This is a genomic window from Serratia sp. TSA_130.1, from assembly GCF_052691795.1.
In genome coordinates, this window is the sequence record NZ_JBQZFS010000004.1 from 283350 (window position 1) to 340455 (window position 57106).

Sequence of the window (57106 nt, forward strand, 5' to 3'; positions counted from 1 at the left end):
CCTCGGCGCTCAGGGTGTGGATGCCGCGATGCACTGCGGCATAGCCGTGGCGATAGAAATCCAGTTCGCGGTCGATCACCGCCTGCGGTTTCTGCGCGCTGGCGGCGCTGTCGAGGTAGGCCAGCGGTTGGCCGTTCACCTCGCGCGCCAGCAGCGGGAAGTCGCCGCGCACGCGTTCAATCGGATAACTCATGCAGCCTCCCCCGGCAGGCGCTGGGCGATGCGCGCCAGCACCCGTTCCCGGATGGTGTCGTTGGCGATGCCTTCGGTCAGCTCGGCGGCGAAGGCGAAGATAATCATCTGCTGCGCCGCGCGTTTGTCGATGCCGCGCGACTGCAGATAAAACAGCTGTTCTTCATCGATACGCCCCACGGTGGCGCCGTGGCTGCACTTGACGTCGTCAGCGTAGATCTCCAGCTGCGGCTTGGTATCCACTTCCGCCACTTTCCCCAGCAACAGATTGTGGTTGGTCATCTGCCCGTCGGTTTTGATGGCGTGTTTGGCCACTTTGATCATGCCGTTGAACACCGCTTTGCCGCGATCGCTGACCACGGTTTTATGCAGCTGGCGGCTTTCGCAGTAGCCCTTGTTGTGTTCCAGATAGGTGCGGGTATCGCAGATCTCCTTGCCCACCGGCAGCACCAGGCTGTTGATCACCAGATTGGCACCTTCGCCGTTCAGCTGCGCGCTGGTGTTGTGGCGCGTCAGGCCTGCGCCCAACAGGAAGCTGTCGCTTTTCACCCGCGCGTCGCGGCCGATGACCAGATCGTTATGGGCAAAGTGGTAGCTCGGCCGGCTTTCAAACGCCAGCTTGCAGTGCAACAGCCCGGCGTTGTCCGCCACGTTGGCGGTCAGGCGCGCGCCGGTAAAGTGCGCGGCCTCGCCCAGGCTGACATAGTGTTCAATCACTTCCGCCTCGGCCCCGCGCCCGATCTCCAGATGATGACGATGATGCACGGTATTCACTTCCCCCGTCACGCCGCGGCCGCTGCTGATATGCAGCAGGTACAACGGACGAGCCGGGGCCTTGCCGGCCGGCAAGCGAATCAGGCTGGTTTCCTGCGCCAGGCTTTCGGTCAGATGCAGGAAGACTTCGGGCTGAATGGGCTCCGGCAGCGCCTGCGGCGTGCCGTAGGCGGTCAGCTCGAACTGGTAGTCGCCCAGATCGCCATCGCTGAGCGCGGCACTGTAGCGGCCATCGATAAACACCAGCCGGCAGGCGTCGATACCGAGCGCCAGCGCCTCGAGCTGCGCGGCGTTCACGGATGCGGGCTGCGGCTCAAGGAATTGCTGCTCCAGCAGCCCCTCGAGCGGCGTGTATTTCCAGTTCTCATGTTTGCGCGTCGGCCAGCCGAGGCGCAGCGCCTGCTGCCAATGCGCCAGCGCATGGGGCGAACGCTCGCCGCCGCGGCCTTCGAACAGACGATACAGCTGCTGCAACGCGTTGGCGTTACTGTTGGTCGGTAAGCCAGCCATAGCCTTGCTCCTCCAACTGTTTCACCAGCGAGAAATCGCCGGATTTGACGATGCGCCCCTGGGACAGCACGTGTACGTAATCCGGCTGGATGTAGTCCAAAATGCGCTGGTAGTGCGTGACGATGATAAAGGCGCGCTTGCCGTCCCGCAGCGAGTTGACGCCGTTGGCGACGATTTTGAGCGCATCGATGTCCAGACCGGAGTCGGTTTCATCGAGAATGCACAGATCCGGCTCCAGCGCCGCCATCTGCAGAATGTCGTTGCGCTTTTTCTCGCCGCCGGAGAAACCGACGTTGACCGAACGCGTCAGCAGATCGGCCGGCATATCCAGCAGCGCGATCTTCTCTTCGATGAAATCGGCGAAATCGAAGCGATCCAGCGGCTCCTGTTCGCGGTATTTGCGCACCGCGTTGACCGACGTCTGCAGGAAGAAGTGGTTGCTGACGCCGGGGATCTCCACCGGGTACTGGAACGCCAGGAACACGCCTTCGCCCGCGCGATCTTCCGGATCCAGCTCCAGCAGATCCTTGCCCTTGAAGGTGACTTCCCCTTCGGTCACTTCGTACTCTTCACGCCCGGCCAGCGTGGCGGACAGCGTGCTCTTACCCGAGCCGTTCGGCCCCATGATGGCGTGCACTTCGCCCGGTTTGATCTCCAGATCCAATCCCTTGAGGATCTCGTTGCCTTCCACGCTGACTTTCAAATTCTTGATGCTTAACATGCTGTGTCCTCAGATAGCGCCGACGGCGCTAAAAATGCGGCGATTAGCCCACGCTGTGTTCCAGGCTGATGGCCAAAAGTTTCTGCGCCTCGACGGCGAACTCCAGCGGCAGCTCGGAGAAAACGTCCTTGCAGAAACCGTTGACGATCATCGAAATGGCGTCATCCTCGCTGATGCCCCGCTGCAAGCAGTAGAACAGCTGGTCGTCGCCAATCTTCGAGGTGGTGGCTTCGTGCTCCAGCTGCGCGCTGTTGTTGCGCGCTTCAACGTAAGGGAACGTGTGGGCACCGCTGTCCGGCCCGATCAGCATCGAGTCGCACTGGGTAAAGTTACGGGCGTTTTCCGCCCCCGGCAGGATTTTCACCAGGCCGCGATAGGTGTTCTCGCTGTGGCCGGCGGAAATGCCTTTGGCGATGATGGTCGACCTGGTGTTTTTGCCGATGTGGATCATCTTGGTGCCGGTGTCCGCCTGCTGATGGCCGCTGGTCAGCGCCACCGAGAAGAATTCGCCGATCGAATTGTCGCCCTGCAGGATCACGCTCGGGTATTTCCAGGTGATGGCCGAGCCGGTTTCCGACTGGGTCCAGGACATTTTCGAGCCGGCGCCTTCGCACAGCGCGCGCTTGGTGACGAAGTTGAGGATGCCGCCCTTGCTCTCGCCGCCGGAGAACCAGTTCTGCACCGTCGAGTATTTCACTTCGGCGTCTTTATGCAGGATCACTTCCACCACCGCCGCGTGCAGCTGATAGCTGTCGCGAACCGGGGCGGAACAGCCTTCGATGTAGCTGACGTAGCTGCCTTCGTCGGCGATCAGAATGGTGCGCTCGAACTGGCCGGTTTTGGCGGCGTTGATACGGAAATAGGTCGACAGCTCCATCGGACAGCGCACGCCCTTCGGCACGTAGACGAAGGTGCCGTCGGAGGCCACCGCGGCGTTCAGCGCGGCGAAGAAATTATCGTTGGACGGCACCACGCGCCCCAGATACTGGCGCACCAGATCCGGGTATTCCTGGATCGCTTCGCCGAACGAGCAGAAGATCACCCCGCTCTCCGCCAGTTTTTCACGGTAAGTGGTGGCGACCGAGACCGAGTCGAAGATAGCGTCCACCGCCACCTCGCTGCCCTCGCGCACCGGCACGCCGAGCTGGTTGAACGCCAGCTCCACTTCGCTGGTCAGGTAATCTTTTTCCGTCGCCGCGCCCGGTTGCTGCTCGGCGCCGGGCTGCGAACCGCAGGCGTCGTCGCAGCTGCCGCAGGACGGCGCCGAATAATAACTGTAGTCCTGGTAGTTAAGGCGTTCGTAATTGGCCTTCAGCCAGTGCGGCTCTTCCATCTGCAGCCAGGCGCGGTAGGCCTCGAGGCGGAATTCCAGCATCCACTCGGGTTCGTTGCGCTTGGCCGAGATAGCGCGCACCACCTCTTCGTTGATGCCCTTGGCCAACTCATCGGTTGCCAGCTGGGTGAAGAAACCTTCTTTGTAGCGACCTTCGCTGACCCAAGCCTGCACTTCATTAGGCATTTCTACATTGCTTCGTGTCATGTTGATTGCATCGCTCAAACGCCAAAACTCTCGCCGCACCCGCAGGCATGCTGAGCTTTAGGGTTATTGAATTTGAATATCTGATTCAGCCCTTCGCGGACATAATCTACCGTGGTGCCGTCAATAAACGGCATCGCCTTCAGCGGCACATAGAGTTTGGCGCCGTCGCGCTCAAACAGCAGATCGTCATCGGCGGGTTCGCGGGTCAGATCCAGCACATAGGCAAAGCCGGCGCAGCCGGATTGTTTTACCCCTAGCTGCAGCCCTTTCACCTGCGGATCCTGCTGCATCAGTTTCGTTATTTGTCGTACGGCGCTGTCGCTGAGCGAAATGCCTTGCCAGACATTCTCGTCCAAAGAAAAAGTGCCGACATTTTCCGTTTGCATAGGGTCTACCTCACACTCGTGTTTGGCCACAGCCAATCTGGGTTACTTATATGTTAGTGATAACGATTATCACTTCAACCGTTTGTTTTGCGGGGGTATCCGCCGCGAGCGCGGTTTTTCGCTGCGGCGTGCGGCAAGCCAGCGGGACATCCGTGGCGGCTTGCGGCGTGTGGCGGCAAGGCGTGCATGCTATCCCTATGAATTTGTTCTTTATCCTGCATCACCGTACCGCACTCCCCGGTGGCCCGTCAGCGTTACAGCGCCGCGGTGCGTTGCCGATCTAAACATTCATAGAAAATACCTATTTCTGCATTCTGTCTGTCGTAAATGTGCGTTTATCGGCATTTTGCGCCGCGGCGCAAGGCGCGGCCTTTAAGTTAAAGTTTAGTCGCTCTGGGTTAAGTTGGGCCGTCGATGGCCTTTTACCCCCATGGAATGAAAAAACGCCGCCACGGGGATTGATCGGCAACGCGGCAGTTTATATGATAATGATTATCATTCAATTTGAATTTGAGCGCGAAGCCAATGACTCTTTCGATCAACGCATGGTTGCTGGGCAAGATTGATGACTACAAATTCAGCGTGCGCGACGCCACGGTGGACTTTTATATGGCCGAAGCGGCGCTGCGCCGCCCGGAATGCAATATTGATCATCTGAAGCGGTACAACAGCGTCAGCCTCACCATGGCCAATCTTTGCCTGGAGAACGGCGATGATGACAGCTATCTGCACGCGCTCAGCAAGCTGCACAACCGGCTGATCGTCGAGATCAACAATCCGCAGCGCTGCCAGCTGTTTCGGGTGCAAAGCTACCACTTCGCCCGCCACACGCTGACGCTGATCTGCCAAAAATATGCGATGGAAGGCACCTGGGAGAAGGCGAACGCGTTTCAGAAGGACTTCGTCAAACGCGTGCCGTTTCAGCTGTAAAACGAAGCGCTCCGCAGGCCGATCGCCTGCGGAAACCGGCGGGGATCAGTCGATGACCGCCGTGGTCAGACGCGAGGTGCAGCACAGCCGATCGCGCGCGTCGAAGATCTCTATCTGCCACACCTGATGACGGCGGCCAACGTGCAGTGCGCGGCACACCCCGCGCACCTGGCCATCGAACACCGCCCGCAGGTGGTTGGCGTTGATCTCCAGCCCTACCACCTTCTGTTCGCCTTCGCTGCACAGGTAGCCGGCCATCGAGCCCATCGATTCCGCCAGCACCACCGACGCCCCGCCGTGCAACAGCCCGAACGGCTGCCGGGTGCGGCCGTCCACCGGCATGGTGGCTTCCAGGAAATCCTCGCCCAGCTGAGTAAACTCGATGCCCACATGGCTGACCATGCAGCCGTCGCCGGCGCGGTTCAGCTGCTCCAGCGATGTTTCACGTTTCCACAATTTCACTCAATCATCTCCAGAAGTGCCTGTAATGGGTGGCGCACGCCATTGCCCTCAATGCGTTTCACCTGGCTGCGGCAGGAATAGCCGGTCGCCAGGCAGCGCTGACGCGGCAAACGCTGCAGCGTCGGATGCCATGATAGCTCATAAATACCGAGCGAGTTTTGCAGGTTCTTGGCTTCATGGCCGTAAGTGCCGGCCATGCCGCAGCAGCCGACGCTGACGTTCTCCAGTTTGGCGCCGAAGCGGGCGAAGATCGCCGCCCACTGTTGGCCGCTGGCCGGCAGCGCGGTGGTTTCAGTGCAGTGACCGAACAGATACCAGGGTTCGCCGGTCGCCGGCTGTTCGGCGCGATCCGCGATCCGCTGCTGCAGCCATTCATGCACCAGCTGCACCTGAAAATCGCCGCGCTCGGGGCCGAGGATCTCGCGGTATTCGTCGCGATAGCACAGCACCAGCGCCGGATCGACGCCCACCAGCGGCATGCCGAGCTGCGCCACGCGGTTGAGGAAATCGGCGGTTTTGCGCGCGGTGCGGGCGAACCGCGTCAGGAAGCCCTTCACATGCTGCGCCTTGCCGTTCGGCGAGAACGGCAGCAGCACCGGTTTATAGCCGAGCTTTTCCACCAGCCGAACGAAATCCGCCACCACTTTGGCGTCGTAATAGCTGGTGAACGGATCCTGAACAATCAGCACGTGTTCTTCGCGTTGCTCGGCGTTCAACCCTTCCAACTGTTCCAGCGTCAGCGTGGTCGCCCGGTGGCCTGACAGCTGCTGACGCAGCGTCGGGCTGGACAACAGCGGCAGATCGACCATGCCGACGGCGTTGCGGCTCATCTCCCGCAGCCACGGCTGGCGGAAGAAGAAGTTGAACACCTTCGGCGCGCGGGCCATCAACGGGGTATAGCTCTCTACGCCGGCGACCATGTAGTCGCTCACCGGGCGCAGGTAGCGGGTATGGTAAAGCTGCAGGAAGCGCGAACGGAACCCCGGCACGTCAATTTTGATCGGGCACTGGGTGGAACAGGCCTTGCAGGCCAGACAGCCGGACATCGCCTCTTTCACTTCGTGCGAAAAGTCGTACTCGCCCTTGCCGGCATGCCAGCTGTTGCGGGTTTTCTCGATTAGACCGCGCAAGCTGAGGCGCTGCTGCGGCAGCTGTTTCTCCAGCGCCAACGGATCGACGCCCTGCTCGGCCAACAGACGCAGCCACTCGCGCACCAGCGTCGCCCGCCCTTTCGGCGAATGGATGCGGTTGCCGCTGATCTTCATCGACGGGCACATCGGGCTGCGCACGTCGAAGTTGAAGCACAGACCGTTGCCGTTACACTCCAGCGCGCCGCGGAACGAGGTGCGCACCTCGACCGGTATCTGGCGATCGAAGGTGCCGCGTTTGACCGCATCCACCTGCATCATCGGCGCATCCACCGCCAGCGGCGCACAGATCTTGCCCGGGTTAAGACGGTTATCCGGATCGAACGCCGTCTTGATGCGGCGCAGCTCCTCGTACAGCGTTTCCCCGAAGAATTCAGGGCTGTACTCGGCGCGGAACCCCTTGCCGTGCTCGCCCCACAGCAGGCCGCCGTATTTGGCGGTGAGCGCCACCACCCGATCGGAGATCTGCTTCATCAGCACTTCCTGCTGGGGGTCGCACATGTCGAGCGCCGGACGCACGTGCAGCACCCCGGCATCGACGTGGCCGAACATGCCATAGCTCAGCTTGTGGTCGTCGAGCAGTTGGCGGAACTCGACGATATAGTCCGCCAGGTGCTGCGGCGGCACGCAAGTATCCTCGGCGAACGGGATCGGCTTGGCGCGCCCTTTGGCGTTGCCCAGCAGCCCGACCGCCTTCTTGCGCATGTTGTAAATGCGCTCGATGCCCGCCAGGTCGCCGCAGATCTGGTACCCGATCACGCCGGCCTGCCGCTGGGCGATCAGTTCATCCAGCCGTTGGCACAGGGTCTCCATCTGGCCGTCGATCAGCGCGCGATCGTCGCCGGCGAATTCGACGATGTTCAGCCCAAGCATCTCTTTGTCCGGCACGTCGGCGATCAGTTCGCTTACCGAATGCCAAACAATATCTTCACGCGCCAGATTCAGCACCTTGGAGTCGATGGTTTCCACCGACAGCGCCTTGGCCTCAACCATAAAGGGCGCATTGCGCAGCGCCGAGTCGAAGGAGTCGTATTTCACGTTAACCAGACGACGCACCTTCGGCAGCGGCGTGATGTCCAGCCGCGCTTCGGTGATAAAGGCCAGCGTGCCTTCCGCACCGGTGAGGATGCGCGTCAGATCGAAGGTGTGCAGATCGTCGCTCAGCACGTGGCGCAGGTCGTAGCCGGTGAGGAAGCGGTTGAGTTTGGGAAATTTTTCCAGGATCAGCGCGCGCTGCTCGCGGCAGCGATTCAGCACCGTGCGGTAGATGCGCCCTTCGGCGGTCTCTTCCAGGGCAATCGTTTCCGCCAGCGCCGTCGGCATGGCGCGGGTGTCGATCATCTCGCCGCCCAGCAGCACCGCCCGCAGGCCCAACACGTGATCGGAGGTTTTACCGTATACCAGCGAGCCCTGGCCGGAGGCGTCGGTGTTGATCATGCCGCCCAAGGTGGCGCGGTTGCTGGTGGACAGTTCCGGCGAGAAGAAGTAGCCGAACGGCCGCAAATATTGATTCAGCTGATCCTTGATGACCCCGGCTTCGACTTTCACCCAGCCCTGTTCGACGTTGATCTCCAGAATGCGGTTCATATGACGCGACATATCGACCACGATGCCGGTATTTAGCGACTGACCGTTGGTGCCGGTGCCGCCGCCGCGCGGGCTGAAGGTCAGCGTATTGAAACGCTCTTCCCCCGCCAGGCGGGCGATCAGCGCCACGTCGGCGGTGGAACGGGGAAACACCACCGCATCGGGCAACAGCTGGTAAATGCTGTTGTCGGTGGCCATCGTCAGCCGGTCGGCGTAGCTGGTGGCGGTATCGCCGTTGAATCCGTTTTGCTTCAGTGCTTCCAAAAAGTCGAGCACCCGTTGAACGAGGCCGGGCGCCTGAGAAATCTGTGGGATCATTCGCTTTTTTGACCCTGTCCGTCTATTTTTTATGCGCTGATGTACGCTGAATCGGGCCTTTAATTCAGACCCACCCTATTTTTTAGTGACACTAAAAACTAACATACTCGTTTAGTGAAGGCATTCACATTATTACCGCCCTGCGAGCGCCGCCACAGGCGGCCGCCCGGCGGTGATAAACCGACCGACAGGCACCCCGATTCGCCGGTGCCAGGGATTTAATTGACCAGGATGAGAACCCACTGATGCCACTCCCGCAATCGCGTTACGACTTACCGCGAATTATTTTCGGCGTGCTGTTTATCGCCATCATGATCGTCGCCTGTTTCTGGGTGATCCAACCGTTTATTCTCGGCTTCGCCTGGGCGGGCATGGTGGTCATCGCCACCTGGCCGCTGCTGCTCAAACTGCAAAAGCTGCTGTGGGGACGCCGCTCGCTGGCGGTGCTGGTCATGACCCTGCTGTTGATCCTGCTGTTCATTCTGCCCATCTCCCTGCTGATCAGCAGCGTGGTGGATAACAGCGCGCCGTTGATCGCCTGGGCCAGCTCGCCAGGCAAGCTGCATATTCCCGACCTCGCTTGGCTGCAATCCGTCCCGATGATCGGCGACAAGCTCTATACCAGCTACCATACGCTGGTTAACGCCGGCGGCGCCGCGCTGCTGGCGAAGGTACAGCCATACTTCGGCCAGACCGCCACCTGGTTCGTGGCGCAGGCGGCGCATATCGGCCGCCTGCTGCTGCACTGCGCGCTGATGCTGCTGTTCAGCGCCTTGTTGTACGCGCGCGGCGAACAGGTCGCGCTGGGTATCCGCCACTTTGCGGTACGCCTCGGTTCCGCGCGCGGCGATGCGGCGGTGCTGCTGGGCGGCCAGGCGATCCGCGCGGTCGCGCTGGGCGTGGTAGTGACGGCGCTGGTGCAGTCGGTGCTGGGCGGCATCGGTCTGGCGATAAGCGGCATTCCGGCCGCCACCCTGTTGACGATGCTGATCTTCATCTGCTGTGTGGCGCAATTGGGGCCGCTGTTGGTGCTGGTGCCGGCCATCATTTGGCTGTACTGGCACGGCGACACCACCTGGGGCACCGTGCTGCTGGTCTGGAGCTGCGTGGTGGCCACGCTGGATAACGTGCTGCGCCCGGTGCTGATCCGCATGGGCGCCGATCTGCCGCTGCTGCTGATCCTGTCCGGCGTTATCGGCGGTTTGCTGGCCTTCGGCATGATCGGCCTGTTCATCGGCCCGGTAGTGTTGGCGGTGTCTTATCGACTGCTGACCGCCTGGATGGATGAAGCGCCGGAGCCGACCACCGCGCCGGAGCAAGTGATCGAAGAACTGGAAAAACGTTAATCGCCCTCCCTTCCGCCCGCATCGCCGGGCGGAAGAGTTTCCCCTCTCACTACGCCTACCTCATTCGGGTAATATCTTCGCCAAATATAATGCCGTTGTTTATTGATTAAGGCGCGGCAAATGGAAAGGTGCAATGTAAATCCGTGTTTGCTGCAAAATGCAAAAAGAGATAACGCCCGCAAATAAATGGTGATACCGCTATCGATTAGGATGATTCTTAATGACTAGTCGCGTTCAAATATCTAGTATTATGGCCATCTATTGCTTCAAATCACTGATTTTAAAGCAACCTTTCTGAACAATGTAATGCCATACATGTGAATTGCTGTGTGTAGTCTTTGCCCATCTCCTACGATGGGCTTTTTTTTATTCTTTTTTCGCCAAATTGATTATTTAACGCGCCGTTATTTACATTCAGAAATAAAAAGGCCGCAGCGTAAACTGCGGCCGGGTATTAATGCCTTAGCAACGCCGAAGCCTTATTTCTTTTTCGACAAGTTGATCCAGGTCTGCACTACGGTATCCGGATTGAGCGACAGGCTATCGATGCCCTGCTCCATCAACCACTCGGCGAAGTCTTCATGGTCGGACGGCCCCTGGCCGCAGATACCGACGTATTTGCCGTGGCGTTTGGCCGCCTGGATCGCCATCGACAGCAGCGCTTTCACCGCGTCGTTGCGTTCGTCGAACAGTTCCGACACCACGCCGGAGTCGCGATCCAGCCCCAGCGCCAGCTGGGTCATGTCGTTGGAGCCGATGGAGAAACCGTCGAAGTGCTCAAGGAACTGATCCGCGAGCAGCGCATTGGACGGGATCTCGCACATCATGATCACTTTCAGCCCGTTTTCGCCGCGCTTCAGCCCCTGACGCGCCAGCTCGGCCACCACCGCTTCCGCCTGCGCCACGGTGCGCACGAACGGCACCATGATTTCGACGTTGGTCAGCCCCATTTCGTTACGCACGCGTTTCACCGCTTCGCACTCCAGCGCGAAGCAATCGCGGAAGCTGTCGGCCACGTAGCGGCCGGCCCCGCGGAAGCCCAGCATCGGGTTCTCTTCGTGCGGTTCATACTTGTCGCCGCCCACCAGGTTGGCGTACTCGTTGGATTTGAAGTCGGACAGACGCACGATCACGCGCTTCGGCCAGAAGGCGGCGCCCAGCGTCGCGATCCCTTCGGTCAAACGACCGACGTAGAACTCGACCGGGTGGTCATAGCCCTGCATCAACGCGCGAATTTCGTTTTGCAACGCCGGCGTTTGCTGATCGAACTCCAGCAGCGCGCGCGGGTGCACGCCAATCATGCGGTTGATGATAAATTCCAGCCGCGCCAGGCCCACGCCTTCGTTCGGCAAACGCGCGAAGTCGAAAGCGCGATCCGGGTTGCCGACGTTCATCATGATCTTCAGCGGCAGATCCGGCAGTTCGGTCACTTCGGAGCTCTGCACGCTGAAGTCCAGCATGTCGCTGTAAACGAAGCCGGTGTCGCCTTCCGCACAGGATACGGTGACTTTCTGGCCGTCTTTCAGCACGTCGGTGGCGTGGCCACAGCCCACTACCGCCGGAATGCCCAGCTCACGGGCGATGATCGCCGCGTGGCAGGTGCGCCCGCCGCGGTTGGTGACGATCGCGGCGGCTTTCTTCATGATCGGTTCCCAATCCGGGTCGGTCATGTCGGTGACCAACACGTCGCCCGGCTGGATGCGATCCATTTCGCTGATGTCGTGGATCACTTTCACCGGGCCGGCGCCGATGCGGTGGCCGATGGCGCGGCCTTCCACCAGCACCGGGCTGGAGCCGTTCAGCTGGTAGCGCTCCATGGTCTGCTCGTTGGAGCGTACGGTCTCCGGGCGTGCCTGCACGATCAGCAGCTTGCCGGTATGGCCGTCTTTCGCCCACTCGATATCCATCGGGCGACCGTAATGTTTTTCGATCAGGATCGCCTGCTGCGCCAGCGCCTGCACTTCTTCATCCGTCAGCGAGAAACGGCTGCGCTGCGCTTCCGGCACGTCTTCGATGCGCACCTGCTTGCCGTGATCCTGCGACGGCGCGTACACCATGCGGATTTTTTTCGAGCCCAGGTTGCGGCGCACGATCGCCGGCTTGCCTTTTTGCAACGTCGGCTTGTGCACATAGAACTCATCCGGGTTCACCGCGCCCTGCACCACCATCTCACCCAGACCGAAGGCGGAGGTGATGAACACCACCTGATCAAAGCCGGACTCGGTGTCGATGGTGAACATCACGCCCGAGGAGGCCAGATCGGAGCGCACCATGCGCTGTACGCCCGCCGACAGCGCGACGCCGCGGTGGTCGTAACCCTGGTGCACGCGATAAGAGATGGCGCGGTCATTGAACAGCGACGCGAACACGTGCTTGATCGCCACCATCACGGCGTCGATGCCCTGCACGTTGAGGAAGGTTTCCTGCTGGCCGGCGAAGGAAGCGTCCGGCATGTCTTCCGCCGTGGCGGAGGAGCGCACCGCAAAGGAGGCTTCCGGTTCGCCGTCGGCGAGCTGTTGGTAAGCCTGATGAATTTCACGCTCGAACTCGGCGTGGAACGGCGTGTCGATCACCCATTGGCGGATCTGGGCACCGGCCTTGGCCAGTTGTGCAACGTCGTCAACGTCAGTCTGATCCAGTAACTGATAGATGCGCTGGTTAACACCGCTTTGTTCGAGGAAATCGTTAAACGCCTGCGCGGTGGTGGCAAAACCGTTCGGCACGGCCACGCCCAAATCGGAAAGATTGGTGATCATTTCACCGAGGGAAGCGTTTTTGCCGCCGACACGGTCAACGTCGTGCATGCCAAGCTGGTTGTACCAAAGCACATTACGCAAGTCTGGGCCATTGTTGGACATCGAGACAATCCTTATTGCTATCAGTAGGGTAAAGACGGATTTAATTCGCTTGCTTTACGGCGCCGCTAAACGCGGAGCCGAATCAGACTAGCACACTGATCCGGGGAAAATGGAAAGGTGAATCGATCAACCCACTGAAGAAAGTGGTTTTTAAGAGAATGTCCTAACCGGCTGATTTGCCTGGGAACCGTTCCCAAACGCACGAAAAGCTTAGTTCTCAACAAATTACGTTCTTTTTAAACTTCTGTTTTAATGACCGCGCAAACGCTACCGTTTTTGGTGAAAATAACGGCAAACTCGCGCTTCAGGTGGAAAAGCGCCGCTGGGCCGCACTTTTTATGGCCGCTAATCGCGCTTTCCGCCCGCGCCGCCGCATGGCGGTTTATCGCCCCGCCGTCACAATTTTTTCTCTCGTCCCTTTACCGACGGATCGTCTGCGGCCCATGATATTGACAGTGATGACAGCAGGAACACCGTTTTCAGGTAAGGAGCCTCGGGTGGAAAGAAGCGTTTTTTATATTTCGGATGGTACGGCGATCACCGCCGAAGTGCTGGGACACGCGGTGCTGTCGCAGTTCCCGGTCACGGCGACCACCTATACCCTGCCGTTTGTCGAAACCGAGGCCCGCGCGCGCGCAGTTCGCCAGCAAATCGATGATATTTACCATGAAACCGGCGTGCGCCCGTTGGTGTTTTACTCCATTATCTCGCCGGAAGTGCGCGATGTGATCGTCCAGAGCCAGGGCTTCTGCCAGGATATCGTGCAGGCGCTGGTCGGCCCGCTGCAGGGCGAGCTGGATGTGGAACCGACGCCGGTGCCGAACCGCACCCACGGCCTGACCGCCAGCAATCTCGGCAAGTACGACGCCCGCATCGCCGCCATCGACTATACCCTGGCGCACGATGATGGCATTTCGCTGCGCAACCTCGATCAGGCGCAGGTGATCCTGCTCGGCGTCTCGCGCTGCGGCAAAACCCCCACCAGCCTCTATCTGGCGATGCAGTTCGGCATCCGCGCCGCCAACTACCCGTTTATCGCCGACGATATGGACAATTTGCATCTGCCGGCCTCGCTGAAACCGTTTCAGCATAAATTATTCGGCCTGACCATCGATCCGGAGCGCCTGGCGGCGATCCGTGAAGAGCGGCGCGAAAACAGCCGTTACGCCTCCTTGCGCCAGTGCCGCATGGAAATCGCCGAGGTCGAGGCGCTGTTCCGCAAAAACCAGATCCGCTACCTCAACACCACCAACTATTCGGTCGAAGAGATCTCCACCAAAATCCTCGATATCCTCGGCATGAGCCGCCGCATGTTCTGATCTTTCCCCGCGGGGCCATCGCGCCCCGCCGCCTGCCGTTTATTTCAGCAGCAGCTGATTTTTTTGTGCTTTTTTTCGCGGCTTTGATCAACAGAACGCAATCTCTACGGTTGAATTCAGCGCTTTTTGCGTTATTGTGATCGCCATCACTTCCCGGCGCTCCTGCCGCAGAGAAGAACAGTTTCCAGGGAACAACATGCACAAAACAGATGAACTGCGGACCGCGCGCATCGACAGCCTCGTCACGCCGCAAGCGTTGGCGGATAAGCTGCCGATCTCGGCGGCCGTCGCCGATAACGTGACAGCGTCACGTAAACGCATTGAAAAAATCCTTACCGGTGAAGACCGCCGCCTGCTGGTGGTGATCGGCCCCTGCTCCATCCACGATCTCGACGCCGCCGTCGATTACGCCGGCCGGCTGAACGCCCTGCGCGAACGCTACCAGGATCGCCTGGAGATCGTGATGCGCACCTACTTCGAAAAACCGCGCACCGTTGTCGGCTGGAAAGGCCTGATCTCCGATCCGGCACTGGACGGCACCTTCCAGGTCAACCGCGGCATCGAAATGGCGCGCCGCCTGCTGCTGGAGGTGAACCAGCTCGGCCTGCCGACCGCCACCGAATTCCTGGACATGGTCGTCGGCCAATACATCGCCGATCTGATCAGCTGGGGCGCCATCGGTGCGCGCACCACCGAAAGCCAGATCCACCGTGAAATGGCCTCGGCGCTCTCCTGCCCGGTCGGCTTCAAAAACGGCACCGACGGCAACACCCGCATCGCCATCGACGCCATTCGCGCGGCGCGTGCCGGGCACATGTTCCTGTCGCCGGACAAACATGGTCAGATGACCATCTACCAGACCAGCGGCAACCCGTACGGCCACATCATCATGCGCGGCGGCAAAACGCCGAACTACCACGCCAGCGATATCGCCGCCGCCTGTGACAGCCTGCGTGAATTCGATCTGCCGGAGCACCTGGTGATCGACTTCAGCCACGGCAACTGCCAGAAGATGCATCGCCGTCAGTTGGAAGTGGCCGACAATGTCTGCCAGCAGATCCGCGCCGGCTCTGCCGCCATCACCGGCGTGATGGCGGAAAGCTTCCTGGTGGAAGGCACGCAGAAAATCGTCGCCGGCCAGCCGCTGACCTATGGCCAGTCGATCACCGATCCTTGCCTGAGCTGGTCCGACAGCGAACAACTGCTGGCGATGCTGGCGGATGCCATCGATAGCCGCTTCTAGCCTATCGCAGGCCGGGGCCACGCCCCGGCTTTATCTCCCCTGTTTCGCTCATCTATACTGATCGCAATCCTTTAACACCCGCCGCAACGCACTGGGAGCCCCGGCATGATTCACTCTCTGTTATCCATCCCCTGCGTCACGCTGCAGGGCGAGCAAAAAACGCTGGGCGATTTCCCGGCGCGCGCTTACCTGGTGGTCAACACCGCCAGCAAGTGCGGCTTCACCCCGCAATACCGCGGGCTGGAAAATTTGTGGCAATACTATCGCGAACGCGGGTTGATGGTGCTCGGCTTCCCTTGCAACCAGTTTGGTTCTCAGGAGCCGGGCAGTCCGCTTGAGATCGCCAATTTTTGCAGCCTCAACTACGGCGTCAGTTTCCCGCTGTTCAACAAAATAGAGGTCAACGGCCCCGGCGCCCATCCGCTGTTCAACGAACTGAAACGCCTGGCGCCCGGCATTCTGGGCAGCCGCCGCATCAAATGGAATTTCACCAAATTCCTGCTCACCGCCGATGGTCAACGTGTCACGCGCTTTGCGCCGATCACCAAACCTGAGCGTCTGTTCGACCGTATCGAAACCCTGCTGAAATAATCCCCTCTTTTTTACGGGCCGAGCGCGTTCGGCCCGTCGCCGGATGTCCGTTCGGCAAAAAGGTTCCATCGGTAAGAAAATTTTCCTTGATGTAACCTTTCCATCACATGATAATGATTCTCAATTTGATATTAATTACCATTTAATGGTCTGTTTTATAAGCACAAAGATGATGGATACTGCCAACACGCCAACTCCCGCCGCCGCGGCCCCGACCGAGCACAGCGCAAACGCGCCGCCCAGCTACGACAGCGCACAGCTGCTCGGCGCCGACGGCATCGCGTTCATTACCCATCAGGGCCAGCGCTATCAACTGCGGCAGACCAAGGCAGGGAAATTGATCCTGACCAAATAACCACAGAATCCTCAAACGCCAGCCACCCCGATCTTGTGATCCAGGCAGCCAGCAAATCTATTGATATGTTTCATTACATACGGAGAGTTGCACCATGCCTCTGACATTTTCCACCCGGCTGCGTTTTTCCGCGTTGAGTCTGGCGATTGCCTGCGCTCTGCCTACGGTGGCCTTGGCACAAAACACCAGCACGACACCCTCTTCTTCCCCCGCGACGCCGGCCAAAAAAGCCAAAGCCGCTGACGAAACCATGACCGTGGTCGCCACCGGCAATCAGCGCAGCAGCTTTGAAGCGCCGATGATGGTGACGGTCATCGAAGGCAGTTCGCCGGAAAGCCAAACTGCGGGGACCGCTGCCGATATGCTGCGCCGCGTGCCGGGCATCACCGTCACGGGCTCCGGCCGCAGCAATGGGCAGGATCTCATGATGCGCGGTTACGACCGACGCGGCGTGCTGACGCTGGTCGACGGCATCCGCCAGGGCACCGATACCGGCCATATTAACGGCACATTTTTAGATCCTGCGTTGGTGAAGCGCATCGAAATCGTGCGCGGCCCTTCTGCCCTGCTGTACGGCAGCGGCGCGTTGGGTGGCGTAGTGTCTTATGAAACTGTCGACGCCGCCGACCTGCTGTTGCCAGGCCACGACAGCGGGTTCCGCGTCTACGGCACCGCCGGCAGCGGCGATCACAGCTTGGGCATGGGCGCCAGCGCCTACGGCAAGACCGATAACCTCGACGGCCTGCTGTCGTTCGGCACCCGCGACGTCGGCAATCTGCGCCAGGGCAATGGCTTCGATGCCCCCAACGACGAAACCATCAACAACGTGCTGGCCAAAGGCACCTGGAAGATCGACGACAACCAGTCGCTGGGCGGCAACCTTCGTTACTACAACAACAGCGCCCAAGAGCCGAAAAACCCACAAACGCCAGCCAGCTCCGCTGGAAACTTAATGACCGATCGTTCGACGATCCAACGCGACGCGGCTCTGAGTTACAAACTGAAGCCGGTCGGCCAGGATTGGCTGGATGCTGAAGCGAAAGTGTATTACTCGGACGTGAAAATTAACGCGCACGCCAGCGGCAGCGAAGATGAAGCGCGCAAACAAACCACTAAAGGCGCCAAACTCGAAAACCGCACACGCCTGTTTGCAGATACTTTCGCTTCGCACCTGTTGACCTACGGCACCGAGGCTTACAAACAGGAGCAAACGCCGGGCGGAGCGACCGAAAGTTTCCCGCACGCAAAAATCAACTTCGCTTCAGGCTGGCTGCAGGACGAAATCACGCTGCGCGATCTGCCCGTCACCCTGCTCGCCGGCACCCGCTATGACAATTACAAGGGCTCAAGTGACGGCTATGCCGATGTGGATGCGAACAAATGGTCCTCACGCGGCGCAGTCAGCATTACCCCCACCGACTGGCTGATGCTGTTCGGCTCCTATTCTCAGGCGTTCCGCGCACCGACGATGGGTGAGATGTACAACGACTCCAAACACTTCTCCATCCCAATGGGGCCTACCACCATCACCAACTATTGGGTGCCGAACCCTAATTTGAAACCGGAAACCAATGAAACTCAAGAGTACGGATTTGGCCTGCGTTTCGACGATCTGCTGCTCGCCGATGATAGCTTGCAGTTCAAAGCGAGCTATTTCGATACCAAAGCCAAGGATTACATCACAACCGACGTCACCATGGAGCTGGGACGCGGCCCGCGCGGCCCTTACTGCATCAGTTGCACCACCTTCTCGACCAATATCGATCGCGCAAAAATCTGGGGATGGGACGCTACGCTCAGCTATAAAACCTCTTGGTTCGGCTGGGATTTGGCTTATAACCGCACCCGCGGCAAAAATGAAGCGACCGGTGACTGGTTGAGCAGCATCAATCCGGACACCGTCACCAGCTCGCTGGATGTGCCGCTGGGCGAAACCGGTCTGTCCGCCGGTTGGGTCGCCACCTTCGCCGAACGCGCCACCCGCGTGCAGACGGGGACGCCGGAGCAAGGCGGCTACGGGGTTAACGACTTCTATCTGAGCTACAAAGGCCGCGACCGTCTGCAGGGCGTCACCACCACCGTGGTGCTGGGCAACGCCTTCGACAAAGAGTACTACTCGCCGCAGGGCGTCCCGCAGGATGGCCGCAACGCCAAACTGCTGGTCAGCTACCAGTGGTGATCATTTGACTATCTGGCGGACATCCGGTGTGTCCGCCATTCGCATCACAGCGCAGGAGAATCCCGCATGAGCAACACCCTGTACGAACGTTACCAACAGGCTAAAATCGACCATCCCGGTAAATACGCCCGCGATCTGGCGGCGATCCTTGGCGTCAGCGAAGCAGAGCTGACGCACGCCCGCGTTGGCCACGACGCCCGCCGCCTGCAGGCCGACGCACGCACGTTGCTGACCGAACTCGAGCAAGTGGGCGTCACCAAGTCCATCACCCGCAACAGCTATGCGGTGCATGAGCAGATGGGCCGCTACCGCAACCAGCACCTCAACGGCCACGCCGGGCTGATCCTCAACCCGCGCGAGCTGGATCTGCGCCTGTTCCTCAACCACTGGACCAGCGTCTTCGCCATGAGCGAAACCAACAAGCGCGGCGTGCGCCACAGCATTCAGTTCTTTGACCCGCAGGGCGATGCACTGCACAAGGTCTACACCACCGAGGAAACCGATCTGCCGGCCTGGATGGCGCTGGTGGAACGCCACCTGAGCGAAGAAAACCCGGCGCTGGCGCTGCAGCCCGCCGAGGCGGCCACCTCCGATGAAGCCACGCAGGATCAGGCCAAAATCGACGCTGAATGGCGCGCGATGACCGACGTGCACCAGTTCTTCCAGCTGCTGAGCCGCAATAAGCTGACGCGTCAGCAGGCCTTCCGCGCTGTCGGCGACGATCTGGCCTATCAGGTGGACAACAGCGCGCTGTCGCAACTGCTGGAGGCGGCGCAGCAACAGCAAAATGAGATCATGATCTTCGTCGGCAACCGTGGCTGCGTGCAGATTTTCACCGGCCAGATCGAACGGTTGATGCCGCAGGAAGGCTGGATCAACGTGTTCAACCGCCGCTTCACGCTGCACCTGATTGAAAACGCCATCGCCGAAAGCTGGATCACCCGCAAACCGACCAAAGACGGCATCGTCACCAGCCTGGAGCTGTTCGCCGCAGATGGCACGCAGATCGCGCAGCTGTATGGCCAGCGCACCGAAGGCCAACCGGAACAAACCCAGTGGCGCGAGCAGGTCGCCGCGCTCGCCGCCAAGGACATCGCCGCATGAAATCCTCCTTGATCCGCCGCCTGGCGTTGATGGTGACGCTGACGCTGCCGCTCACCGCCGCCGCCGCGCAGCGCATCGTCTCGATCGGCGGCGACGTGACGGAAATCGCCTTTGCGCTCGGCGCCGGCGACGACGTGATCGCCCGCGACAGCACCAGCCTGCATCCGGAAGCGGTGAAAAAGCTGCCGGACGTCGGCTACATGCGCCAGCTGAACGCCGAAGGCATTCTGGCGCTGAAACCGACGCTGGTGCTGACGACCGAGCTGGCGCAGCCGGCGCTGGTGCTCAAACAACTGGCGGACAGCGGCGTCAAGGTCGTCAGCGTGCCGGGTGACACCACCCTGCAAGCGGTGCCGCAAAAAATCGCCGCGATCGCCGCCGCGCTGCAGCGTGATGAGCAAGGCAAGCAGTTGAGCGAGCGCTATCAACAGCAGCTGGCGGCGGTCGATACCACTCCGCTGCCGGTCAAGGTGCTGTTTGTGATGAGCCACGGCGGCATTACGCCGATGGCGGCCGGGCAACACACCGCCGCCGACGCGGTGATCGCCGCCGCCGGACTGAAAAACGCCATGCAGGGTTTTGACCGCTACCGTCCGCTGTCGCAGGAAGGCGTCATCGCCAGCGCGCCGGACCTGTTGCTGGTCACCACCGACGGCGTGCGCACCCTCGGCGGCGAACAGCAACTGTGGACGTTGCCGGGTCTGGCGTTGACGCCGGCAGGTAAGCAGCGTCGCGTGCTGATCGTCGATGACATGGCGCTGCTGGGCTTCGGTCTGGAAACGCCGGCGGCGCTGGCCAAACTGCGCCACGCGGCGGAGCAAAAGTAATGCGCTGTCGCACCTCGCCTCAGTTAGCCATCATCGGCCTGCTGGTGCTGCTGACGCTGCTGGCGCTGGTCGCCGCTAACCTGGGCGCGCTGACGCTGTCGTTTGGCACCCTGTGGCGCGAACCCTTCAGCGACGCCGCCTGGCACATCTGGCTGAACATTCGTCTGCCGCGCGTGCTGTTGGCGGTGGTGATCGGCTGTGCGCTGGCGGTATCCGGCGCGGTAATGCAGGGGCTGTTCCGCAATCCGCTGGCGGATCCGAGCCTGCTGGGCATCAGCAGCGGCGGCGCGCTGTTTGTCGCGCTGTTCATCGTGATGCCGCTGGCGTTGCCGGTGACGATCGCGTTGTATGGCCACATGCTGGCGGCGTTCCTCGGCAGCCTGCTGGTATCGCTGTTGATCTACGGCATCAGCCGCAGCGGGCACGGCAATCTGTCGCGGCTGCTGCTGGCGGGCATCGCGATCAACGCCCTGTGTATGGCTGCCATCGGCGTGCTCTCCTACATCAGCAGCGATCAACAGCTGCGCCAATTCTCGCTGTGGATGATGGGCAGCCTCAGCCAGTCGCAATGGCCGACGCTGGCCGTTTCCGCCTCGCTGATCCTGCCCACGGCACTGCTGACGCTGCTGCAGGCGCGTCGTCTGAACCTGTTACAGCTGGGGGACGAAGAGGCACACTACCTCGGGGTGAACGTTCAGCGCGCCAAGCTGCAGCTGCTGCTGTTGAGCGCCCTGTTGATCGGCGCGGCGGTGGCGATGAGCGGCGTGATCGGCTTCGTCGGTCTGGTGGTGCCGCATCTGGTGCGCATGCGCCTCGGCGGGGATCACCGCTGGCTGCTGCCCTGCTCTGCTCTGGGCGGCGCCTGCCTGCTACTGGTCAGCGACACGCTGGCGCGCACGCTGGTGGCGCCGGCCGAAATGCCGGTGGGATTGATGACCAGCCTGATCGGCGGCCCTTACTTCTTGTGGCTGGTGATGCGCCAGCGGGAGCGAACCAGTGGATAACGCCGCCAACCTCACGGCCCGGGAGTTGCGCTACAGCCTCGGTACGCGCCGCTTGATCAACGATGTTTCGCTCAGCCTCGCCGGCGGTGAAATGGTGGCGATTATCGGCCCTAACGGCGCCGGCAAATCGACGCTGCTGCGTTTGCTGACCGGCTATTTGACGCCGGACTGTGGCGAATGCCGGCTGCTTGGCCGCCCGCTGGAACACTGGGCGCCGCAGCAGTTGGCCAAAGTCCGAGCCGTGATGCGTCAATACAGCGATCTGGCGTTCCCCTTCAGCGTGGAAGAAGTGGTCAGCATGGGACGCGCGCCGCACGGCAAACGCGACGAGCACCAGGCGATCCAACAGGTTATGGCGCAGACCGATTGCCTGGCGCTGGCGCAGCGCGACTATCGTCAGCTGTCCGGCGGCGAACAGCAGCGGGTGCAACTGGCGCGGGTATTGGCACAGCTGTGGCAGCCGCAGCCGTCCCCCGCCTGGCTGTTCCTCGACGAGCCGACTTCGGCGTTGGATCTTTACCACCAGCAGCATACCCTGCGCCTGCTGCGCTCGTTGACGCGCCAACAGCCGCTGGGCGTCTGCTGTGTGCTGCACGATCTCAATCTGGCGGCGCTGTACGCCGACCGCATCCTGCTGTTGCATCAGGGGCGCCTGGTGGCGAGCGGCACACCGCAGGAAGTGTTGCAGACGGAAATCCTCACCCGCTGGTACCAGGCCGATCTCGGCGTGATTCATCATCCCGAAGTGTCGTTGCCGCAGGTCTATCTGCGCCAATGAAACGTTCAAGGGCGCCATGAGGCGTAATGCCGCTCAGTTAATCCTGAGTGGCATTTTTTTATCCAGCCTCTGGGCGTTCTGTGCAGGGGAATTGCCGTAAATGTCCCGCATTTCTCTGTGGCCAACATGAACGGCAATTGGAGGGGCCGATGGCGCGGCCCCTCCACCCGCGCCTTTGCTTAACACCGTCTGTCCGCTATGCGGATACCCTCGCCGCGTCTGCGTTGTCGGGCGGGTCGGCTGCGACAAACGTCCCTGTTAGTCTCGCCTCAACCGGCCTTCCCTGGCCGGTTGCCCCTGACAACGCCGTCTTGCTCGGCAGCCGGTGATGCGCGCCCAAGGTCAACACCTGAGCTGGCTGCTATCGGGAAATCTGTCGCTTATGAGGTTGTGGTAGAGAAGTTGGAGATGAGCGCGGTGTTGGGCGCCCTTGAAGACGCCGAACGCAGGCATAGCGCATTAGGAGAAACCGCCATGGACGGCGGTTTCAGGTGAGACAGGCAGGGACGCCTGTCGCAACCGGCCTCAATGCGCTATGGCGGAGAGAGGGCAGTTGGCAAAGCCAACCGTCTGACAGGGCAAAGGCGCGGGTTGCCAGGGGCCGCGCCTTCGGCCCCTGGCTCGGTCGAGGTGCGTGAGCCACATGAGGCATCTCACTTTTATCGACCGAAAATTTCACGAACGCCTGCATAAAAACGCTAACTGACCAGCATTACGCCATGAGGCGCCCTTTTTTCATCTCAGCTGGAGCAGGAAATCTCCAGATGTTTGCCCCAGTCCGGCGGCAGCGCGGCGAGATCGTCATACTCCGGCGCATCGTCGAACGGCCGCAGCAAGGCCTGATGCAACCGCTGCAAACGGCCGACGTCGTCTTTCTCCGCATCCTCAATCGCTTGCTGGGCCAGGTAGTTGCGCAGGATCAGTCGTGGGTTCACCGCCTTCATCGCCCGTTGCCGCTCCGCGTCGCTGACCTGCTCCTGCTGCAAACGCTGACGATATTGCTGATACCAGGCGTCGAAGGCCGCGCGGTCGATAAACTCATCGCGCAGCGGCGACTGCGCCTGTTGCTGTTCGGTTTCGCTCAACAGGCGGAACGTGCGGGTATAGTCCCGCCCTTCCTGGGCCATCAGGCTCAACAGGCCGGTCAGCACGTCGTTATCCTGCGCCGTCGGCGTGAAGAAGCCCAGTTTGGCGCGCATCTGTTCGCCATAGGCGCGCATCAACGCCGGTTCATACGCCGCCAACGCCTGCTGCAGCTGTTCGGCAGTCATCAGCCCCGACAAGGTTTGCGCCAGGCGATGCAGGTTCCATAACGCCACCGCCGGCTGATTATCAAAGGCGTAACGCCCTTGATGGTCGGAATGGTTACAGATATAGCCGGGCTGATAGTCATCGAGGAAGCCGTAAGGGCCGTAATCGATGGTGATGCCGAGAATCGACATGTTGTCGGTGTTCATCACGCCGTGGGCGAATCCGACGGTTTGCCAATGGGCGATCAGGCGCGCCGTGCGTTCGACCACGTCGGTAAACCACAACAGGTAACGATCGGCCTGATCCTGCAACTGCGGCCAGTGACGGGCGATGACGAAATCCGCCAGCTGCCGCACCTGCTCCGGCTGTTTGCGGTAATAAAAGTGTTCGAAGTGACCGAAGCGCACATGGCTTTCCGCCACCCGCAGCAGCATCGCGCCGCGTTCCGGCTGCTCGCGGTATACCGGTTGTTGACTGGTGACAATAGTTAACGCACGCGTGGTGGGGATCCCCAGATGGTGCAACGCCTCAGAGGCCAGAAACTCGCGGACAACCGAACGCAGCACCGCGCGGCCATCCCCCATGCGTGAATACGGCGTCAGCCCGGCGCCCTTCAGGTGCCAGTCACGGTGACTGCCGTCCGCCAGGACTTGTTCGCCCAGCAAAATGCCGCGCCCATCGCCCAGTTGCCCAGCCCAGACGCCGAACTGGTGGCCACTGTACACCTGTGCCAACGGCTGCATGCCCGGCAGCAGCGTTTCCCCCGCCCAAATCGGGGTTTTATCCTGAGTAAACCAACTGTCATCCAGCCCCAGCTCGCGCGCCAGCGGCTCACTGTGGTACAGCAGGCGCGCATCCTTGAGCGGCGTCGGGTTCAGGGCGGTGTAAAAACCGGGTAATTGTTGATAGTAAGCGTTATCGAATTGCGGCATAGGCCCTCCGTTTCAGCGTAGTGTAGAGCCTGAACGGGAGGATTAACACCGAAGGAATGCAGGGAGAACGCATCCGCCTGTCGCCAGAACGGATGCGGGAGGTTTCGCGTGAGGAAACGCGCTGAACGTCGGCTGACAAACGCGGTTATCAGCAAAACGTGGGGGAATAACGGCGACTGAATCACGCTAAACATCACCCCGTCGCTTATTTACCTCATTGTGTGTAGTTTTTTTGTATCACTTCTTAATTATTGAACTCGCTGGGCATCGCCAGCAAAGCTTGCAGATTATCCACACCAACGCTGGGCCATAAAAAACCTTGCAGGCCTAAAACACCGGCGTATCTGAGTTTATTAAAGTACTCTTTTTTCTCTATTCCTCCGACGATCACGCCTTTACACAACAGGTTGATATTCTTTAACAACGAGTCGATGACCACGTCATACCCCTGATGGGTAAACAGCTGCCAGTAAAAACGCTTGTCTATCTTTACGTAGTCAAACAAACCATCGTACAACGCGGTCAGCGTGGCTTTACCGGAACCGAAATCATCAAGCCATAGCGTAAACAATTCGCTTAATCGCCGCACGCTTGTATTGTTCTTTCCGGCAGAAAGATTCGGAAAACTCTCACTCATTTCAAATGCAATAAAAGGATATTGCCGGATCCTCTGGCACAAGGCCGGATCGGAAAGAATAAGCTCGACGATGGTTTCTTCGATATTGATGGTCAACTGCACGCTGTTACCGGTAAACCAGGCAGCATGCTGCTCCGCCAGTCTCAATTGCTCATTAAATAACTCAATCCTTTGTTCAGGCGCCAATAAATTAATCCCAATTTCGGCCGGCATGGCTAAATCACCGTCGAGACTGTTGAAACGGCTCAACATTTCCACCGCCAACAGCCCACCCTCCATTGAGTAAACAGGTTGAAAAACATAGCTACTAATAAAGTCAGCTTCGAGTTGGATGTTCATTTTAATGCCACAGGATGAATGGCTAGCGTATCATCGTATATCAATATATTTTATCGATCAATCCTTCTGGGATTAATCGGAAATATCAATGCAAATGTTCGTAAAATATCATTTAATTGATAGATTAAAGCTATACGACAATCGCGAACGGCGCAAAGAAAAGCAGCCGCACTTATGCCATTTTTCTCGTTCGGCGCGTGATGCGAAAAGATATTTGGCTTAAGTGGAATGGATTTGAGGCCAAATTTGACTTATCTCCTTTGTTTTAATTAAGAAAAATCCTAAATAAAGTAAAATAATCTTTCTGACTTAACGCCAATTTTTCCAGCCGTTAACGATGACTGATTAAATTTAATAACGCATCAATTCCGCCCGTTATTCGCCGCATTGAAAACCTGAAAAAATGCCCACCTTGATTTTCAGAAAATCTGCGCTACGCCCAGCGAAACGTCGCTTTCAGCGATAAAAAAAGGGATGAGCACGCTCATCCCCTCGCAGCCAGACCGCCCGGCTAGCGGATGGTATCGCTCAGCCATTGCCGCAGCTCGGTCAATTCAGCCGCCTGTTGCGGATAGGCCGCCACCAGGCGGTCGCAGCAGGCGGCGACGGGCTCACTGCGGTACGCGCAGCCCACCAGCATGTCCGCCAACCGCTGTAGCGGCGCCGGATTCAGGCTGTCGGTGAATACCTGCGCACGAACAATTGTCCCCTTCTCGACATCGAAGAACAGGTCCACGCCGCCCCAGACGAAGCGTTCATTTAGCAGATGGCTGAACGCCGGCGCCTTGCCGAAATTCCATTCCCAACTGCTCTGTTTGGCGAACTGCGCGGCAAAATCGGGCAGATCGGGGAATACATCCGGCGAAATGATCTCCGGCTCGGCCGTCTCGCCATAGTGGGCGAAGAAGGCCTGCACGATCGCCTCACACACCTGCTCATGGCTGATGCCCGGCAAAAACTCCGCCAGGTTGGCGACGCGTGAACGCACCGAGGTGATGCCCTTGGCCTGCAGTTTTTTGGGATCCGGATTGAGGTAGTCCGCCAGCCGCTCCAGATCGGCATTCAGCAACAGCGTGCCGTGGTGGAAACCGCGATCCTGCGTTTCGCGATAGGCGGAGCCGGATATTTTGCGCGGCCCATCGGCAGTTTCCATCACCAGGTCATTGCGCCCCGATGCGTCGGCCGTTACGCCCAACTGCCGCAGCGCTTGCAGAATGATGTTCGTAGAGACGCTTTTATCGTACCCCGGCTTGCCGGCCATAAAGGTGAAACAGGTGTTGCCCAAATCGTGGAATACCGCCCCGCCGCCGCTGCTGCGCCGCGCCAGCCGAATGCCATCCTGTTCCATACGCCGGGTGTTGCACTCTTTCCAGGGGTTCTGCGACTGGCCGATCACCACCGTTTCGGCATTGCGCCACAGGAAGAGGATTTTTTGCGTGGTCATTTCGCGGAAGATGCACTCTTCCACCGCCAGGTTGAACCAGGGATCGTAGGAGTCGGAGATCAGTAAACGCAAACTGTTCATGGCAGGCACCGTTCAAAACACGTGATGCCGCCATGATACACCAAATCAACGGGTTAAGGCTAAATGCGCCGCGCCTGCCAGTACACCCGTTTCCAGTAAACGTTATCGAGCGAGGAGCGGATCACCCCGCGGCTGGTCGAAGCGTGGATAAATTGGTCGTTGGTATCGTAAATGCCGACGTGCAAACCGTTCTCACCGCCGCCGGTTTTGAAAAACACCAGATCGCCCGGCATCAGTTCGTCGCGCGAGACCTTGGTGCCCAGCGAGGTTTGCTCTTCGGTCGAACGGGGCAGCTGCATATCGAAGCGATCGCGGAACGTGCGGTAAACAAAGCCGGAGCAATCCACGCCGCCGCGATCCAGGCCGCCGTAACGGTATGGCGTGCCGTACCACTGGCGCAGTTGTTCATTGAGCTGAGCCACCACCACGATAGAATCCGCCAGGCGGCCGCTGGGTGGCGGCGCATGGCTGCTGCAACCGGCGAGGATTAAACTGGCTAATAAAAACCACACACGCATCCGCATAATATCCCTTCATTGAACACGTTGCCGCATTATGCCATTCGGTACACCACTACACTGCCTGCGAGGCAAAGCCGGCACCACGTAAGGAAAGCGCTATTTCGCGTTAATTTATCTCCCGCACGGGGAAAAAGGCAAGCGCCATGAGGGAGATAATAGCAGGATCGCCGGTTTTGGCCCTATTGCGGCGATTTGGTCTCGGATTTGCTGTTAATCAGCCAGACGCCGAACAGAATAAACAGCGTGCCCAACGTTTTCAGCAGCGTAGCGGATTCGTTAAACCACGGCAGGATCACCGCCGCCAGGTAAACCAGCGCATAGCTGACGCTCAGCAGAGGATAAGCGCGGTTTAACGGCAGATGGCGCAGCGCAAAGAACCAACACAGCATCGACAGCGCATAGCCAAAGATGCCGCCGCCCACCGCCAGCAGCGGCAGCCAGTAGTCGCCGATCAGCGTCAGCGAGACATCGGCGAACGACATCAGCGGGATCTGAACCATGCCCCACTTCATCAGCAACTGCGCCAGCGTCACCAGCAGTACGCTGGCGGCGCCCCAGGCATAGCCCTTCATGAATGCACGCTCATCAGCAGGATCCCCAGCATAATCGACGCCACGCCACACCAATGGCGCGCGGTCGTCGGCTCATGAAACAGCCAGCGCGCGGCCAGCGTCACCATCACGAAGTTAAGGCTGAGCATCGGGTAAGCCAGGCTGAGCGGCAGGCGTTGCAGCACATTGAGCCACACCGCCATGCCCAGCCCCAGCAACAGCACCGCCAGCGCCAGCCAACGCAGCGTCTGCTTGAGCCGCGCCTCGTCCGCCCGTTCCCAGCAGTGCGCCGCCTGCTTCTGGCACAGCTGCCCACCACAGGTGAGCAGACTGACCACTATCACCAACAGAAAACCGATCATGGTTGCTGTTTATACCACATCAGCACCAGACGGTTCATGCGATCCACCTTGTCTGCGGCAGGCAGTTCCTGCGGCAGCGCTTCGCCGCGGGAGAGCTGCAACACCAGCGACACATTCCCCTGCTTGCGCGCCTGCGCCAGCCACTGCGGGAAGTCGGCGTCGCTGATCAGGTGCCCTTTGGCGTCCGGATACTCCAGACCATAGGCCACCTCGCCTTTCTGGCTGTACATCAACACGTCGCTGCGCTTGAGTTCCCAGGCCAGGCCGGCCGCCAGCCCGACGCTGTCGCTCAACACAAAGCGGCTGTCGCTCAGTTCGGCCATGGTTGCGCGGGCGAAGTTTTGCGGCAGTTTGGAATCGGTCACCTGTTGCGGGATGGCGTAACCAATCACCAGGCACAGCAACACCGGGCAAGCCGCCGCCCAGCGCCATTGGCGGCCGTTATCGCGCGCGGAGACCAGCGCGAACAGCAGCCAACCGCCGAACGCGATCAGGCCGAGAACCACTTTCGGCCACTCCTGCGGAGTAAACAGATGCGCTTTCGGCAGCAAACCGGCGCTCAACACCACCAGCGCCACGATGCCAATCAGCCCGAACAAGCCGTTCAGCCAGGCGTTGGCCTTAAACAGCCTGGCGCGCAGCGTGGCGGCATAGTCTTCCGCATAGGCGGTCATCAGCAGCGCCAGCGGCGCCATGCACGGCAGAATATAGGTCGGCAGCTTGCCTTTGGCGATGCTGAAGAAGATCAGCGGCATCATCGCCCAGCTCAGCAGGAAGAACAGCTCCGGGCGCTGCACGCGTTCGCGCCAACCTTTGAGCAGCGCGCCGGGCAGCAGCGCCAGCCACGGCAACACCGCCGCCAGCAGGATCGGCAGGTAATACCAGAATGGCGCCTTGTGCTGGGCGTTATCTTCGGCGAAGCGCTGAATGTGTTCGACCCAGAAGAAGTAATTCCAGAAATCGGGCTCACGTTGCGCGATCGCCAGCGCCCACGGCAGGCTGAGCAATGTGGCGGTCACGATCGCCACCGGGCCGTAGCACAGCAGATCCTTGATGCGACGTTGCTGAATGACAATCGGGATCACCGCGATCACCGGCACCGCCAGCGCCAGGAAGCCCTTGGTCATAAAGCCCATGCCGCAGGCCAAGCCCAGCAAGGCGTAGGCGCCCAGCTTGCCTTTGACCGAGGTGGCTTTCAGCGTCAGGTAATAGCTGACCATCGCCGCCGCCAGCCACAACGAAATCATCGGATCCAGCACACTGTAGGTACCGATGCTGAACACCAGCACCATCGACAGGAACATCAGCATCGCCAGGCTGGCGCGGCGCGCATTGCGCCACATCAGCATCGCCAGCGCGAACACCAGCAGCGCGGTCATGCCGGTGCTGAACACCGAGCCGAACCGCACCGCAAAGTTGTTTTCCCCGAACAGCCACTGGCTGATGTTATTGAACCAGTATCCCGCAACCGGCTTCTCGAAATAGCGCAGCCCCAGCAGGTGCGGCACCACCCAATCGCCGCGTTGCAGCATTTCACGACTGATCTCGGCATAACGCGTTTCATCCGGCTGCCACAGCAGGCGACCGTTAAGCGGGATCAGATAGACCAGAGCAAAAAAAACGGCCAGCAGAATGGCCCAGGATCCTTTTAGCGCCTTCATGTAACGTCCTTCACATCGGTTTGACAGCCCAGCCAACCTTCGCGGCCGGGGAAAGGAGCGCGCTTGATGCGGCCCAACGGCAGTGACGCCAAATCTTGCGGTAACAGCGCGCTCAGCGGGCAGAATTCGATGCCCTGCTGCCGTGCGCGTTGCAATAACTGTTCGAACATCGCCGCTTGCGACATGCCTTCCACTTCGGTGTGAATGGTGTACACCGGTACGCCGCGATCGTTCTCGATGGCGCGCAGAATGTAGTCGTTGAAGTCGGCCATGCTGACTTCGCTGCCGATCACTTCGTCGAAAGTCGGCAACGTCACCGGGATCTGCACCGTACCGTGACGCCCGTCGCTCAGCACCGGACGGAATGGATGGGTGCCGCGGCAATCGCTGTTGTAATGGAAGCCGAAGCGCTGCTTGACCTCCAGCACGCGCGTGTCGGCACGCCACCCTGCTACGGCGGAGCATTTCACCGGCTGGCCGGTGCTGGCGCTCAGGGCATCGACGCCCCGCTGCACCTGTTCGGTCAGCTGCGCCTCGCTCCACTTGCCGACGTTGGCCTGCCATCCCTGGTGATCCCAGGCATGCAGCCCGACTTCATGGCCGGCTTCGGCGGTGCGCTTCATCAGCGGCCCCAGCGCGCGTGAAATGTTGCGCCCCGGCCACGCGGTGCCGGCCAGCAGAATATCCAGACCGTACAGCGAAGCGGCGTTCGAGCGCAGCATTTTCCACAGAAATTTCGGACGCAAAAGGCGCCAAAGATGGCGCCCCATGTTGTCCGGTCCCACGCTGAAGAAGAAGCTGGCCTGAATGTCGTACTTTTCGAACAGGTCCAGCAATTGCGGCACCCCTTCACGGGTGCCGCTGAAGGTATCTACATCAACCCGCAGACCGACTTTCTTCATGCATCGTTCCCTTCCTGAACGGTAGTGCGCAGGAAGTAGTCCAGCGTATCGGCGACGGTTTGCTTCATCTCGATGGTCGGCTGCCAGCCCAGCAGGCGGCGCGCGTTTTTGATGCTCGGCGTGCGGTGCTCGACGTCCTGGTAACCTTTACCGTAGTAGCTGCTGCTCTCCACGTCCTTGAAGCCGGCAAACGGCGGGAAGCGGTCGCGCAGCGGGTGGTTGTTGAAGCTTTCCAGCAGCATTTCCGCCAGCTCGCGAATGCTCGCTTCGTTGGTCGGGTTGCCGATGTTGACGATCTGACCGTCGCACAGGCCGTCGCGGTTCTCAATGATGCGGAACAGCGCTTCGATGCCGTCGTTGATGTCGGTGAAGCAACGCTTCTGTGCGCCGCCGTCCATCAGTTTGATCGGCGAACCTTCTACCAGGTTGAGGATCAGCTGGGTGATGGCGCGGGAAGAACCGATGCGCGCGGCGTCCAGGTTATCCAGACGCGGCCCCATCCAGTTGAACGGACGGAACAGCGTGAACTTCAGGCCTTCTTTGGCGCCGTAAGCCCAGATCACCCGATCCAGCAGCTGTTTGGAGACCGAGTAGATCCAGCGTTGTTTGTTGATTGGCCCGACGATCAGACGAGAATGGTCTTCATCGAACTCTTTGTCGTCGCACATGCCGTACACTTCGGAGGTGGACGGGAAGATGATGCGCTTGTTGTATTTCACGCAGTCGCGAACGATCTTCAGGTTCTCTTCGAAGTCCAGCTCGAACACGCGCAGCGGGTTACGGGTGTATTCGATCGGCGTCGCGATCGCCACCAGCGGCAGCACCACGTCGCATTTCTTGATGTGATACTCGATCCACTCGGAGTGGATGCTGATGTCGCCTTCCACGAAGTGGAAGCGCGGGTTGTCGAGGAAGCGGCTGATGGCGTCAGAGCCGATATCCAGACCGTAGATGTCGTAACGATCGTCGCGCAGCAGACGCTCGGTCAGGTGGTTGCCGATGAAACCGTTGACCCCGAGGATCAGCACGCGGGTGCGGCGTTTCATCACGGCGTTGGGCTTGGCGGCCAGACGCACGTCGGTGACGATGCCCATTTCCTGCGCCAGGCGGCTGCCCTGCACGTACAGGCCACTTTCGTTCTGCCCGGCGACGATTTCCAGCGCGCCTTCGCCACAGGCGATGACCAGCGGGGCGGTGCTCAGCACGGTGCCCGGTTGTTTATCGTGTTGGGTATCCAGCACGCGGGAACGCCAGACGATCAGCTTGCGCTGGCCGAGGTAGCTGAATGCCCCCGGGTACGGTTCAGTGACGGCGCGGACCAGGTTGTTGATCTCTTTGGCGGATTTGTGCCACAAGATCTCGCCGTCCGCCGCGGTGCGGCGCCCGAAGTAGCTGGCCTGAGACTCATCCTGCTTGGTAAAAGTGGCGGTGCCGTTCTTCAGCTTCGGCAGCTGCTCTTTCAACACGGCCTGTGCGGCTTCCAGCACTTTTTTGTGCAGCGTCAGCGCGGTGTCGTTGTCGGCGATAGCCACTTTCTGCTGGCCCACAATGTCGCCGGCGTCAGGGCGTTTCACCATTTTGTGCAGGGTGGCGCCGGTTTCGGTTTCGCCATTCACCAACGCCCAGTTCACCGGCGCGCGGCCACGGTAGCGCGGCAGCAGCGAACCATGCAGGTTGAAACCGCCCAACGGGGCCAGCGACAAGATCTCGTCGCTCAGCATGTGACGGTAGTAGAACGAGAAGATCACGTCCGGCTGCAGTTCGCGAATGCGATCAACCCACAGCGGGTGGTTCACGTCTTCCGGCGCATAGACCGGCAGATCCAATTCGGCGCCCAAACGGGCCACGGAGGAGAAGAAGTTGTTCTCACCTGGGTCGTCGGTGTGCGTGAACACAGCCTGCACGTCATAACCCGCCTCAGTCAGCGCTTTTAGACCTGCGCAGCCAATATCATGGTAAGCAAATACAATAGCTTTCATCATTCTTCTTCCTGAGTATTGTGGTCTTGCTGTACGCCGACCACTTTCTGAACAAAATAGCGAGGACGTGCGCGCACGTCGGTATAGATGCGGCCGATGTATTCACCCAGTAGCCCCATGCCGACAAACTGGGCGCCGATAAAGGTGAACAGGACGGCGAAAAGCGTGAACACGCCGCCGGCGGCCCATTCAGGACCGAGCAGCAGACGCAGCGCGATCAGCACCAGCGCCAACACGAACCCGGACAGCGCCACGATGCTGCCGACCACGCTGAGCAAACGCAGCGGCGTAGTGGTCAGACAGGTGATCAGGTCATACATCAGGTTGATCAGCTTCATCAGGCTGTATTTGGAGTCGCCGAACTCGCGCTCGGCGTGACGCACGTCGATCTCGGTCGTGCGACGGGCGAAGGTATTCGCCAGGATCGGGATGAAGGTGCTGCGCTCATGACAGTGCAGCATCGCCTCAACGATATGACGACGGTAGGCGCGCAGCATGCAGCCGTAGTCCCCCATCGATTTGCCGGTGGCGCGTTGAATCATCATGTTGATTACGCGCGAAGCGCTTTTGCGGAACCAGGAGTCCTGACGGTTGGCGCGCACGGTGCCCACCACGTCATAGCCCTCTTCCGCCACGCTGACCAGCCGAGGGATTTCCTCCGGCGGGTTCTGCAGATCGGCGTCAAGGGTAATCACCAGATCGCCGGTCACCTGATTGAAACCGGCCATGATCGCTGAGTGTTGGCCATAGTTGCGGTTAAGCAGGACGGCAATCACGTGACTGTCCGGCTTTTCGGCCGCCGCGGTCAGCATGTCAGCGGAGTTGTCGCTGCTGCCATCGTCGACGAGAATGATTTCATAAGGTTGGGATAACTGCTTACAGGCGGCGGTAGTGCGCTCCAGCAACGCAGGCAGGCTTTCCTGCTCGTTGTATACCGGGATGACTATCGACACTTTTTTGATCGGTTCAACGCGAGACACGTAAAGACTCCACAACAGAAGACAAGGCATTGACCACGCGATCCACATCGGCGTCGGTCATATCAGGGAATAGCGGTAAGGTGCACAGCCGCGCCGAGTTCCATTCGGTATTCGGCAACGACAGCTGCGGATAGCGCTCACGGTAGAATTTCTGGGTGTGCGCCGCACGGAAATGCAGCCCGGTGCCGATGCCAACCTCTTTCAGGCGCTCCATCAGCTGGTCGCGATCGAGGCCGCAGCGCTCGGGATCGACGCGCACCATAAACAGGTGCCAGGCGTGGTCATGCGGATAATCCGGCACGCCCAACGGCTGGAACGGCGAGCCTTCCAGCGCGCTCAGGTAGCGCTGCGCCAGCGCCTTACGGCGCGCGTTCAGCTCGGCGAAGCGCGAAAGTTGCACCACGGCGATCGCCGCGTGAATGTCGGACAGGTTGTATTTGTACCCCGGCTCCACCACTTCGGCCTGCGGTTTGCGGCCCAGCTGCTGGCGATCGAAGGCATCGACGGCCAGGCCGTGGAACTTCAGGCAACGCAGGCGATCCGCCAGCGCATCGTCGTCGGTGGCGATCAGGCCGCCTTCGGCGCAGGTCACGTTCTTAATCGCGTGGAACGAGAAAATCGCCGTGCCGCGCGCGCCGACCCATTCGCCGTTGTAACGCGTGCCGACCGCATGGGCGGCGTCTTCGATCAGCGGCAGACGATGGCGTTCGGCCACGGCGCGCAAAGCGTCCATCTGCAGGGGGGCGCCGGCATAATGCACCGGAACAATCGCTCTGGTTTTCGGGGTGATGGCAGCCTCGACGTCGGCGGCGCTGACCATCAAGGTCTCACGGTCAACGTCGATCATCACTGGCGTAGCGCCCAGCAGTTCGATCATGTTGAGGGAGGAAACCCAGGTTTGGGAAGGGGTGATGACTTCATCGCCGGGCCCCACGCCCAGCGCCATCAAAGTGATGTGCATGCCCGCTGTGGCGGAACTGACGGCGATGGCGTGTTTACAGCCGAAGGTGGAACAGAAGTCGCTTTCCAGTTGCTGATTTTGCGGGCCGGTGGTGATCCAACCGGAACGCAACACTTTCTCTACCGCGGCGATTTCTTCGTCGCCGATGGCTGGACGAGAGAAAGGTAAAAATTGATCCATAGTTAACCCCAAACGTATCGGACTGCTTTTGATGACACTGTAAATCCCTTTCGTTTAACGAATATTAAACGCCAGAGAAGAATCGTTTCCGTGGATTAACTGCCAATGTAAGGCCGCAAGCTTAACTAAACCTTAAGACGAGACTTGTCATCAGTGGGAGAACTGATAGGAAGGTGCCGTCATCATTAATATAATTTTATTATGTAAATCAATTTCTTATATTTTTTAATAATTACTTACGTATTTTATTTTTGCCGAATCAAGCGTAGCACGTCATCGACGTTTTTCAAGAAAATCGGTATGAAAATGAGAGACCGCACAATATTCGCCGATGCTTATCTGACTATTTATATTCACTATGTTTAGTTTCCGTTTACGTTGCGCCCCGCCGACTGGGTTAATTAAGCCGTGCGGGTCATGATCCAACGCTGGTCCCCTACCCATTGCAGCTGGAAATCCACTTCATAAATCTGCGACAGCAGCGCGGGCGCCATCACTTCACGCGTGACGCCCTGCGCCACAAGCCGGCCGGCATGCAGCAACCAAACCCGATCGGCCTGCTGTAGGGTGTGATTCAGATCGTGCGCGCATACCAGCGCGCTGCGCCCGCTCTGGCAGAATTCGCGCAGCAGGCGATCCAGCGCGACTTTCTGCGCCACATCCAGGCTGTTGGTCGGCTCATCCAGCAACAACAGGCGGCTGTGCGGATTGACGCTGGGCCACACCTGCAGCAAGACCGCCGCCAGCCGCACCCGTTGCCATTCGCCTCCAGAAAGCTGCGTCAGCATGCGTGACAGCTTATCCACCAGCTTCAACCGCCGGCACAGATAGAGGATGGCGTGCTCCACATCGGTTTGCGTTGCCGCCGCAGGCCGGTGCAGCGCCAAATACTGAAACACCGGCATCAGCGACACCGGCGGCTGTTGCTGGCTGAGGTAACCGCGCCGGGATGCCAGTTCGCTCCCCGGATAATCGGAGAGCGCGCGTCCGTCCAGACGAACCTCGCCCAGCCCCGGCAGCATGCCCGCCACCCGCGCCAGCAGAGTGCTCTTCCCGGCGCCGTTTGGGCCGATCAGGTGAACCTGCAACCCGCCGTCAATCTGTGCCGAAAAAGGCGCCAGGCGCCCCGCCACCCCAACCTCAACGAGTTGCAGCATTCGCCTTACCCTGCCAGCGCTTGTTTCACCGCCGCCACCAGCGCCGGATCTTCCGGCGTGGTGTCAGGCGAGAAGCGCTGGATCACCGTGCCGTCGCGCGCGATGAGGAATTTCTCGAAGTTCCACAAAATATCGCCGGCGTGCTTCGGCGCACGCCCTTTGCTGGTCATCCGCGCCAGGAATTCGCTGCCCTGCGGCGCGACAGCAGCCGGCTGCGCGGCAATCAGCGCCTGATACAGCGGATGACGGTGTTCGCCGTTCACCTCAATCTTGGCGAACATCGGGAATTGCACGCCGAAAGTGCCGCGGCAAAACGCCAGGATCTCTTCGTTGCTGCCCGGCTCCTGCCCCAGGAATTCATTGGACGGGAACCCCAGCACTTCCAGCCCCCGATCGCGATAGGTTTCGTACAGCGCTTCCAGCCCTTCATATTGCTTTGTCAGGCCGCACTCCGAGGCCACGTTGACCACCAGCAGCACCTTGCCCTGATAGGCTCCCAGCGTGGTAGCCTGATTTTCGATGGTCTGTAACGGCAGGTTATAAATTGGATTGCTCATCGGTTGTCATCCTGTAGTTTTTTAATGGCAGGTGAATGAAGAAAACTACCTTACGCCTTTTGCCCGGGTCAGTAACCAGATAAATAGCGGCGCTCCCAGCGTAGCGGTCACCACGCCGATCGGCAGTTCGGCCGCCAGCAGCGCAACGCGGGCGATCACATCGGCCACCAGCAACACGCCGGCCCCCGCCAGCGCGCAGGCCGGCAACAGATAACGTTGGTCGGTCAGGCCGGTGAGCCGCAAAATATGCGGGATCACCAGCCCGACGAAGCCGATCACCCCGGCGAGCGCCACGCTGACGCCCACCAGCCAGCCGATCGCCAGCACCAGCAGGTTGCGCCACAGATGCAGCGACAGCCCGAGCTGCCGCGCCTGCACCTCGCCCAGCGCCATCAGGTTAAGCGCTCGCCCCTGGCCGCACAGCCACAGCAGCACCGGCAGCAGCGCCAACACCAGCCACTTTTGGCGCCAGTCGACGCCGCCGAAGCCCCCCATCATCCAGTACATCAACTGCCGCAGATCGAGACTGGTGCTGAAATAGACCGCCCAGGTCATCAGCGCGCTGCACACGATGCCCAGCGCCACTCCCACCAGCAACAGCCGCGCATTGGTCAGGCGACGCCGGCGAGCGAAGCCCAGCAGCAAGAACGTCATCGCCAGCGCGCCTGCTATCGCGGCGGCGCTCATCAGCGCTACCGGCAGCAGACCGTGGCCCAGCAGCACCGTCAGCACCAGCGCGACGCCGGCGCCGTTCGCCACCCCCAGCAGGCCAGGTTCCGCCAACGGGTTTTCAAACAGCGCCTGCATCACCGCCCCGGCTACCGCCAGGGCGGCGCCGACCAACATCACCGCCAGCGCACGCGGCAATCGCAGTTGCCAGACGAACAGCTGCGCCCGATCGCTGAACCATTCTGACGGCCATATCCATCGATCGCCGGCGCAAAGGCTAAACAGCAATGCCAGCACCACACCCAGCGCCAACAGAATGACCTGGCGTTTATCGCGGTAACGTTGATGTTGCAACAGTAAGGTGAAGGTACGGCTGGTTGGCATGGCGCGGCGATTCCCTGCCGGCCGCTGTCGTGGCCGGATAATTGACGTCTGAGTCAAATATTAGGGGGTTAACGCCGCAAGGGGAAGCCTTGCGTAAGCGATGGCGCAGGAAAGCAGCGGCTGGCTCTGCCCGTCATCGCCAGGATGATGGCAAAACCAGCCGCCGATAAACTCAGGGGTTAACGATGCGGGCCGGCGTTGCCCGGTGGATAAGGCTGACCACGGCCGTCATCGCGCCAGTCATGGTCACCCCGATCGTCATGACGGCGGTCGCGGTCGCGATTATCGCGATCGCCGTGGAACGGATTGCCGCTGCGTTCCGGCTCGCGATGCTCATAGCCACGCGGCGGCGAAGGTTGCCAGCGTCCGCCGTCCCAGTACAAACCGCGCGCATTGCGCTCACCCAGACCGCGGCCCTGGTGCGCATGCCACCACTGCGGTGGACGCCAGTCGTAGCCGTCCCAGTAGTAGCCGCGACGGTCCTGATCCCCCAGATGCAGGGAAACACCCGGCACGTTGATATCGACGGACACATCGGCCTGCGCCGCCAGCGGCAGCAACAGCGGGAAACACACCAGCAACAGGATCTTTTTCATTTTACCTTCTCACTCTATTTTTCTTGCTGCAGTGGTTATATCAGCGTGCTTATTTAACGACTATCTCATCGATGCCTATTTTCAGATCGTTTTCGACGGCCTTACACAATCCCTACACTGTTTGCCGCCGCCTTTAATTATCATAACCACTGACAAGGTTTAACGAATAACTGACGTCTCTCAAGCCGCAAGACAATTATAATTAAATGGATTCCCACCGGAGGATAATAAGATGATTAAACGTATAGGTATGTTGCTGGCCTTTGTGGCCCTGGCCTCAAGCCTCAGCGCCTGCTGCTGGGGGCCGCACTGGGGCGGCGGCCACCGCGGCGACGGCCCAGGCCATTATTACGGCCGTTATTGATTTGATAAATAAGGTCATCAACTAAATAAAATAAGATATAAGAATATTCCGCAATTAACATAAAATAAATTTTCGCCGTGGCGTTTTAATGAATAATGTTAATTCTTACTTAGCCCATTAGGAATAAACTGAATTTTTCCAAAAAAAGAAAAAGGCCGCGCAAGCGGCCTTTTTTGATGTCACGTCATTCACCCTTTCGGGCTGGCGTTTTCTACCCGGCTTTTCAGCTTCTGCCCCGGACGGAAGGTCACCACGCGGCGCGCCGTAATCGGAATGTCTTCGCCGGTCTTCGGGTTACGCCCCGGACGTTGGTTCTTGTCACGCAGATCAAAGTTGCCAAAACCCGACAGTTTTACCTGTTCGCCATTCTCAAGGGCCCGACGGACCTCTTCAAAGAACAGTTCCACCAGGTCTTTGGCGTCCCGTTTGCTAAGCCCAAGCTTCTCAAACAGGTGTTCTGACATTTCAGCTTTAGTAAGCGCCATAGGTTCAATCCCTCAAGGATGCTTGGAATCGCTGTTTTAGAGCCTCTACGCATTTTGCAACGGTAGCGGCTATCTCCTCTTCTTCCAGTGTACGAGCGGTATCCTGCAATACCAGACTGATAGCCAGGCTCTTGTCACCTTCTGCCACGCCCTTGCCACGGTACACGTCAAACAAGTTTACGCCAACTACCTGATTTGCGCCAACTTTCTTACACTCGGCCAAAATATCTTCTGCGGGGACGTTTTCAGCCACCACAATGGCGATATCACGGCGGTTTGCCGGGAAGCGCGAAATCTCCCGCGCCTGAGGCACGGCGCGGCTCGCAAGCTTGTTCCACTCCAGTTCAAACACCACGGTGCGGCCGTTAAGATCCAGTTTACGTTCAAGTTCCGGGTGAACCACACCGATGAAACCAACGCGTTCGCCGTGCAAATAAATCGCCGCACTTTGCCCTGGATGCAGGGCCGGATTGGCTTCCGCCCGGAACTGAATTTCGGATAATTTACCGGTCAGCTCGAGGACAGACTCCAGATCCCCTTTTAAATCATAGAAGTCGACGGGCTTGCGCGCCAGATCCCAATGTTCATCGTGCGTATGGCCGGCGATCACGCCCGCCAGCATGACGTCCTGACGGATACCCAGATCTGCCGCACTATCAGGCACAAAGCGCAGGCCACTTTCGAACAGGCGCAGGCGCGTCTGCTGGCGGTTCTGGTTATACACCACCGCAGACAGCAGGCCGGTCCACAGCGACAGACGCATCGCCGACATTTCGACCGAAATCGGGCTCGGCAGGATCAGCGCTTCTTCATTCGGGTGCAGCAGCGCCTGCACTTTCGGATCGACGAAGCTGTAGGTGATCGCTTCCTGATAACCGTGATCGACCAGCATGGTCTTCACGCGCTTGAGCGTCAGATCGGCTTCGCGATGCTGGGTCATCACCAAATCGGCGCGCACCGGTACATCCGGAATGTTGTCGTAGCCGTAAACGCGCGCCACTTCTTCCACCAGATCCTCTTCGATCTCCATATCGAAACGCCAGCTCGGCGCGACCGCTTGCCAGCTGTCGCCCTGTTCGGTCACCTGGCAACCCAGGCGGCGCAGAATGTCGCTGACCTGCTCGCTCGGCACCACGTGGCCGATCAGGCGATCCAGCTTCTCGCGGCGCAGCGTGATGGTGGCGCGCTTCGGCAGTTCATTCTCGTGAGTCACGTCGATAATCGGGCCTGCCTGGCCGCCGCAGATGTCGAGCAGCAGGCGCGTGGCGCGCTCCATGGCTTTGTACTGCAGCGCCGGATCGACGCCGCGCTCATAGCGGTGAGAAGCATCGGTGTGCAGGCCGTGACGGCGCGCGCGGCCGGTGATCGACAGCGGGCTGAAGAAAGCGCACTCCAGCAGCACGTCCTGGGTTTCGCCGTTGACGCCGGAATGCTCGCCGCCGAAGATGCCGCCCATCGCCAATGCTTTTTGGTGATCGGCGATCACTAAGGTGTCGGCGTTCAGTTTGGCTTCGTTGCCGTCCAACAACGTCAAGGTTTCCCCTTCTTCCGCCATGCGCACCACGATGCCGCCGTCGATGCGGCTCAGATCGAAAGCGTGCATCGGCTGGCCAAGTTCCAACAGCACATAGTTGGTGACGTCGACGACGGCATCGATAGAACGGATACCGCAACGACGCAGTTTTTCACGCATCCACAGCGGGCTTGGCGCCTTGACGTTGATGCCTTTCACCACGCGGCCCAGATAACGCGGGCACGCCTGCGGCGCGTCAACGCGGATCGGCAGCGTGGCGTCAATCGTCGCGGGCACCGGGCTCATGTCCGGCTCGGTCAGCGCAACCTGGTTCAGTACGCCCACGTCACGCGCGACGCCGATGATGCCCAGGCAGTCGGCGCGGTTCGGGGTGACGCTGATCTCGATGGTGTTGTCGTTCAGTTTCAGATAGTCACGGATGTCGGTGCCGATCGGCGCATCCAGCGGCAGTTCGATAATGCCGTCATGATCGTCAGAAATGCCCAGTTCGGAGAACGAACACAGCATGCCTTCCGAAGGTTCGCCGCGCAGTTTGGCGGCCTTGATTTTGAAATCGCCCGGCAGCACCGCGCCCACGGTGGCGACCGCCACTTTCAGGCCGGTGCGGCAGTTCGGCGCGCCGCAGACGATGTCGAGCAAGCGGTCGCCGCCAACGTTGACCTTGGTGACGCGCAATTTGTCGGCGTTCGGGTGCTGACCGCACTCGACCACTTCACCCACCACGACGCCGTTAAACGCGCCGGCAACCGGATCCACGCCGTCCACTTCCAAACCGGCCATGGTGATTTGATCGGATAATGCTTCGCTGCTGATGGCCGGGTTTACCCACTCGCGCAACCAGAGTTCACTGAATTTCATGTGATATTCCCGCCTTACTTAAACTGTTTGAGGAAACGCAGATCGTTTTCGAAGAATGCGCGCAGGTCGGTGACGCCGTAACGCAGCATCGTCAGGCGCTCCATGCCCATACCGAAGGCGAAGCCGGAGTAAACTTCCGGATCGATGCCCACGTTGCGCAGTACGTTCGGATGCACCATGCCGCAGCCCAGCACTTCCAGCCATTTACCGTTTTTGCCCATCACGTCCACTTCGGCGGACGGCTCGGTGAACGGGAAGTAGGACGGACGGAAACGAACCTGCAGGTCTTCTTCAAAGAAGTTATTCAGGAAATCGTGCAGCGTGCCCTTCAGGTTGGTGAAGCTGATGTCTTTATCAACGATCAGCCCTTCCATCTGGTGGAACATCGGGGTGTGAGTCTGATCGTAGTCGTTACGATAAACGCGGCCCGGCGCAATGATGCGGATTGGTGGCTGCTGGTTCTTCATGGTGCGGATCTGCACGCCGGAGGTCTGAGTGCGCAGCAGGCGCGTGGCGTCGAACCAGAAAGTATCGTGGTCGGCGCGCGCCGGGTGGTGCCCTGGAATGTTCAGCGCGTCGAAGTTATGGTAATCGTCTTCAATCTCCGGGCCGGTAGCGACGGAGAAGCCCAGCTCGCCGAAGAAGGTTTCGATGCGGTCGATGGTGCGGGTCACCGGGTGCAGGCCGCCGTTTTCCATGCGACGGCCCGGCAGGGAGACGTCGATGGTTTCAGCCGCCAGGCGCGCGTTCAGCGCGGCGCTTTCCAGCGCGTTCTTGCGCGCGTTCAGGGCGTCTTGCACCTCTTGCTTGGCCTGGTTGATCACCGCGCCGGCCGCCGGGCGGTCTTCCGCCGGTACGTCGCGCAGAGACTGCATCTGCAAGGTGAAATGACCTTTCTTGCCAAAATATTCGACGCGTACCAAATCTAACGCGGCAACATCCTGGGCATCTTCTACGGCTGCCTTGGCACTGGCAACCAGCTCTGCGAGATGTGGCATTGCTTTCCTCTTCCTCTGGCCGGGATGGCCCTAAGTAATTGTTATCTATTATTCGAACACGCCTTTGAGCAATCTTCAAAGACTTTTCAATGCGTTGTCGGCCGGATGGCTCACCTGCGCGGCACAGGGCCGGCTGAGTACCCGCCGTTCTCACCGCAACGCTTTGCAAGGCGGGACGATGGCCAAAAACAAAAAAGCCTCCACGAGGGAGGCTTAGGCGCTACTTTTCGTTTCTTTTCTTACGCGCAAAGCCTCCTGAAGTCAGGCGCTAAAGTAAAAAAAGAAACGAAAAATAGCTGCGTGCATGATTGCGGTACCTTGTCGATGATTGTCCACCAGTGATATAGCGGCGGGCAATGAAAGTCAATATTTGTCGCTGAAAACAAAGATTAAAAGAGGGAGCAAGCTCCCTCTTCTACTGACTTACGCCAGAGCTGCTTTCGCTTTCTCAACCAGTGCGCCGAAGGCCACTTTGTCGAAGACTGCGATGTCAGCCAGGATCTTACGGTCAATTTCGATCGAGGCTTTTTTCAGGCCGTTGATGAACTTGCTGTAAGACAGACCGTTCTGACGAGCAGCTGCGTTGATACGTGCAATCCACAGCTGACGGAACTGACGCTTACGTTGACGACGGTCACGGTAAGCATACTGACCTGCTTTGATTACTGCCTGGAAGGCAACACGATATACGCGCGAACGGGCACCGTAGTAACCTTTCGCCTGCTTCATGATTTTCTTGTGACGTGCGCGTGCAATTACACCACGTTTTACGCGAGCCATATGCTCTCTCCTAAAGTCTTATTCTAAATTCAAAAAAAATGGCTTATGCGTACGGCAGGCACGCGGTAACCAGGACCAGATCGTTTTTAGACACCATGCCTTTCGGACGCAGGTGACGTTTACGCTTGGTTGCTTTTTTGGTCAGAATATGACGCAGGTTGGCATGTTTACGCTTAAAACCACCGCTGCCGGTTTTTTTGAAGCGCTTGGCTGCACCACGTACAGTTTTAATCTTTGGCATTTTAATTAAATCCACTTCGCATTGTTAAACAACGAATCAGTTGGGCGAATAAAACCCACACAGCGCAAGCGCCGCGCGGGTTCCATTACTTGTAAGCCTTACTGTTTCTTCTTAGGAGCGAGCACCATAATCATCTGGCGGCCTTCGATCTTCGTAGGGAAGGACTCGACCACTGCCAGATCCATATCTTCACACAGGTCTTTACGGACGCGGTTAAGCACTTCCATGCCGATCTGCTGGTGCGCCATCTCACGCCCGCGGAAACGCAGGGTGATTTTGGCTTTATCGCCATCTTCCAGAAAGCGAATCAGGTTGCGTAGTTTGACCTGATAGTCGCCATCATCGGTGCCAGGACGGAATTTGATTTCCTTAACCTGGATAACTTTTTGCTTCTTCTTCTGTTCTTTCGTCGACTTGCTCTTCTCGTAGAGGAATTTGCCGTAATCCATGATTCGGCAAACTGGCGGTTCGGCATTTGGGCTGATTTCTACTAAATCAACGCCCGCTTCCTCAGCTTTTTCAAGAGCTTCATTCAGACTGACAATACCAATCTGCTCGCCATCGACGCCGGTTAGGCGAACTTCTTGCGCGCGAATTTCTCTGTTAATGCGATTAGGACGCGCCGGTTGAACTCGTTTTCCGCCTTTAATACTTTATTCCTCCAGTTGATGAAGACTACGGCTGCGAATCTCTTTCAGCAGCTTGTCTACGACTTCGTTTACGTCCAGGCTTCCCAAGTCTTTGCCACGGCGGGTACGAACGGCAACTTTGCCTGCTTCGACCTCTTTGTCACCGCACACCAACATGTAAGGGACTCGACGTAAAGTATGTTCGCGAATTTTAAAGCCAATCTTCTCATTTCTCAAGTCCGCTTTCACGCGAATACCTGCATCCTGCAGTTTTTTGGTCAATTGCTGGACGTAATCAGACTGGCTGTCGGTGATATTCATCACCACCACCTGCACCGGAGCGATCCAGGTCGGGTAGAACCCGGCATATTCTTCGGTAAGGATACCGATGAAGCGTTCCATGGAGCCCAAAATGGCGCGGTGAATCATTACCGGCACGACGCGATCGTTGTTTTCGCCAACGTACGATGCGCCCAAACGGCCCGGCAAGAAGAAATCGAGCTGCACGGTACCACATTGCCATGCGCGATCCAAACAATCATGCAGGGTAAATTCAATTTTCGGTCCGTAGAAGGCGCCCTCGCCCGGCTGGTACTCGAACGGAATGCCGTTCTCGGTCAGCGCGGCGGCCAGGTCTTCTTCCGCACGGGTCCACATGTCGTCGGTGCCGATGCGTTTTTCCGGGCGAGTGGACAGCTTGACGGCGATTTTGTCGAAGCCGAAAGTGCCGTACACGTCATAGACCATGCGAATGCATTCGTTCACTTCGGCGCGCACCTGCTCTTCGGTACAGAAGATGTGGGCGTCATCCTGCGTGAAGCCGCGCACGCGCATCAGGCCGTGCAGGGAACCCGAAGGCTCGTTGCGGTGGCAGCTGCCGAATTCGCCCATGCGCAGCGGCAAATCGCGGTACGACTTCAGGCCCTGGTTGAAAATCTGCACGTGACCCGGGCAGTTCATCGGCTTGATGCAGTATTCGCGGTTTTCCGACGCGGTGGTGAACATGGCGTCTTTGTAGTTTTCCCAGTGGCCGGTTTTTTCCCACAGCACGCGGTCCATCATGAACGGACCTTTCACTTCCTGGTACTGGTACTCTTTGAGCTTCATACGCACGAAGGCTTCCAGCTCGCGGAAGATAGTCCAACCGTCGTTGTGCCAGAACACCATGCCCGGCGCTTCTTCCTGCATGTGATACAGGTCGAGCTGTTTGCCGATCTTGCGGTGGTCGCGCTTGGCCGCTTCTTCCAGGCGTTGCAGGTAGGCGTTCAGCTGCTTCTTGTCTGCCCAGGCGGTACCGTAGATACGCTGCAGCATTTTGTTTTTGCTGTCGCCGCGCCAGTAAGCGCCGGAGGTTTTCTGCAGTTTGAAATGGTGGCAGAAACGCATGTTCGGCACGTGCGGACCGCGGCACATGTCGACGTATTCTTCGTGGTGATACAGGCCCGGACGATCGTCATGGCTGATGTTCTCATCCAGGATCGCCACTTTATAGATTTCGCCGCGCTCAGCGAAGGTGTCGCGGGCTTCTTGCCAGCTGACCTTCTTCTTGATGACGTCGTAATCCTTATCGGCCAACTCGTGCATCCGCTTTTCCAGCAGATCCAGGTCTTCCTGCGTCAGGGTGCGATCGATGTCCACGTCATAATAGAAACCGTTGTCGATCACCGGACCGATCGCCATTTTGGTATCCGGCCACAGCTGCTTGATCGCATGACCCAGCAGGTGCGCGCAGGAGTGGCGCATGATTTCCAGACCGTCTTCGTCTTTGATGGTGATGATGGCCAGCTGCGCATCTGATTCGATCAGATCGCCGGCGTCGACCAGCTCGCCGTTGACACGGCCGGCGATACAGGCTTTCGCCAGGCCAGGGCCAATATCGCGCGCGACATCCATCGGGGAAACGGGGTGGTCGAAATGACGCTGACTTCCGTCAGGAAGGGTAATAACAGGCATTAATAATTCCTTATCTACAGTGGTGACCCACACGACAGATCACATGCAGTACGAAAATTGGATTTTGGGTTTGGTCAGCCAGGTTTCAGATCTCGCCCACAATTGCCAGATTGAAACCTCACTGGGTATACAGAATGGAACGCATACCTTCTCAGCCGCATTCGGCTAAGCGAATAGTATCACTAAAATTGTTCCGGATAAATAAAGCGCCGCCGCCCTCACACTTTCGCTCTATCCGGCGCAAACACGCCTTTCAGATAGCTAAGGGTGGCCAGCAGGCACAGGCCGTAGCCCAGCAGTTCGCATCCCTCTTCCACCATGTTTTTCACCACCCGGTTGTAACCGTCCAGCATCAGCGTTTGCCACAGCGCGCTCATGCCGAACAGGCGTGAAAACACCAGGATGCACAGCAGGCCGGCGCACATCATGCCGTAGCCGGGGTGCGACACGATATAGACCAGGCCGCGCGCCGTAGCCGCAATATGCCTTGCGGCATGCCACAGACAGGCCAAGGCGACCGCCAGCGCGAACCACACCCAGGCGCCGTGCCACAACGCATCGAAAGCGAAGTCCATCTCGCGGATCAGCATGCAGAGAAAGAAGCCGCCAACCAGCAGCCAGGCGGAACGACGCTCGGCCTGTCGCCGAGCCGCGGCGAAGAAACCGCCGGAGATGGCAAGCAGCAACAGCTCCTGCGCCGCTTCGGTCAACGAGGTTTCATGCACGAAGTTATGCAGCCAGTGCACATCGATAAACACCAGGCCGACCAATGCCCCCATGAAGGCGGCGGAAAGCGCGAATGCGCCGATTTTCCCCAGTAAAATATGCAGTTCTTGTTTCATAATCACACTCATTATTATTTACAGCGCATCTATGGTATCCACCTGTTCTCAGGGATCGTGGCAATTGATGCCTAATGCCCTGCGCCGCGCGAAAGGTGGTCGTTAATTACGCCGAAACAATAAAAAACCCCGGCACCTGGGCCGGGGTGAGGCCAGTCTTTCCTGGCAGTCACTTCATCGTCGTCAGTATTCCAGGCTCTCATCCCTATATCATCGAGACGCGCAAAGGAGCCTGAAGATTACGCCTGCGCAGGTGATACCGCGATACGGCGGACATTGGTGTTAACGCCCCACAAGCCGGCCAACGCACTGACCACTGCGCCAATCAACAGCGCAAAGAACGACCACAATGCGGCCCGCGACAATTCGTCCGCAGCAGCGGCAGCCTGCTCGCGCGCCTTCTGTTTCAGCTCCACATACTCCTGTTTTGCCTGATTGATTTTTGCTTCGGCGTCATCCAAACGCTGATTAACCAGCTGGGCAGTTTTATTTTTGGCTTCGACCAAATTCTTCACCGTCTGGTCCACTTCCTGCGGCGTCATATCGGTATTTTCCGCCAAGGCCTTTTTCAGGGCGTCTTGATCCACATCTTGCGAGATGGCCTCACCCTGTTTTTTAAGCTTGGCGACCAGTTGATTAATAATGGCGTCGCTATTGTCAGGCTGAAGTGCCAGAGCTTTTACTGCGTCCGCCAAATCAGTTTTGGCCGCATTCAACTGCTGTTGCATGAATTCAGGCTGTAATGACGGGATACCGCTTTTTTTAAGCGCCGTAACCACATCGCCTTGCAACTGTTCAGGTTCCAAGGTTGTGTCAATGCCCAACTTGTCAAACACTTTACCGCCGGCGTCCGCCAATCCGGATGCCCCTTTGCCAATCGCTGAACCGGCGCCGGAGAGCAAGCTGCCGGAGGTCGAAGCGATAGCGCCCAGCGCATTGCCGGTCGCCTTCACGGCAGACCCGACCAGCATCCCCCCCAGCACCGCCGCCACAATCAGTGAGGTCGCCCATACCAGGAAGCCATGAATAAGTCCGTCATTAGCAGCCAAACGCCCGGCAATAAAAGCGCCGGCGGCCAAACTAATAATGATTGAAACAGCGGACCAAATCACTACGGTGGTACCGGCGCCGTTTATCGGATCGTCTGATGTCGGATCCACGATGGAGAATCCAAGACTGGTGCCTAACGTCGACAGCAACAGTGAAACAGCCAATACGGTGATCACGCCGCCGATGACGCTGCCCCAGGAGATTTTTTTCGCCGCTACCCATTCTTTTGCCACTTCCATAGTAAAACTCCTTTTAAGTTTTCGATTATAAAGAAATGCCAGAAAGCCTTACCATTATAGACTCGCTTCATCGATCAGGCGGTTAAAGGGTGAAAACAGTTAAAAATAATTAATGATAATGACTTCAGACGTGCGTTTACTTTCAGCGGCGCTACGCTGACAGGCCGCCTTAGCGTCACTATTCTTACGCTATCCACCAATGAACAAGGTCTTAGCGCACAACATGAACCGGTTACTCGCAGCCCTCATCGTGGCGTGCGCAGCATTGGCGACGTTATATGGGCTGGTGCATTTTGGCGCACGTTCGGTGCCGCGCGCGATTGCGGTCAACGAGGCGCCGCTGGGGTGTGAGGATGAACCTGAGCTCGCCGGCGAGTGCAGCGATGACGATGAGTCTCCCGCCGACGAATTTCTCCGGCCGGCGATGCTGAACGCCCGGGCCGACGGTTAATTAACGTTACGAGCTATCCCCATTGCCGCCAGGCGTACGGCAGGCTAGGCTGTTCAGCTCATGGGCCGCCGTTTGGCGGCTTGAACGTTGCACAGGGAGTCTATTTTATGACGGGTATTTTGCAGTTATTCCAGGCCATCGGACTGGGTTTGGTGCTGCTGTTGCCGCTGGCCAACCCGCTGACCACGGTGGCGTTGCTGCTCGGATTGTCCGGCAATATGACGCGCGAAGAGCGTAATCAGCAGTCGCTGATGGCCTCGGTTTATGTGTTCTGCATCATGACGGTGGCGTTTTACGCCGGGCAGGTGGTGATGAACACCTTCGGCATTTCGATCCCCGGCCTGCGCATCGCCGGCGGCCTGATCGTCGCCTTCATCGGTTTTCGCATGCTGTTCCCGCAGCAGAGCCCCGAAGACGCGCCGGAGGTGGAGAGCAAGTCGCACGAGCTGCGCCACAAGACGTCGGCCAACATCGCCTTCGTGCCGCTGGCCATGCCGAGCACCGCCGGGCCGGGCACCATCGCGATGATCATCAGCTCGGCGTCGAGCGTCAAAGCGAACTCGCTGGGTTTTGAACCCTGGGTGTTGGCCGTGGCGCCGGTCGCCATCTTCCTGACGGTCGCGGTGATCCTGTGGGGCTGCCTGCTCAGTTCCGGCGCCATCATGCGGTTGGTCGGGAAAAGCGGCATCGAAGCGATCTCGCGCCTGATGGGCTTCCTGCTGGTCTGTATGGGCGTGCAGTTCATCATCAACGGCGTGCTCGAGATCATCTCCACCTACACACCAGCCGCCTGACGATAAAAAACGGGCGCGACATCGCGCCCGTTGCCGTTATTTCCCCGCCGGCGCCTGCGCGCCCAAAATGCCCTTGCCTTCCGGCACTTCGGTAAAGCGACTGAGGATCTCGCTGTAGGTCTTGGCCGGATCCAAATCCGGGAACTGCGCCGGATAGATAAACTTCGCCAGATACTCCAGCCCGACGATGTTGTACGGGTGGTTGTAGAAGTTATGGTAGATGCCGTAGAACCGCCCTTCCTTCACCGCCGACAGCTGCGCGAACCCTGGGCGCTGCTTCATGCGGTTGAAAGCCTCATCCACCTGCTGCTGCGTCACGCCATAGCCGAACGGCACTGCGGCGTTGGTCTTGCTGGCCCACTGTGAGCCGGAAACGATGTAGGCATCCGGCTTCATGGCGATCACTTTTTCCAGCGCCACGTCGCCGGTCGCGCCCGGCAGCAGCGCAGAGCCGATGTTGCGCGCGCCGACCGCCTCGACCAGTGCCCCCCAGCCGACGTGCGCATGGGTAAAGCAGCAGGACTCCAGTCCGTTCAGGCCGGCCTTGGCTTCAAAGAACACCAGCGGCTTGGGTTCCACCGCCTGCGTTTTGGCTAGAATGGCCTGATAGTGCTGCTGATAATAATCGGTATATTGCTTGGCCTCGCTTTCGCGGTTGAGGGTTTCCCCCAGCAGCGTCACGCTTTTGGGCGTGTTTTCCACCGGCTTGAGCATGGTATCGATAAACAGCACCGGCACGTTCAGCGCCTTTAGCTTATCCAGCACGCCGGTTTGGCTCAGGGACGGTTTGGAGCGCAGCTGGGCGATCATCAGATCGGGCCGCTTGGCGATCACGCTCTCCAGATTCACTTCACCCTTGTCGCTGAAGCCCATATCGATGATGTTTTTCGCCGCCGGCCATTTGCTCTGCAAGATATCCCAGGTCGCCGCGTCGCTTTTCTTCAATAAGTTATTCCAGGCCACCAGCCGGCCAAACGGGTTGGCGCGATCGAGCAGCGCCAGCGTGAGAATGTCGCGCCCGTCCTGCACCACGATGCGTTTCGGTTCTTGCTGGAGGGTGAGCGTCTGGCCGGACGTGTCGGTCAGGGTCAACGGATAGGTGGTGGCCATCGCCGGAGAGGCGAGTAAGGCGGCGCAAACCAGCGCCGGCAAAGTGATTCGACGGTGCACGAAAAGCTCCTTAGTCATGAACGCAATCAGGAAATACTAATGAGAATGGCTTGCATTATCAAAGATAACGCCCGGCAACCCGGCGATTAATTGCAAAGGGATGTGTAAAGAGAGGTTGAGAGGCGCGCCAGTGGCGGCGCGCCCAGGGGATCATACCAGGCCGTAGATCAGCGCCGACAGCGCAATCAGGCCCATCACCAGCACGAAGACGTTGCTCGCCGCGCGGTATTTACGCATCGCCGGCACCGCACGCACCGCGTACATCGGCAGGATGAACAGGATCGCCGCAATCAGCGGGCCGCTGATGGTTTCAATGATGTGCAGCGCGCTGGGGTTCCACACCGTCGCCGCCCAGGTCAGCAGGAACAGCGCCACCGCCGAGATTCGGTGCGTTATACGCGAGCTGAGCGGTTTGCCGACCGCGCGCGTAACGCCGTCGATCAGGCTGGTCGCCCCTTCCGTTACCCCCAGCGAGGTGCCGAGATAGGATTTAGCCATTGCCAGCATCGCCATCACCGGGCCGAGATAGGCGATCAGCGGGTTGGAAAACTTGTTGGCCAGGGTGGTCAGCACCGTGATGTTCTGAGCTTTGGCCTGCTGCATGTCTTCATGGGACAGGCTCAGCACGCAGCTGAACACGAAGAACAGCACGGTAACGCAGATCAGCACATAGCTGTAGCGCATGATGCGCGCGCAGCGGCGTTCCGCCTTGTCGCCATACAGGCTCTTCTGGGTCGAGGCGAAGGAAGAGATGATCGGCGCATGGCTGAAGGAAAACACCATCACCGGCACGGCCAGCCACAGCGAATGCCACAACCCCGGCGTGTCGAAGCGGGTGGCGGCCAGGCCATGCACGAAGTTGGCGGTATTCCAGCTCGGCATCAGATAGAGCGAAATGCCCATCAGGAATACCAGCAGTGGGAACACCAGCATGCCCATCGCCGCCACGATGCTGTCTTTGCCGCGCAGCAGCACCAGATTGAGCACCACCACCACGGCCAGGCTCAGCCAGAGGCGCGGCAGCGGCGCCACGTGAAACTGATGGATCAGGAAGCTGTCCAGCGCGTTGGTGATCGAAATGCTGTACACCAGCACGATCGGGAAGAACGCCATCAGATACAGCACCATGATGATTTTGCCGGCCAGCACGCCGAAGTGTTCCACCACCACATCGTGAATGTTGCCGTCGCGGCTGGAGCCGGAAAGCACGAAGCGGCTGAGCGCGCGGTGCGGCAAATAGGTCAGCGGGAAAGCGAACAGCGCCATCAACAGCAGCACCAGCGGGCCGTTCAGGCCGGCGTTGATCGGCAAGAACAACGTACCTGCGCCCACCGCAGTCGCATAGAGACCGAACATCCAGACGGTGTCGGTTTTGTTCCATTTGGCAGTCTGAGCGGCCGTCAGCGTGCCTGAATCGGGAGAAATCGTACTCATGAGACAGTCTACCTTAATCTGCGGCGACAACGATTGCGCCTAACGGGATATCCTTCTCCGCGAGTTTTTTAATAATAATCAGTGAATTAAAGCGATATTTCATACTTACGCCTGATGAAAGGACGGCAAAGGATAATGAAAAATCCGCTGCGGGTCTATGTTTTATCGGCTGAACGGACGATTTGCGAACACAATCTGCTGAAAAAGCAGGCGGCGGCAGAAAAACTAAGGGCCCCTTGCGGAGCCCTTAAACGGTTTACTTCTTCGCGTCCGGATGATCCGGCACCTCGGCGCTGCCCATCTCCTTCTCATCGCGGATCATCGAGCGGTCTTTACGCACGTCAGCCACGTCGGAGGCGCTCACCGGTTTGGCGCTGTTGCCCCAGCTGGAGCGGATGAAGTTCACCACGTCCGCCACCTGCTGGTCGTTCAAACGCCAGCCAAACGGCGGCATGGTGATGTTGGACACCGCGCCCTGCACCGCCGGCGTGGTGTTGCCGGTCAGCACGATGTGGATCAGCGAGGTCGCGTCCTCGGTCTGCACCACCGGATTGCCCTTCAGCGACGGGAAGGCGCGCTTGTAGCCCACGCCGTCGGTGCGGTGGCAGGCCGCGCAGTTATCAACATACAGGGCCGCGCCGGGCTTGCTGTCATTCCCGCGCCACAGATCCTTGGCCACGCTGTCTTCGACCGGCGCCGCCTGCTGCTTGCCGTCTTTCGGCGGCAGCGATTTCAGGTAGCGCGCGATGGCGGTCAGATCGTCGTCGCTCAGGTATTGCAGGCTGTGCTCCACGACGTCGCTCATGCCGCCGAACACGATGGCTTTGTCGTTACGGCCGGTTTTCAGGAACTCGGTCAGCTCGGCTTCGCTCCAGCTGCCCAGGCCGTCCTTGCGGTCACCGCGCAGGCTGGAAGCCACCCACCCGTCGATCGGTGCGTTGCTCCCGGACAGGTAGTCGTCGCTTTCGCTGTTGCTCAACGCTTTCTCCTGCATGGTGATGCTGCGCGGGGTATGGCAGGCGCCGCAGTGGCCCAGGCCTTCCACCAGGTAGCGGCCGCGCTCAATCACCGGATCGGCCTTGGCGTCGGCGACAAAATCCGCCGGCGACGGCGCAAACATGCCGCGCCAGATGCTCAGCGGCCAGCGCATCGACAGCGGCCACGGGATGTCGGAGTCCTTGTTGGCTTGCTCCACCGGCTGCACGCCGTGCATGAAATAGGCATACATGGCGCGCATGTCGTCCTCTTTCACCAGCGCGAACGACGGGTACGGCATCGCCGGGTACAGGGTGCTGCCGTTTTTGGCTACGCCCTTACGCACCGCGTTGTCGAAATCCTCGAAGCTGTAATCGCCGATGCCGGTTTTCTTGTCCGGCGTAATGTTGGTCGAGTAGATGGTGCCGATTGGCGTCTCCATCGCCAGGCCGCCGGCGAAGGTCTTGCCGTTCTTGCCATCGGTATGGCAGGCCACGCAGTCACCGGCGCGCGCCAGGTACTCGCCGCGCTTGATCAGCTCGCTGCTGACGGTGGCGTCCTGCGCCCAAACGGAGAAACTCACTGCACTGAGAACCAGTGCCGGTACAAATGCTTTCATCGTTCGCCGTCCTTATGCCTGCACCAATGGGCCTGGGTTTTTCAGATACTGCTCTCGAATGGCGCGGGCAGACCAATAAGCCAGCGCCGCCACGGTGCCGGTCGGGTTGTAGCCCAGCCCTTGCGGGAAGGCCGATGCGCCGATCGAGAACACGTTGTGCACATCCCAGCTCTGCAGATAGCGGTTGACCGCGCTGGTCTTCGGATCTTCCCCCATCACCGCACCGCCGTTCATGTGGGTGGTCTGGTAGCTGGTGGTATCGAAGTGGCTGTTGGCGTTTTTCGGGCTGCCGGCGATCAGTTTCGGGTTCATCGCCTTGGCGATCGGCGCCATCTTGTCGTACATGAACTGCGCCATCTTGATGTCGTTTTCCTGCCAGTCGAACGTCATGCGCAGCAGCGGCTGGCCGAACACGTTCTTGTAGTTGGGATCGAGATCCAGATAGTTGTTGCGGTACGACTGGTGCGCGCCGTGGGCATCCATCGAGACGTGGTGGGTGTAGGCATCCGCCACCGCCGCTTTCCACTTGCTGCCCCAGGCCGGGGTACCCGGCGGGGTCGGCAGGCCGGAGATCGGCTTGGTGCCCGCCTGGTTGACCCAGAACGGCGAACCGCCGACGAAGCCTTCTTTGGCGTGATCGAAGTTGTCGGCGTTGAAGTCATCCACGCCCACGCCGTTGCCGCCGGCGCCGATGAACGGGTTGGTGAAGACGTCTTTATCAAAGAACGCCTTGATGGTGGTCATGTTCTGGTAGGCGAAGTTGCGCCCGACCACGCCTTCGCCGGTCACCGGATCGTAAGGCTTGCCGATGCCGGACAGCAGCATCAGGTGCACGTTGTGGAACTGGAACGCGCCCAGGATCACCAGGTCGGCCGGCTGTTCAATCTCACGGCCCTGCGCATCGACGTAGTTCACGCCGGTGGCGCGGGACTTGTCATCAGTCAGGTTGACCTTCAGCACGTTGGCGTTGGTGCGCAGCTCGAAGCGTTTCTCCATGCGCAGCGCCGGCAAGATGTTGACGTTCGGCGAGGCTTTGGAATACATGTAGCAGGCGTAGCCGCTGCAGAAACCGCAGAAGTTGCACGGACCCATCTGCGCGCCGTACGGGTTGGTGTAAGAGTCCGAGGTGTTGGCGGACGGCAGGTTGTAAGGGTGGTAACCCACCTCCAGCGCCGCTTTCTCGAACAGCTGGGCGGAGTAGGTGTTTTTCTGCGCCGGCAGCGGGAAGTCGTCGGAGCGATCCGGCGCAAAGCGGTTGCCGCCCTTCTGCGCCACTTTCTGCCCTTTGATGGTCCAGGCGGTGCCGGAGGTGCCGAACACTTTCTCCGCTTTGTCGAAGAACGGTTCCAGCTCGTCGTAGGTCACGCCGAAGTCCTGGATGGTCATGTCCTTCGGAATGAAGTTTTTGCCGTAGCGCTCTTCATAATGGCTGCGCATGCGCAGTTCGATCGGATCGACGCGGAAATGCACGCCCGACCAGTGCAGACCGGCGCCGCCGACGCCGGTGCCCGGCAGGAACGCCGCCAGCTGGCGATAAGGCACCGCGGTCTGGCTGCTGTTGTGGCGAATGGTGACGGTGCTTTTCGACAGATCCTGGAACAGCTTGCGTCGAATGTTATAGGTCAGCTCGTCGATCACCTGCGGATAAGAACCGTCCGGGTAGGTGTCGCGCATCGGGCCGCGCTCCAGCGCCACCACGTTGAGGCCGGCCTCGGTCAGCTCTTTGGCCATGATCGCGCCCACCCAGCCGAAGCCGACGATCACCGCGTCTACTTTTTTCATTACCGTTGCCATGGTTAGCCCCTCTCCCCACGAATCGAGACCGGCGGGAAGGGATAACGCTCCCCTCGCTCAACCCAGTCCATAAAATCGGCGCGCGCGCCCGGAAAATTAATCAGCTTCCAGCCAACCATGTCTTTGTTGCCGCCATGGATCGGATCGCTGAAGAAACCTTCACGGGTGTTTTGCAGCAGATAGGAGAAGAACAGTTTCGACGGCAGTTGCTGGAACTCCGCCTCGCCGGACTCGAACTTTTGCAGCAGGGCGTCTTGCTGCGCGCCATCCAGTTCGGCGAAAGGCTTGCCGGCGGTTTTCTTGCTGTAGGCGTCGGCGTCATGGATGCCGAGGTTGTAGATTTGCTTGGGCACCAGCGGCAGCTGGTAGCCCATCTCCTTCGGCACATCGGGGTTGAACGGCCCCTGCATGTACCAGATGGAACCGGTGGCGTACGGCGTGTTCATCTGGCGATCGATAAACTCCGGCACGCCGGCTTCCAGCGCGCCAGGGCCGCGTTCGTCGGCCGGGATCAGGCGCGCGACGGCGGCCTTGATGAAGGCCCACTCTTCCGGGGTGAAAAAGGTCGGTTGGTAATCGTTCTGCGTTGAAGTGTTCGAGGCAGCGACCGCTGGTGCTGGGGCCGTCAGCGCGCCAACGCCGCTGCCACCAATTACCGCCGCAGGAATTAAGGTCATCGATTTCAACAAGAAATCGCGCCGCGAATTGTTGGTTTTATGATTCGACATGTCACATTCCATCCAAAGATAGTCACAACTATTTAACCGCAACCTTGCGATCGATACGGGTTTTTAAAATAATTTGTTACTTATTTGTCTATTTATTGAAGGTCAGAATGCGAGCAAAAGCAAAAATGTTACCGGTAACTTATTGAATGAACGTAAAGATTTATCTGCTAACGTAAATTTAACTTTTTGTGCGGTTTTTCTGATAAGCGATGAGGAAATAACGAAAAATGAGAGGCGGGTCGCGCTAAAAACTGACGCCGAAAACAAAATCGGCCGCGTTCGGCGGCCGATTCAAAGGATGGGATTACTGCGACATCGCCTGATAAGCGGTGGTCACTTTCCATAAATAGCGCGGCGCCTGCGGTGCCGGGTGCTTTTTCTGGATGTGCTGATAAAACTCATCCGGACTCATCTGATTGATGCGATTAACCGCCACGCGCTTGTCCGAGGAGAAAGTGCGCAACATGGCGCCCGCCCCGTTCACATACGAAACGATGGTGGCGTAACGCAAAGTCTGTGGGTTGTTGATCCCGGCTAGCTGCTGGCTTTGAAGAATATTGATATAGGCCGTTCCCAGATCAATATTGACCGCCGGATCCTTCAGCTCACGCGAGCTGGGTTGCCCGCTTCGTCCTTTCATGCGATAGGCGTCGCGGCCGGCGGTAGAAGCCTTCAGCTGCATCAATCCCACTGCGTTCGAGGTGCTGACCACGTTCGGGTTAAACCCGGACTCCACCTGAATAATCGCTTTAATCAGCGTTTCGTCGACGCCGTAGTTGCTGGCGGCCTGACGAATGTAATCGTTATAAGCAACCGGGGTGCCTGTGCGGTTTACCGGTGCCTGCGGAGGGG

General features: G+C 59.2%; 53 protein-coding genes, 1 other RNA gene and 1 other annotated feature (2 of these 55 only partly in view). Of the genes, 15 read left to right on the forward strand and 39 right to left on the reverse strand.

All coding sequences use genetic code 11. The annotated features are described in order from the left end of the window. The 5 genes in view from sufS to sufA are tightly spaced (at most 43 nt apart) and all read right to left on the reverse strand, a layout consistent with a single transcriptional unit that may run on beyond the window. Nucleotides 1–193 carry the start of a cysteine desulfurase SufS gene (sufS, locus tag ACUTQY_RS16985; protein ID WP_046686959.1) on the reverse strand. Its footprint begins 1034 nt before the window's first position, so only the first 193 of its 1227 coding nucleotides appear in the window; the start codon lies at nucleotides 191–193; its stop codon lies off the left edge, out of view. Beyond that, nucleotides 190–1476, reverse strand: a complete 1287-nt coding sequence (gene sufD / locus ACUTQY_RS16990; RefSeq protein WP_046686958.1) for a Fe-S cluster assembly protein SufD — start codon at nucleotides 1474–1476, stop codon at nucleotides 190–192. Before sufD ends, sufS begins: the two co-directional genes overlap by 4 nt. Further along, a complete protein-coding gene (gene sufC / locus ACUTQY_RS16995; RefSeq protein WP_016927936.1) occupies nucleotides 1451–2197 on the reverse strand; it encodes a Fe-S cluster assembly ATPase SufC in 747 nt (248 codons plus the stop codon). Before sufC ends, sufD begins: the two co-directional genes overlap by 26 nt. Nucleotides 2198–2240: 43 nt before the next feature. Next, on the reverse strand, nucleotides 2241–3737 hold the full coding sequence (sufB, locus tag ACUTQY_RS17000) for a Fe-S cluster assembly protein SufB (RefSeq protein WP_004931367.1): 1497 nt from the start codon (nucleotides 3735–3737) through the stop codon (nucleotides 2241–2243). Nucleotides 3738–3751: 14 nt separating this feature from the next. Further along, nucleotides 3752–4123, reverse strand: coding sequence for a Fe-S cluster assembly scaffold SufA (sufA, locus tag ACUTQY_RS17005; protein WP_004931368.1), 372 nt, complete (start codon nucleotides 4121–4123; stop codon nucleotides 3752–3754). A 525-nt stretch (nucleotides 4124–4648) separates the two neighbouring features. On the opposite strand from sufA, the gene ACUTQY_RS17010 reads away from it, so the two are divergent. Continuing rightward, nucleotides 4649–5053, forward strand: coding sequence for a hypothetical protein (locus ACUTQY_RS17010; RefSeq protein WP_004931369.1), 405 nt, complete (start codon nucleotides 4649–4651; stop codon nucleotides 5051–5053). A 45-nt stretch (nucleotides 5054–5098) separates the two neighbouring features. Here the strand turns inward: ACUTQY_RS17010 and menI are convergent, their stop codons facing one another. Together menI and ydiJ are read right to left on the reverse strand one after the other, a co-directional pair. Continuing rightward, entirely contained in the window at nucleotides 5099–5515 is a 417-nt protein-coding gene (menI, locus tag ACUTQY_RS17015) for a 1,4-dihydroxy-2-naphthoyl-CoA hydrolase (protein ID WP_016927938.1), read from the reverse strand. After that, entirely contained in the window at nucleotides 5512–8568 is a 3057-nt protein-coding gene (gene ydiJ, locus ACUTQY_RS17020) for a D-2-hydroxyglutarate dehydrogenase YdiJ (protein ID WP_046686957.1), read from the reverse strand. Before ydiJ ends, menI begins: the two co-directional genes overlap by 4 nt. Before the next feature lie 245 nt (nucleotides 8569–8813). Between ydiJ and ydiK the strand changes: the two genes are divergently transcribed. Both ydiK and rprA read left to right on the forward strand, forming a co-directional pair. After that, the gene (gene ydiK, locus ACUTQY_RS17025) at nucleotides 8814–9914 is read left to right on the forward strand and encodes an AI-2E family transporter YdiK (protein WP_033642902.1); all 1101 of its coding nucleotides are present in this window, start codon (nucleotides 8814–8816) and stop codon (nucleotides 9912–9914) included. Between the two features lie 260 nt (nucleotides 9915–10174). Continuing rightward, an RNA gene (gene rprA, locus ACUTQY_RS17030) (antisense sRNA RprA) lies at nucleotides 10175–10284 on the forward strand. Nucleotides 10285–10393: 109 nt separating this feature from the next. On the opposite strand, the gene ppsA is transcribed toward rprA, so the two are convergent. Continuing rightward, nucleotides 10394–12772, reverse strand: a complete 2379-nt coding sequence (gene ppsA, locus ACUTQY_RS17035; RefSeq protein ID WP_033652719.1) for a phosphoenolpyruvate synthase — start codon at nucleotides 12770–12772, stop codon at nucleotides 10394–10396. 458 nt (nucleotides 12773–13230) lie between these two features. On the opposite strand from ppsA, the gene ppsR reads away from it, so the two are divergent. The 9 genes from ppsR to ACUTQY_RS17080 all read left to right on the forward strand — a co-directional run bounded on the left by ppsR (nucleotide 13231) and on the right by ACUTQY_RS17080 (nucleotide 22172). After that, complete coding sequence (ppsR, locus tag ACUTQY_RS17040) at nucleotides 13231–14091, forward strand: posphoenolpyruvate synthetase regulatory kinase/phosphorylase PpsR (RefSeq protein WP_160880175.1); 861 nt, start codon at nucleotides 13231–13233, stop codon at nucleotides 14089–14091. 196 nt (nucleotides 14092–14287) lie between these two features. Beyond that, complete coding sequence (locus tag ACUTQY_RS17045; protein ID WP_033642899.1) at nucleotides 14288–15334, forward strand: 3-deoxy-7-phosphoheptulonate synthase; 1047 nt, start codon at nucleotides 14288–14290, stop codon at nucleotides 15332–15334. A 105-nt stretch (nucleotides 15335–15439) separates the two neighbouring features. Then, on the forward strand, nucleotides 15440–15925 hold the full coding sequence (locus ACUTQY_RS17050; protein WP_033642898.1) for a glutathione peroxidase: 486 nt from the start codon (nucleotides 15440–15442) through the stop codon (nucleotides 15923–15925). 172 nt (nucleotides 15926–16097) lie between these two features. Beyond that, nucleotides 16098–16280: a hemin uptake protein HemP gene (gene hemP, locus ACUTQY_RS17055; RefSeq protein WP_016927944.1), complete on the forward strand. Its 183-nt coding sequence runs from the start codon at nucleotides 16098–16100 to the stop codon at nucleotides 16278–16280. A gap of 94 nt (nucleotides 16281–16374) precedes the next feature. Further along, entirely contained in the window at nucleotides 16375–18459 is a 2085-nt protein-coding gene (locus ACUTQY_RS17060) for a TonB-dependent hemoglobin/transferrin/lactoferrin family receptor (protein ID WP_033642897.1), read from the forward strand. 66 nt (nucleotides 18460–18525) lie between these two features. Continuing rightward, entirely contained in the window at nucleotides 18526–19563 is a 1038-nt protein-coding gene (locus ACUTQY_RS17065; RefSeq protein WP_033642896.1) for a hemin-degrading factor, read from the forward strand. After that, the gene (locus tag ACUTQY_RS17070; RefSeq protein ID WP_033642895.1) at nucleotides 19560–20390 is read left to right on the forward strand and encodes a heme/hemin ABC transporter substrate-binding protein; all 831 of its coding nucleotides are present in this window, start codon (nucleotides 19560–19562) and stop codon (nucleotides 20388–20390) included. The genes ACUTQY_RS17065 and ACUTQY_RS17070 overlap by 4 nt, the downstream gene beginning before the upstream one ends. Then, nucleotides 20390–21394, forward strand: coding sequence for a FecCD family ABC transporter permease (locus tag ACUTQY_RS17075; RefSeq protein WP_033642894.1), 1005 nt, complete (start codon nucleotides 20390–20392; stop codon nucleotides 21392–21394). The genes ACUTQY_RS17070 and ACUTQY_RS17075 overlap by 1 nt, the downstream gene beginning before the upstream one ends. Continuing rightward, nucleotides 21387–22172, forward strand: coding sequence for a heme ABC transporter ATP-binding protein (locus tag ACUTQY_RS17080; RefSeq protein ID WP_033642893.1), 786 nt, complete (start codon nucleotides 21387–21389; stop codon nucleotides 22170–22172). Before ACUTQY_RS17075 ends, ACUTQY_RS17080 begins: the two co-directional genes overlap by 8 nt. Nucleotides 22173–22912: 740 nt before the next feature. On the opposite strand, the gene ACUTQY_RS17085 is transcribed toward ACUTQY_RS17080, so the two are convergent. The 15 genes from ACUTQY_RS17085 to ACUTQY_RS17155 form a co-directional block, all read right to left on the reverse strand. After that, nucleotides 22913–24355: a protein adenylyltransferase SelO gene (locus ACUTQY_RS17085; RefSeq protein ID WP_033642892.1), complete on the reverse strand. Its 1443-nt coding sequence runs from the start codon at nucleotides 24353–24355 to the stop codon at nucleotides 22913–22915. A 244-nt stretch (nucleotides 24356–24599) separates the two neighbouring features. Next, nucleotides 24600–25331: an EAL domain-containing protein gene (locus ACUTQY_RS17090; RefSeq protein ID WP_033642891.1), complete on the reverse strand. Its 732-nt coding sequence runs from the start codon at nucleotides 25329–25331 to the stop codon at nucleotides 24600–24602. A 511-nt stretch (nucleotides 25332–25842) separates the two neighbouring features. Beyond that, nucleotides 25843–26856, reverse strand: a complete 1014-nt coding sequence (locus ACUTQY_RS17095; protein WP_033642890.1) for a lipoate--protein ligase A — start codon at nucleotides 26854–26856, stop codon at nucleotides 25843–25845. 59 nt (nucleotides 26857–26915) lie between these two features. Then, nucleotides 26916–27380, reverse strand: a complete 465-nt coding sequence (locus ACUTQY_RS17100; protein WP_016927954.1) for an NlpC/P60 family protein — start codon at nucleotides 27378–27380, stop codon at nucleotides 26916–26918. Nucleotides 27381–27556: 176 nt separating this feature from the next. After that, nucleotides 27557–27949: a 4-amino-4-deoxy-L-arabinose-phosphoundecaprenol flippase subunit ArnF gene (gene arnF / locus ACUTQY_RS17105; RefSeq protein WP_033642888.1), complete on the reverse strand. Its 393-nt coding sequence runs from the start codon at nucleotides 27947–27949 to the stop codon at nucleotides 27557–27559. Beyond that, a complete protein-coding gene (arnE, locus tag ACUTQY_RS17110) occupies nucleotides 27946–28290 on the reverse strand; it encodes a 4-amino-4-deoxy-L-arabinose-phosphoundecaprenol flippase subunit ArnE (protein ID WP_033642887.1) in 345 nt (114 codons plus the stop codon). Before arnE ends, arnF begins: the two co-directional genes overlap by 4 nt. After that, nucleotides 28287–29951, reverse strand: a complete 1665-nt coding sequence (arnT, locus tag ACUTQY_RS17115) for a lipid IV(A) 4-amino-4-deoxy-L-arabinosyltransferase (protein WP_033642886.1) — start codon at nucleotides 29949–29951, stop codon at nucleotides 28287–28289. Before arnT ends, arnE begins: the two co-directional genes overlap by 4 nt. Continuing rightward, nucleotides 29948–30853 carry a 4-deoxy-4-formamido-L-arabinose-phosphoundecaprenol deformylase gene (gene arnD, locus ACUTQY_RS17120; protein WP_033652453.1) on the reverse strand — a complete coding sequence of 302 codons (906 nt, stop codon included), beginning with the start codon at nucleotides 30851–30853 and terminating at the stop codon, nucleotides 29948–29950. The genes arnT and arnD overlap by 4 nt, the downstream gene beginning before the upstream one ends. Further along, nucleotides 30850–32832: a bifunctional UDP-4-amino-4-deoxy-L-arabinose formyltransferase/UDP-glucuronic acid oxidase ArnA gene (gene arnA, locus ACUTQY_RS17125; protein WP_033644264.1), complete on the reverse strand. Its 1983-nt coding sequence runs from the start codon at nucleotides 32830–32832 to the stop codon at nucleotides 30850–30852. Before arnA ends, arnD begins: the two co-directional genes overlap by 4 nt. Then, complete coding sequence (arnC, locus tag ACUTQY_RS17130; protein WP_033642884.1) at nucleotides 32832–33812, reverse strand: undecaprenyl-phosphate 4-deoxy-4-formamido-L-arabinose transferase; 981 nt, start codon at nucleotides 33810–33812, stop codon at nucleotides 32832–32834. The genes arnA and arnC overlap by 1 nt, the downstream gene beginning before the upstream one ends. Further along, nucleotides 33799–34953 carry a UDP-4-amino-4-deoxy-L-arabinose aminotransferase gene (gene arnB / locus ACUTQY_RS17135; protein ID WP_169539551.1) on the reverse strand — a complete coding sequence of 385 codons (1155 nt, stop codon included), beginning with the start codon at nucleotides 34951–34953 and terminating at the stop codon, nucleotides 33799–33801. The genes arnC and arnB overlap by 14 nt, the downstream gene beginning before the upstream one ends. 401 nt (nucleotides 34954–35354) lie before the next feature. Continuing rightward, nucleotides 35355–36110, reverse strand: a complete 756-nt coding sequence (gene btuD / locus ACUTQY_RS17140; protein WP_033642882.1) for a vitamin B12 ABC transporter ATP-binding protein BtuD — start codon at nucleotides 36108–36110, stop codon at nucleotides 35355–35357. A 5-nt stretch (nucleotides 36111–36115) separates the two neighbouring features. Then, nucleotides 36116–36667 (reverse strand): glutathione peroxidase, encoded by a 552-nt coding sequence (locus ACUTQY_RS17145; RefSeq protein ID WP_033642881.1) that lies wholly within the window; start codon nucleotides 36665–36667, stop codon nucleotides 36116–36118. A gap of 45 nt (nucleotides 36668–36712) precedes the next feature. Beyond that, nucleotides 36713–37720: a vitamin B12 ABC transporter permease BtuC gene (gene btuC, locus ACUTQY_RS17150; protein WP_033652456.1), complete on the reverse strand. Its 1008-nt coding sequence runs from the start codon at nucleotides 37718–37720 to the stop codon at nucleotides 36713–36715. 179 nt (nucleotides 37721–37899) lie between these two features. Further along, the gene (locus ACUTQY_RS17155) at nucleotides 37900–38316 is read right to left on the reverse strand and encodes a DUF2502 domain-containing protein (RefSeq protein WP_046686954.1); all 417 of its coding nucleotides are present in this window, start codon (nucleotides 38314–38316) and stop codon (nucleotides 37900–37902) included. A 232-nt stretch (nucleotides 38317–38548) separates the two neighbouring features. Here ACUTQY_RS17155 and ACUTQY_RS17160 point away from each other — a divergent pair, with 232 nt between their 5' ends. Further along, on the forward strand, nucleotides 38549–38680 hold the full coding sequence (locus ACUTQY_RS17160) for a hypothetical protein (protein ID WP_046686953.1): 132 nt from the start codon (nucleotides 38549–38551) through the stop codon (nucleotides 38678–38680). Nucleotides 38681–38868: 188 nt separating this feature from the next. Here ACUTQY_RS17160 and ihfA read toward each other — a convergent pair whose 3' ends face one another. From ihfA to ACUTQY_RS17210, 10 genes are all read right to left on the reverse strand, one after another. Continuing rightward, the gene (gene ihfA, locus ACUTQY_RS17165; protein ID WP_004931414.1) at nucleotides 38869–39165 is read right to left on the reverse strand and encodes an integration host factor subunit alpha; all 297 of its coding nucleotides are present in this window, start codon (nucleotides 39163–39165) and stop codon (nucleotides 38869–38871) included. Between the two features lie 4 nt (nucleotides 39166–39169). Further along, nucleotides 39170–41557, reverse strand: coding sequence for a phenylalanine--tRNA ligase subunit beta (gene pheT / locus ACUTQY_RS17170; protein ID WP_033642878.1), 2388 nt, complete (start codon nucleotides 41555–41557; stop codon nucleotides 39170–39172). Nucleotides 41558–41571: 14 nt separating this feature from the next. Then, nucleotides 41572–42555 (reverse strand): phenylalanine--tRNA ligase subunit alpha, encoded by a 984-nt coding sequence (gene pheS / locus ACUTQY_RS17175; protein ID WP_043143373.1) that lies wholly within the window; start codon nucleotides 42553–42555, stop codon nucleotides 41572–41574. 187 nt (nucleotides 42556–42742) lie between these two features. Beyond that, nucleotides 42743–42865, reverse strand: a sequence feature (Phe leader region). Beyond that, a complete protein-coding gene (gene pheM / locus ACUTQY_RS17180; protein ID WP_121626058.1) occupies nucleotides 42817–42861 on the reverse strand; it encodes a pheST operon leader peptide PheM in 45 nt (14 codons plus the stop codon). Its footprint overlaps the feature before it by 45 nt. Before the next feature lie 113 nt (nucleotides 42866–42978). After that, entirely contained in the window at nucleotides 42979–43335 is a 357-nt protein-coding gene (rplT, locus tag ACUTQY_RS17185; RefSeq protein WP_004931417.1) for a 50S ribosomal protein L20, read from the reverse strand. A 43-nt stretch (nucleotides 43336–43378) separates the two neighbouring features. Next, nucleotides 43379–43576, reverse strand: coding sequence for a 50S ribosomal protein L35 (gene rpmI / locus ACUTQY_RS17190; protein WP_004931418.1), 198 nt, complete (start codon nucleotides 43574–43576; stop codon nucleotides 43379–43381). A 98-nt stretch (nucleotides 43577–43674) separates the two neighbouring features. Next, entirely contained in the window at nucleotides 43675–44226 is a 552-nt protein-coding gene (gene infC / locus ACUTQY_RS17195) for a translation initiation factor IF-3 (protein WP_048233542.1), read from the reverse strand. Between the two features lie 3 nt (nucleotides 44227–44229). Continuing rightward, a complete protein-coding gene (gene thrS / locus ACUTQY_RS17200) occupies nucleotides 44230–46158 on the reverse strand; it encodes a threonine--tRNA ligase (RefSeq protein WP_025159696.1) in 1929 nt (642 codons plus the stop codon). Nucleotides 46159–46376: 218 nt separating this feature from the next. Continuing rightward, the gene (locus ACUTQY_RS17205) at nucleotides 46377–47000 is read right to left on the reverse strand and encodes a hypothetical protein (RefSeq protein WP_046686952.1); all 624 of its coding nucleotides are present in this window, start codon (nucleotides 46998–47000) and stop codon (nucleotides 46377–46379) included. Between the two features lie 239 nt (nucleotides 47001–47239). Then, nucleotides 47240–48289 carry a YrzE family protein gene (locus tag ACUTQY_RS17210; protein ID WP_033642876.1) on the reverse strand — a complete coding sequence of 350 codons (1050 nt, stop codon included), beginning with the start codon at nucleotides 48287–48289 and terminating at the stop codon, nucleotides 47240–47242. Between the two features lie 223 nt (nucleotides 48290–48512). Between ACUTQY_RS17210 and ACUTQY_RS17215 the strand changes: the two genes are divergently transcribed. Beyond that, nucleotides 48513–48740: a hypothetical protein gene (locus ACUTQY_RS17215; protein WP_046686951.1), complete on the forward strand. Its 228-nt coding sequence runs from the start codon at nucleotides 48513–48515 to the stop codon at nucleotides 48738–48740. Between the two features lie 107 nt (nucleotides 48741–48847). Next, the gene (locus tag ACUTQY_RS17220) at nucleotides 48848–49534 is read left to right on the forward strand and encodes a MarC family NAAT transporter (RefSeq protein WP_046686950.1); all 687 of its coding nucleotides are present in this window, start codon (nucleotides 48848–48850) and stop codon (nucleotides 49532–49534) included. A 36-nt stretch (nucleotides 49535–49570) separates the two neighbouring features. Here the strand turns inward: ACUTQY_RS17220 and ACUTQY_RS17225 are convergent, their stop codons facing one another. The 6 genes from ACUTQY_RS17225 to ACUTQY_RS17250 all read right to left on the reverse strand — a co-directional run. Next, nucleotides 49571–50704, reverse strand: a complete 1134-nt coding sequence (locus ACUTQY_RS17225) for an ABC transporter substrate-binding protein (RefSeq protein WP_046686949.1) — start codon at nucleotides 50702–50704, stop codon at nucleotides 49571–49573. 150 nt (nucleotides 50705–50854) lie between these two features. Then, a complete protein-coding gene (locus ACUTQY_RS17230; RefSeq protein ID WP_046686948.1) occupies nucleotides 50855–52138 on the reverse strand; it encodes a serine/threonine protein kinase in 1284 nt (427 codons plus the stop codon). A 256-nt stretch (nucleotides 52139–52394) separates the two neighbouring features. After that, the gene (locus ACUTQY_RS17235) at nucleotides 52395–53732 is read right to left on the reverse strand and encodes a c-type cytochrome (protein WP_033642870.1); all 1338 of its coding nucleotides are present in this window, start codon (nucleotides 53730–53732) and stop codon (nucleotides 52395–52397) included. A gap of 12 nt (nucleotides 53733–53744) precedes the next feature. Next, complete coding sequence (locus ACUTQY_RS17240; RefSeq protein ID WP_004931432.1) at nucleotides 53745–55526, reverse strand: GMC family oxidoreductase; 1782 nt, start codon at nucleotides 55524–55526, stop codon at nucleotides 53745–53747. Between the two features lie 2 nt (nucleotides 55527–55528). Next, a complete protein-coding gene (locus tag ACUTQY_RS17245; protein ID WP_033642869.1) occupies nucleotides 55529–56254 on the reverse strand; it encodes a gluconate 2-dehydrogenase subunit 3 family protein in 726 nt (241 codons plus the stop codon). A gap of 304 nt (nucleotides 56255–56558) precedes the next feature. Continuing rightward, nucleotides 56559–57106, reverse strand: partial view of a transglycosylase SLT domain-containing protein gene (locus ACUTQY_RS17250; protein WP_004931439.1) — the 3' portion only. 118 nt of this gene lie beyond the right edge of the window; the window shows 548 of its 666 coding nt (coding positions 119–666); its start codon lies beyond the right edge, outside the window; the stop codon is at nucleotides 56559–56561.

Excerpts from the sequence above, each read along its gene's own strand:
- sufD (WP_046686958.1), bottom strand. The coding sequence starts at position 1,476 with ATGGCTGGCTTACCGACCAACAGTAACGCCAACGCGTTGCAGCAGCTG.
- sufC (WP_016927936.1), bottom strand. The coding sequence starts at position 2,197 with ATGTTAAGCATCAAGAATTTGAAAGTCAGCGTGGAAGGCAACGAGATC.
- sufB (WP_004931367.1), bottom strand. The coding sequence starts at position 3,737 with ATGACACGAAGCAATGTAGAAATGCCTAATGAAGTGCAGGCTTGGGTC.
- sufA (WP_004931368.1), bottom strand. The coding sequence starts at position 4,123 with ATGCAAACGGAAAATGTCGGCACTTTTTCTTTGGACGAGAATGTCTGG.
- ACUTQY_RS17010 (WP_004931369.1), top strand. The coding sequence starts at position 4,649 with ATGACTCTTTCGATCAACGCATGGTTGCTGGGCAAGATTGATGACTAC.
- ydiJ (WP_046686957.1), bottom strand. The coding sequence starts at position 8,568 with ATGATCCCACAGATTTCTCAGGCGCCCGGCCTCGTTCAACGGGTGCTC.
- ydiK (WP_033642902.1), top strand. The coding sequence starts at position 8,814 with ATGCCACTCCCGCAATCGCGTTACGACTTACCGCGAATTATTTTCGGC.
- ppsA (WP_033652719.1), bottom strand. The coding sequence starts at position 12,772 with ATGTCCAACAATGGCCCAGACTTGCGTAATGTGCTTTGGTACAACCAG.
- ppsR (WP_160880175.1), top strand. The coding sequence starts at position 13,231 with ATGACAGCAGGAACACCGTTTTCAGGTAAGGAGCCTCGGGTGGAAAGA.
- ACUTQY_RS17045 (WP_033642899.1), top strand. The coding sequence starts at position 14,288 with ATGCACAAAACAGATGAACTGCGGACCGCGCGCATCGACAGCCTCGTC.
- ACUTQY_RS17050 (WP_033642898.1), top strand. The coding sequence starts at position 15,440 with ATGATTCACTCTCTGTTATCCATCCCCTGCGTCACGCTGCAGGGCGAG.
- hemP (WP_016927944.1), top strand. The coding sequence starts at position 16,098 with ATGGATACTGCCAACACGCCAACTCCCGCCGCCGCGGCCCCGACCGAG.
- ACUTQY_RS17060 (WP_033642897.1), top strand. The coding sequence starts at position 16,375 with ATGCCTCTGACATTTTCCACCCGGCTGCGTTTTTCCGCGTTGAGTCTG.
- ACUTQY_RS17065 (WP_033642896.1), top strand. The coding sequence starts at position 18,526 with ATGAGCAACACCCTGTACGAACGTTACCAACAGGCTAAAATCGACCAT.
- ACUTQY_RS17070 (WP_033642895.1), top strand. The coding sequence starts at position 19,560 with ATGAAATCCTCCTTGATCCGCCGCCTGGCGTTGATGGTGACGCTGACG.
- ACUTQY_RS17075 (WP_033642894.1), top strand. The coding sequence starts at position 20,390 with ATGCGCTGTCGCACCTCGCCTCAGTTAGCCATCATCGGCCTGCTGGTG.
- ACUTQY_RS17085 (WP_033642892.1), bottom strand. The coding sequence starts at position 24,355 with ATGCCGCAATTCGATAACGCTTACTATCAACAATTACCCGGTTTTTAC.
- ACUTQY_RS17090 (WP_033642891.1), bottom strand. The coding sequence starts at position 25,331 with ATGAACATCCAACTCGAAGCTGACTTTATTAGTAGCTATGTTTTTCAA.
- ACUTQY_RS17095 (WP_033642890.1), bottom strand. The coding sequence starts at position 26,856 with ATGAACAGTTTGCGTTTACTGATCTCCGACTCCTACGATCCCTGGTTC.
- ACUTQY_RS17100 (WP_016927954.1), bottom strand. The coding sequence starts at position 27,380 with ATGCGGATGCGTGTGTGGTTTTTATTAGCCAGTTTAATCCTCGCCGGT.
- arnF (WP_033642888.1), bottom strand. The coding sequence starts at position 27,949 with ATGAAGGGCTATGCCTGGGGCGCCGCCAGCGTACTGCTGGTGACGCTG.
- arnE (WP_033642887.1), bottom strand. The coding sequence starts at position 28,290 with ATGATCGGTTTTCTGTTGGTGATAGTGGTCAGTCTGCTCACCTGTGGT.
- arnT (WP_033642886.1), bottom strand. The coding sequence starts at position 29,951 with ATGAAGGCGCTAAAAGGATCCTGGGCCATTCTGCTGGCCGTTTTTTTT.
- arnD (WP_033652453.1), bottom strand. The coding sequence starts at position 30,853 with ATGAAGAAAGTCGGTCTGCGGGTTGATGTAGATACCTTCAGCGGCACC.
- arnA (WP_033644264.1), bottom strand. The coding sequence starts at position 32,832 with ATGAAAGCTATTGTATTTGCTTACCATGATATTGGCTGCGCAGGTCTA.
- arnB (WP_169539551.1), bottom strand. The coding sequence starts at position 34,953 with ATGGATCAATTTTTACCTTTCTCTCGTCCAGCCATCGGCGACGAAGAA.
- btuD (WP_033642882.1), bottom strand. The coding sequence starts at position 36,110 with ATGCTGCAACTCGTTGAGGTTGGGGTGGCGGGGCGCCTGGCGCCTTTT.
- ACUTQY_RS17145 (WP_033642881.1), bottom strand. The coding sequence starts at position 36,667 with ATGAGCAATCCAATTTATAACCTGCCGTTACAGACCATCGAAAATCAG.
- btuC (WP_033652456.1), bottom strand. The coding sequence starts at position 37,720 with ATGCCAACCAGCCGTACCTTCACCTTACTGTTGCAACATCAACGTTAC.
- ACUTQY_RS17155 (WP_046686954.1), bottom strand. The coding sequence starts at position 38,316 with ATGAAAAAGATCCTGTTGCTGGTGTGTTTCCCGCTGTTGCTGCCGCTG.
- ACUTQY_RS17160 (WP_046686953.1), top strand. The coding sequence starts at position 38,549 with ATGATTAAACGTATAGGTATGTTGCTGGCCTTTGTGGCCCTGGCCTCA.
- ihfA (WP_004931414.1), bottom strand. The coding sequence starts at position 39,165 with ATGGCGCTTACTAAAGCTGAAATGTCAGAACACCTGTTTGAGAAGCTT.
- pheT (WP_033642878.1), bottom strand. The coding sequence starts at position 41,557 with ATGAAATTCAGTGAACTCTGGTTGCGCGAGTGGGTAAACCCGGCCATC.
- pheS (WP_043143373.1), bottom strand. The coding sequence starts at position 42,555 with ATGCCACATCTCGCAGAGCTGGTTGCCAGTGCCAAGGCAGCCGTAGAA.
- rplT (WP_004931417.1), bottom strand. The coding sequence starts at position 43,335 with ATGGCTCGCGTAAAACGTGGTGTAATTGCACGCGCACGTCACAAGAAA.
- rpmI (WP_004931418.1), bottom strand. The coding sequence starts at position 43,576 with ATGCCAAAGATTAAAACTGTACGTGGTGCAGCCAAGCGCTTCAAAAAA.
- thrS (WP_025159696.1), bottom strand. The coding sequence starts at position 46,158 with ATGCCTGTTATTACCCTTCCTGACGGAAGTCAGCGTCATTTCGACCAC.
- ACUTQY_RS17205 (WP_046686952.1), bottom strand. The coding sequence starts at position 47,000 with ATGAAACAAGAACTGCATATTTTACTGGGGAAAATCGGCGCATTCGCG.
- ACUTQY_RS17210 (WP_033642876.1), bottom strand. The coding sequence starts at position 48,289 with ATGGAAGTGGCAAAAGAATGGGTAGCGGCGAAAAAAATCTCCTGGGGC.
- ACUTQY_RS17215 (WP_046686951.1), top strand. The coding sequence starts at position 48,513 with ATGAACCGGTTACTCGCAGCCCTCATCGTGGCGTGCGCAGCATTGGCG.
- ACUTQY_RS17220 (WP_046686950.1), top strand. The coding sequence starts at position 48,848 with ATGACGGGTATTTTGCAGTTATTCCAGGCCATCGGACTGGGTTTGGTG.
- ACUTQY_RS17230 (WP_046686948.1), bottom strand. The coding sequence starts at position 52,138 with ATGAGTACGATTTCTCCCGATTCAGGCACGCTGACGGCCGCTCAGACT.
- ACUTQY_RS17235 (WP_033642870.1), bottom strand. The coding sequence starts at position 53,732 with ATGAAAGCATTTGTACCGGCACTGGTTCTCAGTGCAGTGAGTTTCTCC.
- ACUTQY_RS17240 (WP_004931432.1), bottom strand. The coding sequence starts at position 55,526 with ATGGCAACGGTAATGAAAAAAGTAGACGCGGTGATCGTCGGCTTCGGC.
- ACUTQY_RS17245 (WP_033642869.1), bottom strand. The coding sequence starts at position 56,254 with ATGTCGAATCATAAAACCAACAATTCGCGGCGCGATTTCTTGTTGAAA.